General features: G+C 71.1%; 47 protein-coding genes and 1 tRNA gene (2 of these 48 only partly in view). 6 read left to right on the top strand and 42 right to left on the bottom strand.

Features of this window, described 5'->3' with window-relative positions; all coding sequences use genetic code 11:
- Both ACFQW8_RS11860 and ACFQW8_RS11855 read right to left on the bottom strand, forming a co-directional pair.
- Window positions 1-548, bottom strand: the 5' portion of a protein-coding gene (locus ACFQW8_RS11860; protein WP_380087576.1) for an FAD-dependent oxidoreductase. 1486 nt of this gene lie to the left of the window's left edge; only the first 548 of its 2034 coding nucleotides appear in the window; it begins with the start codon at window positions 546-548; the stop codon falls past the left edge of the window.
- Between the two features lie 189 nt (window positions 549-737).
- Complete coding sequence (locus tag ACFQW8_RS11855; RefSeq protein ID WP_380087573.1) at window positions 738-2114, bottom strand: cystathionine beta-synthase; 1377 nt, start codon at window positions 2112-2114, stop codon at window positions 738-740.
- Window positions 2115-2242: 128 nt separating this feature from the next.
- Between ACFQW8_RS11855 and ACFQW8_RS11850 the strand changes: the two genes are divergently transcribed.
- Window positions 2243-3316, top strand: coding sequence for an SGNH/GDSL hydrolase family protein (locus ACFQW8_RS11850; protein WP_380087572.1), 1074 nt, complete (start codon window positions 2243-2245; stop codon window positions 3314-3316).
- 46 nt (window positions 3317-3362) lie between these two features.
- Here the strand turns inward: ACFQW8_RS11850 and ACFQW8_RS11845 are convergent, their stop codons facing one another.
- Together ACFQW8_RS11845 and ACFQW8_RS11840 are read right to left on the bottom strand one after the other, a co-directional pair.
- Window positions 3363-3632, bottom strand: a complete 270-nt coding sequence (locus ACFQW8_RS11845; protein ID WP_380087570.1) for a hypothetical protein — start codon at window positions 3630-3632, stop codon at window positions 3363-3365.
- Window positions 3633-3635: 3 nt separating this feature from the next.
- Entirely contained in the window at window positions 3636-4496 is an 861-nt protein-coding gene (locus ACFQW8_RS11840) for a Bax inhibitor-1/YccA family protein (RefSeq protein WP_380087569.1), read from the bottom strand.
- 184 nt (window positions 4497-4680) lie between these two features.
- Between ACFQW8_RS11840 and ACFQW8_RS11835 the strand changes: the two genes are divergently transcribed.
- Complete coding sequence (locus tag ACFQW8_RS11835) at window positions 4681-5244, top strand: VanZ family protein (RefSeq protein WP_380087568.1); 564 nt, start codon at window positions 4681-4683, stop codon at window positions 5242-5244.
- Between the two features lie 6 nt (window positions 5245-5250).
- Here the strand turns inward: ACFQW8_RS11835 and ACFQW8_RS11830 are convergent.
- The 3 genes from ACFQW8_RS11830 to ACFQW8_RS11820 form a co-directional block, all read right to left on the bottom strand.
- Window positions 5251-5325: transfer RNA gene (locus tag ACFQW8_RS11830), tRNA-Leu, on the bottom strand.
- A 136-nt stretch (window positions 5326-5461) separates the two neighbouring features.
- Window positions 5462-6541 (bottom strand): HAAS signaling domain-containing protein, encoded by a 1080-nt coding sequence (locus ACFQW8_RS11825; protein WP_380087567.1) that lies wholly within the window; start codon window positions 6539-6541, stop codon window positions 5462-5464.
- On the bottom strand, window positions 6538-6870 hold the full coding sequence (locus ACFQW8_RS11820) for a PadR family transcriptional regulator (protein ID WP_380087566.1): 333 nt from the start codon (window positions 6868-6870) through the stop codon (window positions 6538-6540). The genes ACFQW8_RS11825 and ACFQW8_RS11820 overlap by 4 nt, the downstream gene beginning before the upstream one ends.
- A gap of 214 nt (window positions 6871-7084) precedes the next feature.
- Between ACFQW8_RS11820 and ACFQW8_RS11815 the strand changes: the two genes are divergently transcribed.
- Complete coding sequence (locus ACFQW8_RS11815) at window positions 7085-7813, top strand: TetR/AcrR family transcriptional regulator (protein WP_380087564.1); 729 nt, start codon at window positions 7085-7087, stop codon at window positions 7811-7813.
- Here the strand turns inward: ACFQW8_RS11815 and ACFQW8_RS11810 are convergent.
- From ACFQW8_RS11810 to ACFQW8_RS11780, 7 genes are all read right to left on the bottom strand, one after another.
- The gene (locus tag ACFQW8_RS11810) at window positions 7797-8747 is read right to left on the bottom strand and encodes a Ppx/GppA phosphatase family protein (protein WP_380087562.1); all 951 of its coding nucleotides are present in this window, start codon (window positions 8745-8747) and stop codon (window positions 7797-7799) included. The genes ACFQW8_RS11815 and ACFQW8_RS11810 overlap by 17 nt on opposite strands.
- Window positions 8744-9271 carry a DUF501 domain-containing protein gene (locus ACFQW8_RS11805; RefSeq protein ID WP_380087560.1) on the bottom strand — a complete coding sequence of 176 codons (528 nt, stop codon included), beginning with the start codon at window positions 9269-9271 and terminating at the stop codon, window positions 8744-8746. The genes ACFQW8_RS11810 and ACFQW8_RS11805 overlap by 4 nt, the downstream gene beginning before the upstream one ends.
- Entirely contained in the window at window positions 9268-9702 is a 435-nt protein-coding gene (locus tag ACFQW8_RS11800) for an FtsB family cell division protein (protein WP_380087558.1), read from the bottom strand. The genes ACFQW8_RS11805 and ACFQW8_RS11800 overlap by 4 nt, the downstream gene beginning before the upstream one ends.
- Window positions 9703-9818: 116 nt before the next feature.
- The gene (gene eno, locus ACFQW8_RS11795) at window positions 9819-11120 is read right to left on the bottom strand and encodes a phosphopyruvate hydratase (RefSeq protein ID WP_380087556.1); all 1302 of its coding nucleotides are present in this window, start codon (window positions 11118-11120) and stop codon (window positions 9819-9821) included.
- A gap of 210 nt (window positions 11121-11330) precedes the next feature.
- Window positions 11331-12278 (bottom strand): pseudouridine-5'-phosphate glycosidase, encoded by a 948-nt coding sequence (locus ACFQW8_RS11790; protein ID WP_380087553.1) that lies wholly within the window; start codon window positions 12276-12278, stop codon window positions 11331-11333.
- Entirely contained in the window at window positions 12275-13423 is a 1149-nt protein-coding gene (locus ACFQW8_RS11785; RefSeq protein ID WP_380087551.1) for a PfkB family carbohydrate kinase, read from the bottom strand. Before ACFQW8_RS11785 ends, ACFQW8_RS11790 begins: the two co-directional genes overlap by 4 nt.
- Window positions 13424-13524: 101 nt before the next feature.
- Window positions 13525-13881, bottom strand: coding sequence for a MerR family transcriptional regulator (locus ACFQW8_RS11780; RefSeq protein WP_380087548.1), 357 nt, complete (start codon window positions 13879-13881; stop codon window positions 13525-13527).
- Between the two features lie 87 nt (window positions 13882-13968).
- On the opposite strand from ACFQW8_RS11780, the gene ACFQW8_RS11775 reads away from it, so the two are divergent.
- Window positions 13969-14682, top strand: a complete 714-nt coding sequence (locus ACFQW8_RS11775) for an SDR family oxidoreductase (protein WP_380087546.1) — start codon at window positions 13969-13971, stop codon at window positions 14680-14682.
- A gap of 10 nt (window positions 14683-14692) precedes the next feature.
- Here ACFQW8_RS11775 and ACFQW8_RS11770 read toward each other — a convergent pair whose 3' ends face one another.
- The 13 genes from ACFQW8_RS11770 to ACFQW8_RS11710 all read right to left on the bottom strand — a co-directional run bounded on the left by ACFQW8_RS11770 (window position 14693) and on the right by ACFQW8_RS11710 (window position 35541).
- Window positions 14693-15211 (bottom strand): hypothetical protein, encoded by a 519-nt coding sequence (locus ACFQW8_RS11770; protein ID WP_380087545.1) that lies wholly within the window; start codon window positions 15209-15211, stop codon window positions 14693-14695.
- A gap of 122 nt (window positions 15212-15333) precedes the next feature.
- A complete protein-coding gene (locus ACFQW8_RS11765; RefSeq protein ID WP_380087544.1) occupies window positions 15334-15840 on the bottom strand; it encodes a hypothetical protein in 507 nt (168 codons plus the stop codon).
- A gap of 48 nt (window positions 15841-15888) precedes the next feature.
- Window positions 15889-16635, bottom strand: a complete 747-nt coding sequence (locus ACFQW8_RS11760) for a MazG family protein (RefSeq protein ID WP_380087543.1) — start codon at window positions 16633-16635, stop codon at window positions 15889-15891.
- A gap of 4 nt (window positions 16636-16639) precedes the next feature.
- Window positions 16640-17188, bottom strand: a complete 549-nt coding sequence (locus ACFQW8_RS11755) for a hypothetical protein (RefSeq protein WP_380087541.1) — start codon at window positions 17186-17188, stop codon at window positions 16640-16642.
- On the bottom strand, window positions 17185-20793 hold the full coding sequence (gene mfd / locus ACFQW8_RS11750) for a transcription-repair coupling factor (RefSeq protein ID WP_380087540.1): 3609 nt from the start codon (window positions 20791-20793) through the stop codon (window positions 17185-17187). Before mfd ends, ACFQW8_RS11755 begins: the two co-directional genes overlap by 4 nt.
- A 92-nt stretch (window positions 20794-20885) precedes the next feature.
- Window positions 20886-22403 carry an oligosaccharide flippase family protein gene (locus tag ACFQW8_RS11745; RefSeq protein WP_380087539.1) on the bottom strand — a complete coding sequence of 506 codons (1518 nt, stop codon included), beginning with the start codon at window positions 22401-22403 and terminating at the stop codon, window positions 20886-20888.
- Window positions 22404-22431: 28 nt separating this feature from the next.
- Window positions 22432-23547: a DegT/DnrJ/EryC1/StrS family aminotransferase gene (locus tag ACFQW8_RS11740; RefSeq protein ID WP_380087537.1), complete on the bottom strand. Its 1116-nt coding sequence runs from the start codon at window positions 23545-23547 to the stop codon at window positions 22432-22434.
- Entirely contained in the window at window positions 23544-24263 is a 720-nt protein-coding gene (locus ACFQW8_RS11735) for an acetyltransferase (protein ID WP_380087535.1), read from the bottom strand. The genes ACFQW8_RS11740 and ACFQW8_RS11735 overlap by 4 nt, the downstream gene beginning before the upstream one ends.
- Window positions 24260-25399: a DegT/DnrJ/EryC1/StrS family aminotransferase gene (locus tag ACFQW8_RS11730; RefSeq protein WP_380087533.1), complete on the bottom strand. Its 1140-nt coding sequence runs from the start codon at window positions 25397-25399 to the stop codon at window positions 24260-24262. Before ACFQW8_RS11730 ends, ACFQW8_RS11735 begins: the two co-directional genes overlap by 4 nt.
- On the bottom strand, window positions 25396-26358 hold the full coding sequence (locus tag ACFQW8_RS11725) for an NAD-dependent epimerase/dehydratase family protein (RefSeq protein WP_380087531.1): 963 nt from the start codon (window positions 26356-26358) through the stop codon (window positions 25396-25398). Before ACFQW8_RS11725 ends, ACFQW8_RS11730 begins: the two co-directional genes overlap by 4 nt.
- On the bottom strand, window positions 26358-27401 hold the full coding sequence (locus tag ACFQW8_RS11720; protein WP_380087530.1) for a Gfo/Idh/MocA family protein: 1044 nt from the start codon (window positions 27399-27401) through the stop codon (window positions 26358-26360). The genes ACFQW8_RS11725 and ACFQW8_RS11720 overlap by 1 nt, the downstream gene beginning before the upstream one ends.
- A 113-nt stretch (window positions 27402-27514) precedes the next feature.
- Window positions 27515-28600, bottom strand: coding sequence for a glycosyltransferase family 2 protein (locus tag ACFQW8_RS11715; RefSeq protein WP_380087527.1), 1086 nt, complete (start codon window positions 28598-28600; stop codon window positions 27515-27517).
- A 77-nt stretch (window positions 28601-28677) separates the two neighbouring features.
- On the bottom strand, window positions 28678-35541 hold the full coding sequence (locus tag ACFQW8_RS11710; protein ID WP_380087525.1) for a DUF4082 domain-containing protein: 6864 nt from the start codon (window positions 35539-35541) through the stop codon (window positions 28678-28680).
- A 146-nt stretch (window positions 35542-35687) separates the two neighbouring features.
- Here ACFQW8_RS11710 and ACFQW8_RS11705 point away from each other — a divergent pair, with 146 nt between their 5' ends.
- Both ACFQW8_RS11705 and ACFQW8_RS11700 read left to right on the top strand, forming a co-directional pair.
- The gene (locus tag ACFQW8_RS11705) at window positions 35688-36377 is read left to right on the top strand and encodes a hypothetical protein (RefSeq protein WP_380087523.1); all 690 of its coding nucleotides are present in this window, start codon (window positions 35688-35690) and stop codon (window positions 36375-36377) included.
- An 18-nt stretch (window positions 36378-36395) separates the two neighbouring features.
- Window positions 36396-37568 carry a glycosyltransferase family 4 protein gene (locus ACFQW8_RS11700; protein WP_380087521.1) on the top strand — a complete coding sequence of 391 codons (1173 nt, stop codon included), beginning with the start codon at window positions 36396-36398 and terminating at the stop codon, window positions 37566-37568.
- Window positions 37569-37573: 5 nt separating this feature from the next.
- On the opposite strand, the gene ACFQW8_RS11695 is transcribed toward ACFQW8_RS11700, so the two are convergent.
- The 15 genes from ACFQW8_RS11695 to pth all read right to left on the bottom strand — a co-directional run.
- Window positions 37574-38779 carry a glycosyltransferase gene (locus ACFQW8_RS11695; RefSeq protein ID WP_380087519.1) on the bottom strand — a complete coding sequence of 402 codons (1206 nt, stop codon included), beginning with the start codon at window positions 38777-38779 and terminating at the stop codon, window positions 37574-37576.
- Window positions 38776-40002, bottom strand: a complete 1227-nt coding sequence (locus tag ACFQW8_RS11690) for a hypothetical protein (RefSeq protein WP_380087518.1) — start codon at window positions 40000-40002, stop codon at window positions 38776-38778. The genes ACFQW8_RS11695 and ACFQW8_RS11690 overlap by 4 nt, the downstream gene beginning before the upstream one ends.
- The gene (locus ACFQW8_RS11685) at window positions 39999-41768 is read right to left on the bottom strand and encodes a hypothetical protein (protein WP_380087517.1); all 1770 of its coding nucleotides are present in this window, start codon (window positions 41766-41768) and stop codon (window positions 39999-40001) included. The genes ACFQW8_RS11690 and ACFQW8_RS11685 overlap by 4 nt, the downstream gene beginning before the upstream one ends.
- On the bottom strand, window positions 41765-43366 hold the full coding sequence (locus tag ACFQW8_RS11680; RefSeq protein WP_380087516.1) for a Wzz/FepE/Etk N-terminal domain-containing protein: 1602 nt from the start codon (window positions 43364-43366) through the stop codon (window positions 41765-41767). The genes ACFQW8_RS11685 and ACFQW8_RS11680 overlap by 4 nt, the downstream gene beginning before the upstream one ends.
- Window positions 43363-45435 carry an alginate lyase family protein gene (locus ACFQW8_RS11675; RefSeq protein ID WP_380087515.1) on the bottom strand — a complete coding sequence of 691 codons (2073 nt, stop codon included), beginning with the start codon at window positions 45433-45435 and terminating at the stop codon, window positions 43363-43365. Before ACFQW8_RS11675 ends, ACFQW8_RS11680 begins: the two co-directional genes overlap by 4 nt.
- Window positions 45432-47612 carry a bi-domain-containing oxidoreductase gene (locus tag ACFQW8_RS11670; protein ID WP_380087513.1) on the bottom strand — a complete coding sequence of 727 codons (2181 nt, stop codon included), beginning with the start codon at window positions 47610-47612 and terminating at the stop codon, window positions 45432-45434. The genes ACFQW8_RS11675 and ACFQW8_RS11670 overlap by 4 nt, the downstream gene beginning before the upstream one ends.
- Window positions 47609-49519: an asparagine synthase (glutamine-hydrolyzing) gene (gene asnB, locus ACFQW8_RS11665; RefSeq protein WP_380087512.1), complete on the bottom strand. Its 1911-nt coding sequence runs from the start codon at window positions 49517-49519 to the stop codon at window positions 47609-47611. The genes ACFQW8_RS11670 and asnB overlap by 4 nt, the downstream gene beginning before the upstream one ends.
- A gap of 1 nt (window position 49520) precedes the next feature.
- The gene (locus ACFQW8_RS11660) at window positions 49521-50792 is read right to left on the bottom strand and encodes a glycosyltransferase family 4 protein (RefSeq protein WP_380087511.1); all 1272 of its coding nucleotides are present in this window, start codon (window positions 50790-50792) and stop codon (window positions 49521-49523) included.
- Window positions 50789-52111: a UDP-glucose dehydrogenase family protein gene (locus ACFQW8_RS11655; RefSeq protein ID WP_380087509.1), complete on the bottom strand. Its 1323-nt coding sequence runs from the start codon at window positions 52109-52111 to the stop codon at window positions 50789-50791. Before ACFQW8_RS11655 ends, ACFQW8_RS11660 begins: the two co-directional genes overlap by 4 nt.
- A gap of 151 nt (window positions 52112-52262) precedes the next feature.
- Complete coding sequence (locus ACFQW8_RS11650; protein WP_380087508.1) at window positions 52263-53687, bottom strand: sugar transferase; 1425 nt, start codon at window positions 53685-53687, stop codon at window positions 52263-52265.
- Between the two features lie 318 nt (window positions 53688-54005).
- Window positions 54006-54173 carry a hypothetical protein gene (locus ACFQW8_RS11645; protein WP_380087507.1) on the bottom strand — a complete coding sequence of 56 codons (168 nt, stop codon included), beginning with the start codon at window positions 54171-54173 and terminating at the stop codon, window positions 54006-54008.
- A gap of 70 nt (window positions 54174-54243) precedes the next feature.
- Window positions 54244-54897, bottom strand: a complete 654-nt coding sequence (locus tag ACFQW8_RS11640; RefSeq protein WP_380087505.1) for an acyltransferase — start codon at window positions 54895-54897, stop codon at window positions 54244-54246.
- Between the two features lie 49 nt (window positions 54898-54946).
- Complete coding sequence (locus ACFQW8_RS11635) at window positions 54947-55972, bottom strand: hypothetical protein (RefSeq protein WP_380087503.1); 1026 nt, start codon at window positions 55970-55972, stop codon at window positions 54947-54949.
- Window positions 55969-57243 carry an MFS transporter gene (locus ACFQW8_RS11630; protein WP_380087501.1) on the bottom strand — a complete coding sequence of 425 codons (1275 nt, stop codon included), beginning with the start codon at window positions 57241-57243 and terminating at the stop codon, window positions 55969-55971. Before ACFQW8_RS11630 ends, ACFQW8_RS11635 begins: the two co-directional genes overlap by 4 nt.
- Window positions 57244-57444: 201 nt before the next feature.
- A protein-coding gene (pth, locus tag ACFQW8_RS11625) for an aminoacyl-tRNA hydrolase (RefSeq protein ID WP_380088665.1) crosses the window boundary here: on the bottom strand, window positions 57445-57671 show its 3' portion. Its footprint extends 352 nt past the window's final position; only the last 227 of its 579 coding nucleotides appear in the window; the start codon falls outside the window, past its right edge; its stop codon occupies window positions 57445-57447.

Genomic DNA, 57671 nt, shown 5'->3' with positions numbered 1-57671 from the left:
TCGGTGCGCCTGTTGGTGCGCGGTGCGAGGAACTGGTTGATGAGGTAGCCCTCGGAGCCCATGACCTCGACCCCGTCGTATCCCGCCTCTCGCGCCAACCGGGCCGACCGCACGAACGCGTCGATCGTCCGCTCGACCCCTCTCGCCGACAGGGCACGTGGTCGGAACTTCGAGATCGGGCTCTTGATCGCCGACGGCGCGACGCACCACGGCGTGTAGGCGTAGCGACCAGCGTGCAGCAGCTGGAGGGCGACCCGACCGCCCTCGGCGTGCACCGCGTCGGTGATGACGCGGTGCTGGCGCGCCTCACGCGTCGTCGTCAGCTTGGACGCCAGCGGGAGCAGCGTGCCCTCGATGTTGGGCGCGAACCCACCGGTGATGATCAGCGACGCACCACCACGGGCCCGCTCCGCGAAGAACGCCGCCAGCTTGGGGAAGTTCCGCGCGCGGTCCTCGAGACCGGTGTGCATCGACCCCATCACCACCCGGTTGGGCAGGGTCACGTGGCCGAGGTCGATCGGCGCGAGCAGGTGCGGATAGGCAGTCACTACTCGAGAGTAGGGACACGCCCGCAATGCTGGCGACGCCTGCGGATGTGTTCCTGCTCTCGCTGGGTGGGCCGGGCCACCAGTCGGCGTCCCTCAGCCCGAGTGTCGGAGGTCAGGGTCGACCCGGAGGTGCGTGACCCCCGATCCCCGACATCCGCGGTGCGTCAGCGTCGGGTCATCGCAGGGGGCCTAGTCGACGAGGTGACCCAGCAGGTCGGCCCGGGTGAGGACGCCGACTGGCTTGCCGTCCTCGATGACGAGCACGGCGTCGGCCGTCTCGAGCTCGTGCCGCGCCGTGGCGACCGGCTCCCCCGCGCCGACGAGCGGCAGACCCGCGCCCATGTGCTTCTCGACCGAGTCGTGCAGCGTCGCCTTGCCGACGAAGAGCAGCTCGAGCAGCTCGCGCTCACTCACCGAGCCTGCGACCTCGCCGGTCATGACCGGCGGCTCGGCCTTGACGACGGGCATCTGCGAGACGCCGTACTCGCGCAGGATCTCGATGGCGTCGCGGATGGTCTCGTTCGGGTGGGTGTGCACGAGCGCGGGCAGCTCACCGGTCTTGGTGCGCAGGATGCTGCCGACCGTGGTCCCGCCGCCCGAGTGCATGAAGCCGTAGGAGCTCATCCAGTCGTCGCTGAAGATCTTCGCCATGTAGCCGCGACCGGAGTCGGGCAGGAGGACGACGACGACGGCCTCGGCAGGCAGGTCCTTGGCGACCTCGAGGGCCGCGACGACCGCCATGCCGCACGAGCCACCGACGAGCAGGCCCTCCTCGCGGGCGAGGCGACGGGTCATGGCGAAGGAGTCGGCGTCGGACACGGCCACGATGCGGTCGACCACCTCGGGGTCGTAGGCGCTCGGCCAGAAGTCCTCACCGACACCCTCGACGAGGTAGGGGCGGCCGGAGCCGCCGGAGTAGACCGAGCCCTCCGGGTCGGCGCCGACGATCTGCACGCGACCGCCCTCGCGGGTCTTGCTCTGCTCACGCAGGTAGCGACCGGTGCCGGTGATCGTGCCGCCGGTGCCGATGCCCGTGACGAAGTGCGTGAGCTCACCGTCGGTGTCGCTCCAGATCTCGGGGCCGGTGGTCTCGTAGTGGGAGGCGGGACCCATGGGGTTGGAGTACTGGTCCGGCTTCCACGCCCCCTCGGTCTCGCGCACGATCCGGTCGGAGGTCGAGTAGTAGGAGTCAGGGTGGTCCGGGGAGACGGCGGTGGGGCACACGACGACCTCGGCGCCATAGGCCTTGAGGACGTTGCGCTTGTCCTCGCCCACCTTGTCGGGGCACACGAAGATGCACTTGTAGCCCTTGCGCTGGGCGACCAGGGCCAGGCCCACCCCGGTGTTGCCGCTCGTCGGCTCGACGATGGTGCCGCCCGGCTTGAGCGCGCCGGACTCCTCGGCGGCCTCGACCATCTTGAGGGCGATGCGGTCCTTCACGGATCCGCCCGGATTCATGTACTCGACCTTGGCCAGGACGGTCGCGGCGATCCCGTCAGTGACGGAGTTCAGCTTCACGAGCGGGGTGTTGCCCACGAGGTCGGCGATGTGCTCGGCATACTTCATGGGCCCATTCTCCCATCTCTCGCACCCGAGCCCGAACGCCCCGCTCAGTGCCGGTATGCCGGACGGGAACACACACGTCCGTGCCTCGCGTTAGCGTGGACGGACGAACGAGGAGGCTTGAGGCAGTCATGGGACGCGCACGACGGGCACGCAAGATCGCAGCGACAGCGGCATACGGGGGTGGCGGCCTGGCCGCGGCGAGTGCTGCGCTGGGGGCGGTGAGCTACGGCGTCATCCGGGGTGAGGCGATGCTCGCCCGCCGACTGGTCGGGAAACCCTTCGACTCCTCCCCCGACGACAACGGCACCTATGGCGCGGGTCCCGGTGAGCCGATCGAGATCCTCGTGATCGGCGACTCCAGCGCTGCCGGCATGGGCGCGCACCATCCGCACCAGACGGTCGGAGCGATCGTCGCAGGCGGCGTCAGCGCTCTCATGGGCCGCAGCGTCCACCTGACCAACCGGGCTGCCGTCGGCGCCGAGTCGAGCGACCTCGAGCGCCAGCTCGCCGACGGGCTCGAGTCGGTGACCCTGCCCGACGTCGTGCTCATCATGGTCGGCGCGAACGATGTCACGCACCGCGTCGACCGGGCCACGGCCGTGCGTCATCTGGAGGTGACCGTGAGGCGGGTGCGCGCCCTGGGGAGCGAGGTCGTCGTCGGCACGTGTCCCGACCTGGGCACCATCGAGCCGCTCGCCCAGCCGTTGCGCCTGTTGGCTCGCCGGTGGAGCCGCGACCTCGCGGCGGCCCAGACCATCGCCGTCGTCGAGGCAGGTGGTCGCACGGTGTCCCTGGGTGACCTCCTCGGCAAGGAGTTCGCGGCCTCGCCCAAGACGATGTTCAGCGAGGACCGGTTCCACCCCTCGCCGGCCGGCTACGCACGGGCGGCCGCCGCGCTGCTGCCGTCGGTGTGTGCGGCGCTCGGTGTGTGGGGACACGACACTGCCGACCGCCCGCCCGAGGCACGTCGTGGCGAGGGGGTCGGGCCGGTGGCCGTGGCGGCTGGGCAGGCGGTCAAGGACCCGGGCACGGAGGTGTCGCCCACCGAGGTCGGCGGTCAGTCGCGTGGCCCGCGAGGTCGCTGGGCGGTGCTGTTGCGGCGCCGCCCCGACGCCGTGCCGGACCCGCTCGACCCCGAGCCCGAGCCGGACGACGTCGACCTGGCCTCAGCCAGCCCCGAGGACGCGGACACCGCCCGGTGACGCGGCACTAGCCGCGACGGGCGGCGAGTTCGCGGTCAGGCGTGCGTCAGGGAAGGCTGCGACGCAGGTCGGCGAGGCGGTCGGCGAGGTCGACGACACCCGCTGACGCGGCGTCCCACACGAGGACCCGCAGCTGGTCGATGAGCACTATCGGACCCAGCTCGGGCACCGGCTGACCCGCCGTCGTCGCGGCGAGGTCCTCGACGAGCTCGCGCACCATCCCGGACGCAGCGAGCGCGTGGTCCGCTGACAGCTCTCGCCATCTGCGGACCACGCGCTCGAGCTCCCGAGAGACGTCCTCAGGCAAGCGGTTCATGTCTCACTCGCGCATGCGGGCGAACAGGCGCAGGAACTCGATGTAGAGCCAGACGACCGTGACGATGAGGCCGTGTGCGAGGAGCCAGCTGTACTTCTGCGGGGCTCCCGTCGCGATCGCGCGCTCGATCATGTCGAAGTCGAGGGCGAGCGAGACCGAGGCCAGGCCGACGGCGAAGAGCGAGATGCCGATCCCGAGCGGGCCGCCGCCACCGATGCCGAACGGCGTGTCGGTGACCATGGCGTAGATGAAGTTGACGACCGCGAAGATCGCGTAGCCGAAGATCATCATCGTGACGATGCGACGGAACTTGGCGGTGACCTTGATCAGCCCGAACTTGTAGGCGAGGAACATGCCGGTGAACGTCGCGACCGTGGCCAGCGCCGCCGTGGGCACGACGCCCTCGTAGATCTCCTCGAAGACCTGGCTGACCGCACCGACGAAGAGACCTTCGAGGACGGCATACCCGACGATGAGCGGAACGCTCAGGGTCTTCTTGAAGGCGATGACGAGGCCGAGGACGAGCGTGCCGATCATGCCGCCGATCAGGAGCATGAAGCCGAGTCCGGGGTTCTGGTCGGCGACGACCCACCCGACGGCGCCGAAGCCGAGGACGAGGGTGAACAGGCCCAGCGTCTTCATGATGACGTCGTCCATGGTCACGCGGCCGGTGTCGGTCGGACCTGCGGTGGGCGCGTTGTACATGTCCTGGAGCTGCTGCTGCGAACCCCACTGGTCGGTGGCGCCCTGCTGCGCGTACGAGACGTTGCCCGGGTTGGCCCCCTGGGTGCCCTGGCCCTGGAATCCGGCATAACCGGACTGGGCGTCCTTCTCAAGTCGGTTGAAGGCCGGGTTGCTGGCCATCGTGTCCTCCGTATGTCTGGCGCGGTGGCGATCCACCACGTCGTTCACCTATTCAATCGTGTCTGGGGCCCGCTGTGTTCCCGCGCCACGGTCTCCTGTGCACAACGATCGGCTGCGCGACCTGTCGTGCGCGTATCAAGAGACGTATACGCCCGGGCAACACGGGACCGCGTTGACTCGGCGGATGACGTCCAGCCGCCGCCTCCTCGCCGCCCTCTTCGTCGTCTACCTCGTCCTGCTCACCTGGGTCGTGATGTGGAAGCTCGAGGTGCCGAGCGTGGGTGGCGGCTTCCGCAACGTGAAGCTCACGCCCTTCGTCTCCAGCAACGGCGACGGCGCCAGCCAGCCGAGGGAGGTCTGGGCGAACCTGCTGCTCTTCGTCCCCTTCGGTGTGTATCTCTCGCTGCTCGGGCCGCAGTCCTCTCGCTTGCGGGTGATGCTCGCGGCGGCGGCCACGAGCATGACCTTCGAGGTCGCGCAGTACGTCCTGGCGGTGGGACGCACCGACATCACGGACGTCATCGTCAACACTGCGGGCGCGGTGGTCGGGATGACCTGCGGCCTCATGGCGCGGCACGGGCTCGGCGCGCGAACCCACCGGATCGTGGCCCGCGCATCCGCAGTCGCGACCGTTCTCGCACTGGCCGGGTGTGCGATCTTCGCCGGCACGCCCCTGCGCCACGGACCGCCGGACGTGGTGTGCGACAGCCATGGATCGTGCCGCACGGGCGCGGACCTCGTCCGCTGACGATCGTGCCCCCGACGGGACTTGAACCCGCACCGGGAGCGATTTTAAGTCGCCTGCCTCTGCCAGTTGGGCCACGGGGGCGAACTCACCCTAAGCCCTCGCTGGCGCCCGCAGACGTGGCCGGGTTCGCGACCAGGGTCGCGGACATCGTGGGTATGCCGCCCGCTCCCGTCCGCAGTCCCGGTCACCCCTGCGACCGGGACTGCGGACGCGAGGTTCACCTCGACGCGCTGGAGCTCGGCGTCGGGGTGGGAGTCGCCGAGACCCCTGAGCTCGGCGACGTCGGTGGGGCCTGAGGAGCGGCCGTGGGGGAGGGACCGACGCTCGCGCCGGGCGTCGCAGTCGGAGTCGTGTCGGGGCTGGGTTCGACCGTCGGCACCGGACCGGGCAGGGGCGTGATCGCCAGTGGCGGCGTCCAGTCCGAGTCACCCATCGGCTCCCAACCCGAACGAGCGTCCCACCGCAGGGGGAACACGTCGCGCGGGACCATGATCTCGCCCGTCCTCGGGTCGCGGAGACGTTCCAACGCGTCGAGGTCGTCGGTCCCGTAGATGAAGTCCTCGGCCACCTGGAGCGGGCGCCCGTTCTGGTCCAGGAGCCGGACCTTGTCGATGCGACGCCCGGTCTGGTCGTAGGCGTAGACGTTGGTGACGGGCTCCCCGCTGTTCGTCAGACCGCCGCCGGGTCCGTACGACGCCTGCGCCTCCGCGTCGTAGGCGTCGTCGTTGCTGATGGGAGCCCGGTCGAACAGCGCGACGAACGCGATGGGCAGAAGCAGCACGGCGGCGATGTTGCCGACGACCCGAACCGGTGAGATCCAGCCGCCGGTGAGCACGCGCTGGCGCACGAGCAGGCCGAGGACGACCGAGACGAGCGCGCCGACCACACCGTAGAAGACCGACGGGCCGCCGATGAGCCACATCGGGGCCGCGGCCAAGACGAAGCCACGGATGGCCCACCACAGCGGGCGGAGATCCCTCAGCCAGGGCATCGCCGTGAGCGCCTTGTCGCTCTCGCTGGACCACCAGCTCGCGAGGCGCTCTCCCACCGGCTTCCTGGGCCCGACCACGCTCGCGCGGGGAGGAAGGCCGGCAGCGGAACGCAGCTCTGCGGCATACGCATCCGGTTCTCCCAGACGGTCGCGCAGCGTGCCCTCGCCCGGTTCGGCCAACCTCTCCGCGAGGTCGGCCTCCATGCCCGTCGTGAACTCCTCGACGTCCTCGACCGGCAGGTCGGCCAGGGCCGCTCGGACCTGCGTCACGTAGTCACGGACCTCCGTCGACACCGTGCTGTTCATGACTTCACTCCTGCCTCGTCGAGGAGGCCGGCCATCGTCCCTGCGAAGGCGGCCCACGTCTTGCCCTGCGTCGCGAGGGCGGTGCGGCCCTGCGCGTTGATCCCGTAGTACTTGCGGTGAGGGCCCTCGTCGCTCGGGACGACGTAGGACGTGAGCGCCCCCGCGCTGTAGAGGCGACGGAGCGTGCCGTAGACCGACGCGTCACCGACGTCCTCGAGGCCTGCGGCCCGGAGCCGTCGAACGACGTCGTAGCCGTAGCCGTCCTCGCGGGCCACGACGGCCAGAACGGCGAGGTCGAGCACTCCCTTGACGAGCTGTGTGGCGTCCATGCTGCGGGCACCCCCCTGCTTCTCTCGTGCAACCACCGACCTGGTGGTGCACATCGCACACTACTACGCATTGCGCATTACCGCGTCAGCAACAGGACCGGCGTGTCGGCCGGCCGCACTCGTCGCCGGCATCCCTGCGAAGACACCGAACGGGCGCAGACGCGCCGGTAGGATCGGGGCCACCCGCGCAGCACAGATCGGATGTCTCCACCGCATGACGCCCACGGCCAGTCCTGGCTCTCCGGAGGACCCGCGCCACCCGGACTCCGCCGGCGCGCGTCGGCGTGGGCCGGTCAAGGGCACCCCGCGGGCGCCACGCATGAAGCGCGAGGAGCGCGAGCGCCAGCTGCTCGACGTCGCCGAGTCGGTCTTCGCCCAGCACGGCTACCAGGACACGACCATGGAGGCCATCGCCGCTGCGGCCGGCATCACCAAGCCGGTCATCTACGACCACTTCGGCTCCAAGGAGAACCTCCTCGTCGCCGTCGTCGCCCGCGCCCGCGAGGACCTGCTGTCCTCCACTGCGGCCGCCCTCGACGCGCTCCCGCCGCACTCCCCCGTCGAGGCCCACTTCCGGGCGGGCGTGCGCGCGTTCATGCAGTTCTTCGAGGCGCGCCGGGGGAGCTTCCGGGTCTACATGCAGGAGTCCGCGGTCGCCGTCGTGGCCGGGCAGGACATCGAGAGCCTCCGGCAGGCCCAGGCCCGGGACATCGCCGAACGGTTCAGCGACAACCCGGCGATCGCGGCATACCCCATGGTCCATCGCGAGGCCATGGCCGAGATCATGATCGCCACCAACGAGCGGGTCGCGGCCTGGCGTCTGCGCAACCCCGAGATCGACCTCGACACGGCCGTCGAGATCGTCATGTCGGTGCTGTGGAACGGTTTTGGCTCCTACACCGCAGACACGGTGCCTGCCGTCGAGGTCAGCCCGAGCAGCTGAGTGCGATGCCGTCGAGGATGTCGTGCTCGGACGTGACGACGTCGGCATGCGGCGATCGCTCCAGCACGCGACCCAGGACCTCGTGCCAGATGAGTGCGCCCGCACCGATGACGTCGACCCGGCCGGGATGCATGTAGCCGAGCGCTGCGCGCTCCGCGGTGGTCGCACGGAGGAGGCTCTGCGCCGACTCCCGGTGCGCTGCCGGCGTGAGTCGTGCGAGGTGGATCCGAGCCGCTTCGTATGCCGTGAGTGCCAGTGCGTGGGCCGTCACCGTCGTGATGCTGCCGGCCAGGCCGACGACGGTGGCGATGCCGGAGAGGTCCACGACCTCCTCGGCGCGGTCGATGGCCGCCCTGATGTCGGCCGTCGCAGCCTCGACCTCATCATCGGTGGACGGGTCGCTCGTGAGGTGTCGCTCGCTGATCCGGACACACCCGACGTCGACCGACCGGGCAGCCTCCACCTCGGTCGTCCCACGCACGAACTCGGTCGAACCGCCACCGAGGTCGATGACGAGGTAGGGCCCGGGGACCTGCCCCACGACGAGGTCACCGGTCGCCCCCGTGAAGGAGAGGTCGGCCTCGACGTTGCCGCTGACCACCTCTGGCGAGACGTCGAACTCCGCTGCAGCGAAGGCCTTCTCGACCCCGGAGACGAAGTCGGCCGCGTTGCGGGCATCGCGCGAGGCGGAGGTGGCGACGAACCGCACCTGTTCGACGGAATGCTCACGGCACTGGGCGGCATACTCGCGTGTCTGGAGCAGGGTGCGCTCCATCGCAACGGGGTCGATGACACCGGTGCGGTCCACGCCGTAACCGAGCCGGACCACCTCGGTGCGCCGCACCACGTCCGTGAGGCGACCGGCATCGTCGATGTCGGCGATGAGCAGGCGGATCGAGTTGGTGCCGCAGTCGATGGCGCCGACGCGGGTCACTGCTCGTCGTCCTCGGCCAGCTCGGGGCAGGGGTGGGTCGCCCACCAGTCGGGCAGCAGGTCGAGGGCCTCGTCGCCGAGGGGGTTGACTCCCGGACCGACGCTCAGCGAGTGCGCGACGAGGACGTGCAGGCACTTGACGCGGGTGGGCATGCCGCCTGCGCTGATGCCGTCGATCTCGTCGACCTGCCCCAGCTCGGAGCGCCGGGTGAGGTAGTCGTCGTGTGCCGCGGCATAGCGAGCCGCGAGGTCGTCGTCCTGCTCGAGACGATCGGACATCTCTCGCATGACGCCCTGCGACTCGAGGGTGCTGATGGCGCCGGTGAGCCTGGGGCAGGTGGCGTAGAACGAGGTCGGGAAGGGCGTGCCGTCGGGCAGGCGCGGCAGCGTGCGCAGGACGTCGGGCTCACCGCAGGGGCACCGATGGGAGACCTCGACGACACCGCGCGGGATGCGTCCGAGCTGGCGCTCGACGGCGTCGAGATCCTCCTGCGCGACCGGTGCGCGCCCTGGCTGCGCCGTCACCGGCGCTGGTTGGCGGGCACGTCGGCCGCCTTCATCGAGGACCAGATCGTGTCGTACCAGGGGTCGTCGCTCTCGCCGGCCCGAGCGACCGTCGGGTCGCGCTTGTCGACCTTGGGGTCGATCACGGTGTAGGACTTCTCGCCGACCTTGACGAACTTGAGCCGGGTGCGGGCCTGCTGCTCGACGTAGGCCGGGTCCTCCCACCGCACCTGCTCCGACTGCAGCTCCTCGACGGTCGCCTGTTGCTCGGCGACGCGCTCGCGCAGCGAGCTGATGTCGGACTGCTGCTGCAGGTAGGCGCGCAGGGTGGGCGCGACGAGGATGACGAGGAAGAGCAGCACGACGCCCATGCCGACGCGGCGGACGGTTCGACGGTTGGCCCGGGCGGCGTTGAGGCGGTCACGCCAGCCGTTGGTCGTCTGCGCCGCCATGTTGCCGAGGGCCGCTCCCCGCGGGGCCCGGGCGCGCGGCGACGGCCGAGAGGAAGCCGGGCGTCGTGGTGACGACCCCGGTCCTCGACTGCTGCCACGCGCCATCGGGTGACCCCTCAGGCCTGGTTGCCGACGGCGAAGCGCGGGAACGCGGCAGCTCCGGCATACTCCGCGGCGTCGTCGAGCTCCTCCTCGATGCGCAGGAGCTGGTTGTACTTGGCGACGCGCTCGGAGCGGGCAGGCGCACCCGTCTTGATCTGGCCACAGTTCGTCGCGACGGCGAGGTCGGCGATTGTCGTGTCCTCGGTCTCACCCGAGCGGTGGCTCATCATGCAGCGGAAGCCTGCTCGCTGAGCCATCTCGACCGCGTCGAGGGTCTCGGTGAGGGTGCCGATCTGGTTGACCTTGACGAGCAACGAGTTGGCCGTGCCGGTCGCGATGCCGCGGGCGAGGCGCTCGGGGTTGGTGACGAAGAGGTCGTCGCCGACGAGCTGGACCCTGGTGCCGAGGCGGTCGGTCATGGCCTTCCAGCCGTCCCAGTCGTCCTCGTTGAGCGGGTCCTCGATGGAGACGAGCGGGTAGGCGTCGACGAGCTCGGCGTAGTAGTCGACCATCTCGGCCGCGGTCTTCTGGCCGCCCTCGAAGGCGTAGGTCCCGCCATCGGCCTCGTCGAAGAACTCGCTGGCGGCGACGTCGAGGGCGAGCGCGATCTCCTCGCCCGCCTTGTAGCCGGCCCGCTCGATCGCCTCGAGGATGAGGTCGAGCGCGGCGCGGTTGCTGTCCAGGTTGGGGGCGAAGCCACCCTCGTCACCGAGGCCGGTGGCCAAGCCCTTCTCCTTGAGCACGGCCTTGAGCGCGTGGTAGACCTCGGTGCCCCAGCGCAGGGCCTCGCGGAAGGTCTCGGCGCCGATCGGCGCGATCATGAACTCCTGGATGTCGACGTTGGAGTCGGCGTGGGAGCCACCGTTGAGGATGTTGAGCATCGGCACGGGCAGGACGCGCGCGTTGGGGCCACCGAGGTAGCGGAACAGCGGCAGTCCGGCGGACTCGGCGGCGGCCTTGGCCACGGCCAGGCTCACCCCGAGGATCGCGTTGGCGCCGATGCTCTCCTTGTTCTTGGTCCCGTCGATGGCGATCATCTCGGCGTCGATGAGGCGCTGGTCGTGGGCCTCGAAGCCGAGGAGCTTGGGGCCGAGGTCGTCGATGACGGCGTCGACCGCCTTCTCGACGCCCTTGCCGCCGTAGCGGTTCTTGTCACCGTCCCGGCGCTCGGCTGCCTCGAAGGCGCCGGTCGAGGCGCCGCTGGGGACCGCTGCGCGGGCGATGGTGCCGTCGTCGAGGGCGACCTCGACCTCGACGGTGGGGTTGCCTCGCGAGTCGAGGATCTCGCGTGCTCCGACGGCGTCGATGCTGGCCACTGATGCTCCTGGGGTGGGGAAGATGGGGATCGCCTTGAGCCTAGCCAATCTCACCGGTCACCCGTCCGACCGACCCGCATGCCGGCATACCCGGCTGGTCTGCCCGCGAGACGAGCACGTCCTGACGAGACGACCAGCTCCGGCTGGACGTCTCGTCGCGGACTGGTCGTCCCGAGAGAAAGCCACGTGGGGTATGCCGGGTGGCTCGGTTCAGCTGACCGGCGCCACTGCCGCGTAGGCCCCGGCCAGGGCGGCGCCGAGGCGGGCGTTGCTGCGCACGAGCGCGATGTTGGTCTCCAGGCTCGCGCCGTCGGAGAGCTCGACGATCCGCCCGAGGAGGAAGGGGGTGATGTCCTTGCCGGTGATGCCCCTCTCGCCGCACTCGGCGACGGCCCGGTCGATGAGTGCAGAGATCGCCTCCGGCGCCATCTCGTCCTCGGCGGGGACCGGGTTGGTCACGGCGATGCCACCGGCCAGCCCGAGATCCCACTTGACCCGCATCATCTCGGCGAGCTCCTCCACCGTGTCGGAGCGCATCGGGGCCGAGAAGCCCGAGGAGCGTGAGTAGAAGGACGGGAACTCGTCGGAGCCGAAGGTCACGACCGGCACGCCCAGGGTCTCGAGGACCTCCAGGGTGCGCCCGATGTCGAGGATCGACTTCACCCCGGCCGAGACGACGGCGACATCGGTCAGGCTGAGCTCGGTGAGGTCGGCGGAGACGTCCATCGAGTCCTCGGCGCCGCGGTGCACTCCCCCGAGCCCACCGGTGACGAAGACGCGGATGCCGGCGAGCGCGGCCAGGCGCATCGTGCTGGCGACGGTCGTCGCACCGTGTCGCCTGGTCGCCATGACGTGCGGGAGGTCGCGGATGCTCACCTTGGCGACGTCCTCGTGGGTGGCGAGCAGCTCGAGCTCGTCAGCCGAGAGGCCGATGCGCGCGACGCCGTCGAGGATCGCGATCGTCGCGGGGGTCGCGCCTCCCTCACGGACGATCTGCTCGACCTCGCGGGCCATCTCGACGTTGCGCGGGTAGGGCATGCCGTGGCTGATGATCGTCGATTCCAGCGCCACGACGGGACGGCCGGCGGCGAGGGCCTCGGCCACCTCGGGCGCGAGCGCGAGCGCGGGGTGGGGGTGGGCGGACGTGCTCGGGGTCATGGGTTTCCTTGCTGGGAGGTGAGGCGCCCGGTCACGAGCGCGTGGGTGAGGTCGGGGCGCACGGTGTGCCCCGACTCGGTGGTCAGGGCAGCGGTGGCCTGGCCGAAGGCTGCTGCGGCGACGGGGTCGTCGTCACGGAGGAGTGCGTGGACGAAGCCGGCGGTCATCGAGTCACCTGCGCCGGTGACCTCGACCACCTCGCCGCTGACCCGGGTGTCGGTCGTGACCTGAGGGCGACCGGCGGGGTCGGCCGGGTCGGTCGCGGCCGTCGAGAGGAGGCTGCCGCGAGCACCGCGCCGGACCCACACGTGCTGGACTCCGCGCCCGTGCAGCTCGGCGGTGGCGCGACGGATGTCCGCGACGGTGTCCGCGACGTCATGCCCGACGAGGGCTGCGAGCTCGGCGATGTTGGGGGTCACCGCGAGGATCGGACGGCCGGCGTCGAGCAGGGGTCGCAGCCGACGGGCCTTGACCACCGACACGGGCTCGATGACCACAGGCACGTCGCCGAGCCGCGCGACGTCGCACAGCCAGGTCGCGACCTCGATCGGGATGTTGCCGTCGACGACGAGCAGGTCGCAGTGCTGGATGAGTGAGCGCGCCGGCTCGATGTCGGCGACGGTGAGGGAGTCGGTTGCGCTCATGTCCGAGACAGCGACGGAGAGGTCCCCGTCGTGGTCGAGCACGGCGAGATAGGTGCCGGTGGGCCGGACGCCCACGACGACGTGGTCCAGCTGCACCCCGGCGCTTCTCGTGTGCGCCAGGAGCTCGTCGCCGAAGGCGTCGCTCCCGACCGCCGCGACGAGGTGGGTGGGGGTGCCGAGGCGGGCGAGGTTCTCGGCGATGTTGCGGCCGACGCCTCCCGGGTGGGTGGTGATGTGGCCCGGGTTGCTCGTCGCCGGGTCGAGCGCCGAGCCGGAGCGGGCCTTGACGTCCATGACGGCGCCACCGACGACGACGACCGCAGCGTCACCCCGCACGAGGTAGCCGCGCCCGAGGATCGCGCCTTTGCGGGTGAGGTTGGAGAGGGCGACCGAGACCGCGGCCTTCGTCGTGCCGAGCCGCTCGGCCAGTCGCGCGGCATCGAGCAGCGGGTCGGCACGGAGCAGGCGCAGGATCGTCTGTTCCTGCGGGGTGAGCTTCACATTGGAAAGTCAAGCACTACTTGTCTTTACTAGCAAGTTCTGGTGACCCGCTCCGGTCGGCACGTGCAGGGCAGGGGCCGGCGCGCCGGGCTGCGGTCACGCTAGACGGTCGTCGCCAACCGGGCTCTTGCCGCCCGCACGACACCGTCCAGCCGGTTGCGGGTCGCGGTGAGCTCTCGGACCTTCTCATCGATACGCGCCCGCTCGGCCACGAGACGTCCCACCATCGCCGGGGTCGTCGTGCCCGAGTAGATGCACGGCAGGATCTCGACGACGTCACGGCTGGCGACACCGGCTCGGAACAGCAGCTGCACGAGATCGACGCGCTCGACGGCGTCCTCGTCATACACGCGCTGGCCGCCTGACGTCCGTCCGGACAGGATCAGCCCCTGCTCCTCGTAGTAGCGCAAGGACCGGACGCTGGCTCCGGTCCGCCGCGCGAGCTCACCGATCTTCACAGAACCTCCTCGGGTGACGTGAGTGACGTGGTTCACAGCGGTCGGGACTTGAACCTCACATTGGTGTCATATTTTAGCGTGGGACTCATGAAGATCACACAGTCCACAGCGCTCGTCACCGGAGCGAACCGCGGCCTGGGACGAGCGTTCGCCCTCCGGCTCCTCGAACGGGGCGCCGACAGGGTCTACGCCACCGCGCGCAGGCCCGAGACCGTCGACCTACCAGGGGTGGAGGTGCTGCCGCTCGACATCACGGACCCGGGTGCCGTGCGTGCCGTCGCCGAGGCTGCGCAGGACGTCGACCTGCTGGTCAACAACGCTGGCATCTCCACGATGCAGGACCTCGTGACCGGCGATCCGGACCTCATCCGCGCCGAGCTCGAGACCCATTTCTTCGGCACCCTCGCGATGACACGCGCCTTCGCTCCGATCCTCGCCCACAACGGTGGCGGCGCGATCGTCAACATCATGTCGGCCCTGTCGTTCCGGGTCTTCCCCGGAAGCGGTGCGTACGCAGCGGCCAAGGCGGCCGAGTGGGCGCTGACCAACAGCACCCGGATCGAGCTGGCCGGGCAGCAGACCCAGGTCGTCGGTGTGCACCTGGCGGCGACCGACACCGACATGATGGCCGGGTGGGACATCCCCAAGAACCGTCCCGACGACGTCATCCGGGTGGTGCTGGACGCTCTGGAGGCCGGTGACCTCGAGGCGCTGGTCGACGAAGACACGCGTTCGGCCAAGGCCCTGCTGTCCGGGCCGCTGGAGCAGATGTACCCGGACCTCGCCGCGCGGCGCGGCTGAAGCCCACCAATCAGGGGAAGACGTCAGCCGCGCTGAACAGTCCGCTGCTGTCCCGGAAGACCACCACGACGCGCAGGTCGTCGATCCGGCCCCCTCCACGGCAGATCGTCGTCACGTCGGTGGCCACCTCGGGAGTGTCGGGGCAGGTCAGGTCGTCGTACCCGTCCTCCGCGAGCGCCTCTGCCAGCACCGCTCCGGACACCGACCCGTCTGCGGCCACGGTCACCCTCTCGGCACCGTCCAACGCGCCCGTCTCACCCTCGTCGTAGTCGGCGCCGAACAGGCCACCGGTGAGGAACCCGAAGAAGAGCATGGGGAGCACCATGGTCAGCGCCATGGCACCGATCCCACCGATGAACACACCGACGACTCCGGCGACCCAGGGGTTCAGACCGGCGGAGCGAGGTGCGGGAACGGGATATCCCACGTATGCCGGATACGCACCGTGGAAGGGCTGACCACCCGGGGCTCCCTGACCCGGCACGACGTAGGGGCCCGGACCGGGTGGCAGGGGCGGCTGGTTCGTCAACGCGGGCTCCTCGGGGCCGATCAGGTGGCTCAGGATCGCACGCCTGTCGAGCGCCTGTCCGGGCCTTGACCGGTTCGTGACCGGCCGACCGTCCTCGAGCCGGCCTCCCGGACGTGGCGCCGCTACTGGCTGAAGACCTCGGCCGTCTCGAAACGTCCGCTGTCGTCGAGGAACACCACGACCACGCGGTACTGGTCGTAGCCGTCGTCCACCCGGCAGAGCGTCGTCACGTCCTCGGCGGCCCGGGGCGTCGCCGGACAGACCACCTCCTCGTAGTAGCCGCCGCCCCCGACCTCGAGCACGGCGTCGGCCAAGGCTGGTCCGGGGACACTGCCGTCGCCAGCCACGTCGACCTGGCCGCGCCAGTCCTGCGCCAGGTCGTCGACTCCCTCCCACGGCAGGGGGCCGCCGGTCGCGACCCAGAGCATCGCCCCCGCGGCGACGGTGAGCAGCACACCACCGATGGCTCCCAGGGCAGCGGCGAGCCACGGGTTCAGCCCCCGCGACGGCGGCGCAGGCGGGACTATTCCTCCGTATGCCGGGTGGCCGGCATACGGAGACGGCGCACCATGACGGACCTGCCCGGCGTGGGCATGCGGTCCGGGTGGCCGCGGCGGCTGGTACGACATGGGTGGCTCCTCAGTCCTGGGTCGCCCCAGAGTGACACGGACGCAAGGTCAGCGGCCGTGCTTGGCGGCCTTCTCCTCGGCCTTGATCTGGGCCCACGCCTCCTCGACCTCTGCAGGTGTGGATGCGTCGCCGTCGGCGAAGACGTGCGGGTGGCGACGGACGAGCTTGTCGACGAGCAGCCCGGCGACCTCGTCGATGTCGAACTCGTCCTCCGGCACCTGCGCGTCCTCGGCCACCCGCGCGTGGAAGAGCACCTGGAGCAGGACGTCCCCGAGCTCCTCGGCCAGATGCTGTCGGTCGCCGGACCCGATGGCCTCGACGGCTTCCCCGGCCTCCTCGGTGAGGTACTTCGCGAGCGACTCGTGCGTCTGCTCGGCGTCCCAGGGGCATCCGCCCGGCGAGCGCAGCCGGTCCATGACCGCGACCGCGTCGAGCAACCGTGAACCGGGCACGTCCCACGAACCCACGATGACCTCGACCTCGGGCGGGACGTCCAGCCGCGACACCTCCGACGCGATGGCGTCGGTGAGTCCGGGGTCGGCGTCCGAGGAGCCGAGCCAGACGACGTCGGTCTCGAGTGAACGGTCCACGAGCAGCCGCGCCAGGTCGGGCGCAGACAGCTCCGCGCCCACCTCATCGACCGAGAGCCCCGACTCGACGACGGCCTCGACGACCGGCTCCGACACGTCGCGACACAGGCGAGCGGTCGCCGACTCCACGGCATACCAGGCACTGCGGGACAACAGACCCGGCGCGACGCGCGGGCTGGTGACGAGGAGGCTCAGGCGCCCCACGGCGTCACTGAGCCGGCGCGGCAGGCGGGGCCGACTCGGCCGGCGCGGGCACGAGCCAGTTGGGCCGCTCGAGGACGACGGCTGCCTGCTCGGGGTCGAAGCGGCCGTAGCGCGGGTTGATGGTCATGTCGAGAGCGGCGAACTCCTGGGTGAGGGCCTGGCGTCCGGCGTCGTCGATCTGCTGGAGGCTGGCCTCGGCCTGCAGGACCTCGACCGTCGAGTCGGACACCGGCTCGTCGTACTCGTTGAAGGCTGCTCGCGCCGCCGACTCGCTCTGGGCCTTGCCGGCCTTGACCGCCGCCTCGTTGATGTAGGGCGCGCGGATGAGCAGGGTCAGCGCCTGTCCGGCCGTGATGGGCTGCTCCGGCTGGAAGGCTCCGTTGATCTGCTCGGTCGCATCTCGCACCTGCTGCTCGGTGATGACGCGACCGTCGACGACCGCAGCGGTCTCAGCCGACGTCGTTCCCGAGCAGGCGGACAGCGCGAGGGCGCCCGCGAGGGCGAGAGCGGTGGTGCGAGCCTTGACGGCCTTCACTTCGGTTCCCTTCGTCATCGGGTGGACTGCGCCACCCTTGCTGCTTCTCCGACATTGTCCATGACGACGGTCCGGATGACCGAACCCGCCCACTCGAGGACCGCGTGGTTGCGCAGCGGCTGCCCTCCGACCCGGGCCGTCATGGGTTTGGGCACGAGGATCGTGCCGAGCGCCTCCTTGACGATCGAGCCGGGATAGAGCCGCTGGAGCCGCAGCTCCTGGCTCTCGCGCAGCTCGACCGGGCCGAAGCGCACGGTCATGCCCTGGACCGAGATGTCCTTGATGCCCGCGGCCCGCGCCACGGTGCGCAGCCGCGCCACCTCGATGAGGTTGCGGACGGCCTCCGGCGGCTTGCCGTAGCGGTCGACGAGCTCGGCCTCGATCTCGGCGAGCGCGGTCTCGTCGGCCACGGTCGCGAGCTTCTTGTAGGCCTCGAGGCGCAGCCGCTCGCCCGGCACGTAGTCGTGGGGCAGGTGGGCGTCGACCGGCAGCTCGATCTTGATCTCGCCGATCTGCTCGTCCACGTCACCCCGGAAGCTCGACACGGCCTCGCCGACGAGCCGGACGTAGAGGTCGAAGCCGACACCGGCGATGTGGCCCGACTGCTCGCCACCGAGGAGGTTGCCGGCCCCGCGGATCTCGAGGTCCTTCATCGCCACCTGCATGCCTGCGCCGAGGTCGGTGTGGCTCGCGATCGTCTGCAGCCGGTCGTGCGCCGTCTCGGTGAGCGGGGCCTCGGGCGGGTAGAGGAAGTATGAGTAGGCGCGCTCGCGACCTCGTCCCACGCGTCCGCGCAGCTGGTGCAGCTGGCTCAGGCCGAGCCGGTCGGCGCGCTCGACGATGAGGGTGTTGGCGTTGGAGATGTCGAGCCCGGTCTCGACGATCGTCGTGCAGACGAGGACGTCGAACTTGTTCTCCCAGAAGTCGAGGACGACCTGCTCCAGCCGGTGCTCGCCCATCTTGCCGTGGGCGGTGGCGATGCGGGCCTCGGGGACGAGCTCGCGGATGCGGGCCGCGGCCTTCTCGATCGTGGACACCTTGTTGTGGATGTAGAAGACCTGCCCCTCACGGAGCATCTCGCGCCGGACGGCGGCAGTGATCTGCTTCTCCTCGTAGGCACCGACATAGGTGAGGACCGGGTGCCGCTCCTCGGGAGGCGTTGCGAGAGTGGACATCTCACGGATGCCGGTGACAGCCATCTCGAGGGTGCGCGGGATCGGTGTGGCCGACATCGCCAGCACGTCGACGGCCGTGCGGAGCTGCTTGAGCTGCTCCTTGTGCTCGACCCCGAAGCGCTGCTCCTCGTCGACCACGACGAGGCCGAGGTCCTTGAACCTGATGCTGTCCGAGAGCAGTCGGTGGGTGCCGATGACGAGGTCGATGGAGCCGTTGGCGAGGCCCTCGATGACCTCGTCGGACTCCTTCTTGGACTGGAAGCGGCTGAGCGCCTTGACCGTCACGGGGAACGGCGCATAGCGCTCGGTGAACGTCTGGAGGTGCTGCTGGACGAGCAGGGTCGTCGGCACGAGCACTGCGGCCTGCTTGCCGTCCTGGATCGCCTTGAACGCAGCCCGCACCGCGATCTCGGTCTTGCCGTAGCCGACGTCGCCACAGATGAGCCGGTCCATCGGGACCTCGCGCTCCATGTCGGCCTTGACCTCGTCGATGGAGCTCAGCTGGTCGGGCGTCTCGACGTAGGCGAACGCGTCCTCGAGCTCACGCTGCCACGGGGTGTCACGCGAGAAGGCATGCCCCTTGGTCGCCATGCGCGCGGAGTAGAGCTGGATGAGCTCGGCGGCGATCTGCTTGACGTAGCGACGGGCCTTGGACTTGGTCTGCTTCCAGTCCGAGCCACCCATCTTGTTGAGCGTCGGCTGCTCACCACCGACGTAGCGCGTGATCTGGTCGAGCTGGTCGGTCGGCACGAAGAGCCGGTCGCCGGGGTGGCCACGCTTGCCGGGGGCGTACTCGAGCACGAGGTACTCGCGCGTCGCTCCCTGGACGGTGCGCTGCATCATCTCGACGAACTTGCCGACGCCGTGCTGCTCGTGGACGACGAAGTCGCCCGGCTTGAGCTGGAGCGGGTCGACCTGGTTGCGCCTGCGCGACGGCATACGCCGCATGTCCTTGGTCGACGGACCCGTCGACGGGGTGCCGGTGAGGTCGGTCTCGGTGAGGACGACGAGGCGGCTCGGCGCGTGCACGAAGCCGCGTCCCAGCTGGGCCGTCGTGACGTGCACGATCCCGGCCTCGAAGGCGTCGAGCGAGGTCTCGAGACGGGCGGGGACCTCTGCCTCGCCGAGGACCTCGACGATGCGCTTGGCCGAACCCTGACCGTCGGTGGCGACGAGGACGCGCCACCCGTCGTCGGTCCAGGTGCGCAGGTCCGCGGCCGCGGACTCGATGTCACCCCGGTATGCCGTGGGGTCCTGGGTGCCGGTCTCCGCGGCTTCGCCCGCGGTCGTCTCGAGGTCGAGCACAAAGGGGGTGAGGTCCCACCACGGGTGCTCGGTCGCGAGCGCATGGTCACGCAGGTCGCCCACGGACCAGAAGGAGGCGGACCCGAGGATCTTCTCGAGGTCGATGGGGACGGCGTTGCCGGCCGCGGCGTTGGCCCAGCCGGCCTCGAGGAACTCCTGGCTGGTGGCGACGAGGTCGTGGGCCCGGGTGCGCACCCGCTCGGGGTCGCAGGCGACGACGGGCGAACCCGTGGGGAAGCTGTCGAGCATCGACTCCATGCCGTCGACGAGGGCCGGCGCGAGCGACTCCATGCCCTCGACGGCGATGCCGGCGGCGAGCTTGTGGAGCAAGTCGGCCGCACCGGGCAGCTGGTCGGCGAGCACGGCGGCGCGGTCACGGACCGCATCGGTGAGCAGCACCTCGCGGCAGGGTGGGGCCCACAGGCCGTGGGCGGCCACCTCGAGCGAACGCTGGTCGGCGACCTTGAACCAGCGGATCTCCTCGATGGTGTCGCCCCAGAACTCGACGCGGAGAGGGTGCTCCTCGGTCGGTGGGAAGACGTCGAGGATGCCACCGCGCACGGCGAACTCGCCGCGCCGCTCGACGAGGTCGGTGCGGGTGTAGGCAGCACCGGCCAGCGCCTCGACGACCGCGTCGAGCTCATGCTCCTCACCGGCGCGCAGGGCGACGGGTGCGAGGTCGCCGAGGCCGGTCGAGATCGGCTGCAGGACGGCGCGCACCGGTGCGACGACGACCGACAGGGGGCCGTGGCTGATGTCGTCGTCGGCGACGGACGCCGGATGCGCGAGCCGGCGGAGCACGGCGAGCCGGCGGCCGACCGTGTCGGAGCGGGGGCTGAGCCGCTCGTGCGGCAGCGTCTCCCAGGAGGGGAAGTCCGCGACCACGTCCGGGTCGAGGACGCAGCCGAGGGCGGCGGTGAGGTCCTCGGCCTCGCGGCTCGTGGCGGTGACGACGAGCAGCGGCAGCCGGTGGGGCGCGGTCGCGCGCAGCCGCTGGACCGCGGCCGCGATGAGCGCCGGCCGGGCGCCGGCGCTGACCGAGACGTCGAGGGTCTCGGTGCCGGGGTCGGTGGCGGTCTCGAGGAGGGAGTGGATCTGGGGGGCGGCGCCGAAGTGGTCGACAACCGGTTGCAGCGTGGGCATCGAGGTCCAGACTAGTTCGGCGCGTGCCGGTCGCCCAGCCGGCCCTGACGACGCTCTCGTGCACCGCCTCCGGCCGTCACGCCGTCACGCCGTCACGCCGTCACGGGGTCGAGCCGCAGGATCCTGCGGACCGGCCTCGTCATCCGGTCGGGCACGGGCAGGATGCCGAGGGTGTCGCGCAGGATCCCGGCAGCCAGCACGCGCAGCACCGCGAGGTACACCACGGCCGTGACGAGCCCACCGATGAGCACCACCACCACGGAAGGACGGGCGTTGTCGAGGGCTGCCATCGTGAGCAGACCGGCCGCCACGCAGGCTGCGGTGGGGGCCAGCACGACGACGAAGGGCCGCGCGACCGTTGCCGCAGGCGCCCCGATGAGCCGGCCCACCAGGACCCACCTGGCCGCTGTCGCCAGGACGGCAACGACCACGAAGCCGACGGCGACGCCGACCAGGCCCCACCGGACCGCGAACACCGTCGTCGCCACGGTCGCGGCGTCGACGACGGCGGCGTAGCCGAGCCATGACCCGGGCTTGGCCAGCCCGTAGAAGAGTCCGTGGTCCACCATCGCCCCGAGCGTGATGATGCCCGCCACGGCCAGCGCCTGGGTCGGCGCCACGCTCTCCCGCCACTGCGGCCCGAAGAGCATCGGGACCAGCACCGGGGCCGTCACGACGATGGCGGCCATGAACGGCGCCACCACCGCGTAGGCGACGCCGAGTGCCTTGGCGTAGGAGCCCCGGACGCGTTCCGCGGTCTCGCGGACACGGGCGAAGAGGACGGTCGAGACGGGGACCAGCGAGGCCGACGTCAGCTCCTGGGCCGTCTGCACGAGACGTTGGGCGATGCTCAGCAGTCCCAGGGTCGCCGGCCCCAGGGTCACGGTGATGACCCAGGCCTCGGCCCACAGCCGAGACGTCGCGACGAGGTCCACGGCCGACACCCGGAGGCCGAACGAGGCCATCCGCCGGAACTCCTCCGGCGACAGCGTCAGCGAGGGCCGCCACCCGGCACGCCACCAGGCGAGGACGGCGATGACCCACTGACCGACGACCACCTGGACCACCAGGGCCCACACACCGCCACCTCCGAGGGCCACCGCGACGGCGAGGACCTGCGCGAGCAGGGCCGCCGCCATGCCCTGGAGTGCGACCGTGCGAAACGCCATGGCCCTCCGGAGCAGGGCCAACGGGACTGCGGCGAGGACCGTGGCGACCACGGCCAGGGCGAGGACACGGAGCACATCGGTGAGCTCGGGGATCGAGAACGCCATCGCGAGGAGCGGTGCAGCCCCGACGAGGCCGGCGGAGAGGACTCCCCCGGCCGCCACGGAGACCCACAGCGCCGTGCTGAGGGTGCGCTGGTCCGGCTCGTCGGCCTGGAGCAGGTAGGTCGAGAACCCGAGGTCGGCCAGGAGGTGCACCATGGGGATGACCGTCATCGCGGCCGCGACGACGCCGAAGTCACGGGGCGACAGCTCACGGGCGAGCACGAGGAGTGTGGCGAAGCCGAAGGCACGGACGACCCACTTCTGGGCCGCCAGCCACGCCACGCCCGCAGCAGCCTGCGCTCCGAGACCCTCCTGGGGCCGGACCTCGTTGGTGCTCATGGCCATCCTCCCCGTCGCGTCCCGGTCGTCAGGTGACTGACCGGAGGGCGTGACGCAGGACCTGCACGACCAGCTCCTGCTGCTCGCCGGTGATCCCGGGGTAGATCGGCAGCGACAGGATCTCGGTGGCGGCCTGCTCGCTGACCGGGAAGCTCCCCGGTCCGTGCCCGAGCCCGTGCATGGCGGGGGTGAGGTGCACCGGGACCGGGTAGTGCACCCCCGCTCCCACCCCCTCGGACTGCAGGAACCGCAGGACGTCGTCGCGCCGGGGGACGCGCACGACGTAGAGGTGCCACACGTGCTCGTTGCCGAGAAGGGTGACCGGGAGGCGCACCTCGGGCACGTCGGCCAGGAGGTCGTCGTAGCGTGCGGCCGCCTCCCGTCGCTCCTCGTTCCACCCGCGGAGCCGGCTGAGCTTGGCCCGCAGCACCACCGCCTGCAGCGTGTCCAGCCGTGAGTTGAACCCGATCCGGCTGTGGACGTACTTCGCCTGGCTGCCGTGGGCACCCATGAGCCGGACCGCCCGCGCCAGCTCCTCGTCGTCGCTCAGCACGGCGCCGGCATCACCGTAGGCACCGAGGTTCTTCCCGGGGTAGAAGCTCGTCGCGGCCATCGTGCCGAACGTCCCCGCCGACCTCCCGTGCCGCGTGGCGCCCTGGGACTGGGCGGCGTCCTCGATCACGGCCACGCCGCGCTGGGCCAGTCCCCGGGGCAGCTGTTCGAAGGGTGCGACCTGACCGTAGAGGTCGACGGGCAGGACCGCCCGCGTGCGCGCCGTGACGACCTCCTCCACCCTCGCCGGGTCGATGAGCAGCGCCTCGTCGTCGACATCCACGAGGACCGGGATGGCACCGGTGCGGACGACCGCCTCAGCCGTGGCGATGAAGGTGTTCGCGGGGAGGACGACCTCGTCACCGTGGCCGACCCCGACGGCACGCAGGGCCATCTCGAGGGCGTCGGTGCCGTTGCCCACACCGACGCAGCAGCGGGCTCCCGTGAAGTGCGCGTACTCCTGCTCGAAGGCGGTGACGGCCTTCCCGCCGATGAAGTCCCCCGCCTCGAGGACCTCGCGGAACCCGTCCAGCACCTCCTCCCCCACCACGGCGTGCTGGAGGGAGAGGTCGACGAGCGGAATCGAGATCACGACGCCACCACCTGCCCGACCCGAGGGCCCTCGAGCGCGGACCCGCCCTCGGGCCAGGGAAGCGGAGCCCGTCGGACGTCCCGGGCGGGGCTGCCGAACCAGAGACGTTCGTCCGGCACGTCGCAGGTGACCGTGGACCCCATGCCGACCATGGCCCACGACCCGATCCGGCATCCCTCCCGGACACAGACCCCGCTGGCGACATAGGCACCAGGCCCCACCCGTGCGCCACCACCCACACGGACACCCGATGCCAGCGTGGCGTAGTCCTCCACCTCGACGTCGTGGGTGAGGACAACCTGCGGCATGACGGCCACGTGGGCTCCGAGGACCACGTCGGCCGTCATGACGACCTGGGCCAGCACGACCGTTCCCGGACCCAGCCGGCAGCTGGCGCCCACGCTCGAGTCCGGGTGGACCAGTGTCGCGTAGCGGTCCGTCGAGAGCCCGAGCCGCGAGACGAGGGCTCGCCGGGTGGCGTACGCGTCGGGCCTTCCCACGGCGACGACGACGGCTGCATCGCGATGGTCGTGCAGGTCGTCGACTGCTCCGAGGACGGTGCCACCGGCGAGCGTGCGTCCGTGCAGTGACTCGTCGTCGTCGACGTACCCCCGCAGCTCGACGGAGCCGTCCCGGGCGTGCAGGGCGTGCACCGTCTCGGCGGTCTCGCGCGCGAAGCCGCCGGCCCCCACGATGACGACCGGTCGCGCCTTCACGAGACGGCCCTTGACTTGGCCGCCGCGCGGACGGCCCCGATGACGATGTCCTGGTCCTCCACCGCGAGGTCGTGGTACAGCGGCAGGATGAGCGTGCGGTCCGTCAGCCGTTCGGTCGTCGACAGGTCACCATGAGGATGGCCGGCGTAGGCCGGCTGTCGGTGGGCGGCCATGATCCCGGCCCGGGCCGAGACGCCGGCATCGGCGAGGGCGCCGAGCAGCTCGTTGCGCGACATCGGGAACTCCGGACCGAGCTCCACCCAGAAGGACTGGTAGTTGGACTCTCCGCGCTCCGGGTCGCGGACCGTCCGCAGACCCGGTATGCCGGCGAGCGCCTCCTGGTAGAGCGCGGCGAGCGCCCGACGGCGCTCGACCATCGCGTCCAGCTTGCGCAGCTGGACGAGGCCGACACCGGCCTGGATGTCGGTCATGCGGTAGTTGAACCCGACCTCGAGGTAGCTCTCGAGGACCGGCTGCCGGCTCCGGTGCCGTTCTGCCGCACTGACGCTCATCCCGTGCTCGCGCAGGCGGCGCGCCCGGGCAGCGAGGTCGGGCTCCGTCGTGGTGAGCATGCCACCCTCCCCGGTGGTGAGCAGCTTGCGCGGGTGGAAGGACCAGGCCGCCAGCGTTGCCCCGACCCCCACCGGAGCCTCCAGGTAGGTCGACCCGGCGGCACAGGCCGCGTCCTCGACCAGGGCGATGCCCCGCTCCTGACAGAGCGCCTGCAGTGGTTCGACGTCGGCCGGCACACCTCCCTGGTGCACCACGATGACGGCGCGCGTGCGGTCGGTGAGGACCGCCTCGACCGTCCGTCGGCTGAGGTTGCCGTCCTCGGGCTCGACGTCGGCGAAGACCGGGGTCGCCCCGACGTAGACGGCGCAGTTGGCCGTCGCGATGAAGGAGAAGGACGGGACGACGACCTCGTCCCCGGGGCCGATTCCGAGCAGGTGCAGGCACAGGTGCAGCGCTGTCGTGCACGACGAGACCGCCACCGCGTGGGGCGCCGCCACCCGCTCGGCGAAGCGGGTCTCGAACTCGGCCACGCGAGGACCCTGTGCCACCCACCCCGACCGCACGGCGTCGGCGGCGGCATCCGCCTCCTCCTCACCCAGCCAGGGCTTCATCACCGGGATCATGCGGCACCCCGTTCGGCCGCCCACCAGTCGACGAGGAGACGCAGGCCGTCCTCCAGACCGACCGACGGCTCCCAACCCAGTGCGACCCGGGCGGCGTCGATGGACGCCAGCCGGCGCGACACCCCGTTGACGGCTCGGGCGGGTCCGAACTCCACCGGCACGGTGCTGCCCATGACGCCCTGCAGTGCCTGCGCCAGGCCCAGCAGGCTGGTCTCGGTGCTGCTGCCGATGTTGAACACCGCGTCCGTGGCCGCGGACTCCGCCGCCAGCAGGTTGGCCCGGGCGATGTCGGTCGTGAAGACGAAGTCCATGGTCTGCTGCCCGTCACCGAGGACGAGCGGGGCCTCGCCGGCCGCGATGCGGTCCATCCACCGGATGAGCACCTCGGTGTAGAGACCGTGGACGTCCATCCGTGGGCCGTAGACGTTGAAGTACCGCAGCGCCACGTAGTCGAGACCGTGCATCGCGTGGAAGCTGCGGAGCATGCCCTCGTTGAAGACCTTGGCGGCCCCGTAGAAGGTGTCGTTGTCCCAGGGATGCTGGGTCTCGGGTGTCGGGAACTCCGTCGCCAACCCGTAGACGGACGCCGACGACGCGGCCACCACCTTGCGCACGCCCGCCGCGACGGCGGCGTCGAGGACGTTGAAGGTCCCGTCCGCCAGGACCTCGAGCGCCAACCGTGGCTCCTCGGCGCACTGGGTGATGCGGATGGCCGCCTGGTGGAAGACGACGTCCGACCCCGCCGTGGCGGAGCGCACGACGTCGAGGTCACGGATGTCGCCCTTGATGACCTCGACCCGCCCGGAGCGCATCGCCTCGGTGAGGTTCTCGGTGCGTCCGCGCACGAAGTTGTCGAGGACGCGGACCTCGGCCGCGCCGGCCGCGACGAGCTGGTCGACGATGGTCGAGCCGATGGTGCCCGCCCCGCCGGTCACGAGGCACACGCTGTCCGCGAGCATCACAGTGCCTCCACCGCCACCAAGCTGCCCTCGTGCCCCAGGCTGCGCTCGGCCGCCTCGAGGATCGTCATGACCCGCAGGCCGGCCCGGCCGTCCGTCGCGGGCTGCCGTCCCTCGGAGATCGAGGCCGCGAACTCCGTCATCATGGCCAGCAGCGCCTCCCGCTCGGGCAGGGCCGGTGCCACCATCTCGCCGGTCCGGTACGAGACGCGGATCTGCTTGCGGTCGTCGGGGTCGAGGTCCCCGGCCACCTCCCGGTCGACGCCGCGGTCGTAGACGGCGAGCCGCTGGCTGGGGTTCATGTCGTCCCACACGACGGTCCGTTGGGAACCGCCGATGACCATGGTGCGGATCTTGATCGGGCTGAGCCAGTTCACGTGCACGTGGGCGATGGCTCCCGTCGAGAGCCTCAGCGTGAGGTAGCCGACGCACGGCATGCCGTGGCCCAGTGGGTCGGCACCCTGGGCGGCCACCGCCACGACCGACACGTGCTCGGGCAGGAGGAAGTCGAGGATCGACAGGTCGTGGGGCGCCAGGTCCCACAGGACGTCGACGTCCGGCTGCACCAGGCCGAGGTTGATCCGCACCGAGTCGACGAACTGGACGTCCCCGAGGCCACCGTCGTGCACCAGGCGTCGCATCTCACGCACGGCGGAGGTGTAACAGTAGGTGTGGTCGCACATGAGGACGAGGCCCCGGTCCTCGGCGGCCTGGACGAGCTTCTCCCCGTCGGCGAGGCTCGACGTGAGGGGCTTCTCGACGAGCACGTGCTTCCCGGCGTCGAGCGCCGCCATCGCGAGGGGGAAGTGCGAGGCCGCGGGGGTCGCGATGGCGACGGCCTGGACGCCGGGGTCGTCCAGAACCCTGTCGTAGTCGTCCGTCGCCGTGATCGTCGAGTAGCGGCCGAGCACCTGCCGGGCCCGCTGCTCGTCGAGGTCGCACAGGTACCTCACGTCCACTGCAGCAGTGGCCATCGCGTTGCGGACGAGGTTGGGACCCCAGTAGCCCGCTCCGATGACTGCCAGTCCGATCGAGTCGGTCATGATCCGGTCCTTCCCCTGGTCGCTCCCCGGCCGCCTGGTGGGGTCCGGGTGTCCTGCTGCGTCTGCGTCTGCCTCTGGTGCTGCTCGAACTGCCGCTGCTGGCGGTCGGGTGCTCACGCGAACCTCACCGACTGCCGGCCCGGGCGGGCGAGTGCCTCGACCGCTTCCCACGTGGTGTCGTACCGGTCACGGCTCTCGACGAGGAACCGCACACCGCGCGCCGGCGGGACCACGGGTGCCAGCGCGGCCATGGCCCGGGGGCCGACGAGGCGCCGAAGCCGCAGCGTGTGCGCGATGGGCATGCGGTCGGCATGGGGCCAGCACTCCCTCGCGAACGCCACGAGCCCGTCGACCGGCGCGTCGCCGGCCCGGCCCTCGTCGTAGGCGCGGGTCGCGGCGAACAGGGCCTCCCAGGCCAGCTTCCGGTGCACGAGCCGCGCCATCCGGGACACGTCCACGCCCTCGTCCGCGAGGGTCTGGATGATGCTGTCGAAGGCGACCCGGCCCTGACGCAGCTCAGCCACCTCGTCGTAGCCCAGCGACATGTTGTCGGCGTGCTGCCGGTACCACGCCTGGTCGACGCCCCGCACGTACCCGACGTCGGCCCGGGACGCGAGCCGCATCCACATCTGGGTGTCGGCGAGGTGCGGCAACCTGGCGTCGTATCCGCCCACCTGCTGCTGGACCTCGGTGCGCACGACGACCTCGGGCGAGGAGATGCCCGAGCGCGCGAGCCGGAAGCGACGGTCGAGCCAGTCGGACCCGCTCCACACCGACCACCCGCGAGGCTCCGTCCGCGGGAGTGGCAGCGGCTCACCGTCCCTGAACCGGACGGCATACCCGTACGCGAAGCCCACGCCCGGGTGCGCGTCGAGCAGGTCGACCGCCCGGCGCAGCGACCCCGGGGTGAGCAGGTCGTCCGCGGACATCAGCACGCTGTAGGTCGAGTCGGCCCAGTCGAGGAGGCCCTCGTTGTAGGTCGCGATGTGCCCTCGGTTGGTCGGATGGACGACGGCCTCCACGCGGGGGTCGGCCGTGGCGATCGCCGTCGCGATCTCGCCGCTGCCGTCGGGGGACGCGTCGTCGATGATGAGCACCTTGACGTCCACACCCGGCTGGGCGTCGAGCACGCTCGCCACCGCCGGCTCGAGGTAGTGCCCGTACCGGTAGCACGGGATGACGACGCTGACGGAGCTCATGACTGCCTCCTGGGGATGGGATGCGTGGGGACCGGGCCGCGCCGGGTGGCGACCTCCGGTAGGGGTCTCACGGGCGCTCACCCGCTCGCGAACACGACGTCGACCCAGTAGTTGCTGGCGTTCCAGCTGTTGGCGGGGAAGCCACTGGTCGCGCCGTAGCGGTAGACGCCGTTGCCGCCGGACACGCCGTCGCGCAGGGCGTGCAGCGGGGGCCGGTCGACGCCCGTGGTGGTGAAGGTGCCCGCGTCCGCGGCGTAGCGGCCTCGTGGCGCGAGGTACGAGGCGACGTAGGTGGTGCCGGCGGTGATGGCCACGGGGGTGGAGAACGAGGCCTGCTGCCAACCGGTGGTCGTCTCGTTGCGGAAGGTCACCGTCGCGAGCCTCGTGCCGGTGCTGGTCCACAGGTTGCCCACGTGGGTGCCGGTGTTGCCGCTCCCCTTGTAGAAGCGGATCCCGGTGATCCGGCCGTCCACGTCGGAGGTGAACTTCACCCCGAGCTCGACGGAGCTGTTGTCCGCGTGGCTGGGGTTGGCCGGCGTCGCGCTCGAGGGCCAGATCGTGCAGGCCGCGCAGACTCCCGAGGTGGGCGTCACCGGTGGCGACGCGGCGGAGGGGGGTCCGCTGCCGGACGCGTTCGTCGCGGTGACTCGGAAGGTGTAGGCGGTCCCGTTGGTGAGGCCGGTGACGGTGGTCGTCGTGGCCGGGGGGTTGCCGGTGACGGTCTTCGGGGTCTGCGCCGTGGCGCCGACGTAGGGCGTGACCGTGTAGCCGGTGATGCGGCTGCCCCCGTCGGGAGGAGCGGTCCAGAACACGGCCGCCGAGGCGTCGCCGGGCGTCGCGGTGACGTTGGTCGGGGCCTCTGGTGGGGTGGGGGGTGCGGTGGCGTTGCTGGCGAAGACGACGTCGACCCAGTAGTTGGCGGCGTTCCAGCTGCCGGTGGGGAAGGCGCTGGAGCTGCCGTAGGCGTAGACGCCGTTGCCCCCGGAGACGCCGTCACGCAGGGCGTGCAACGGGCCGCGGTCCACGCCGGTCGTGAAGTAGGCGCCGTCGCCCGCGTAATGCCCGTTGGGTGCGTGGTAGGACGCGACGTAGGTGGTGTCCGCGGTGATGGCCACGGGGGTCGAGAACGACGCCTGCTGCCAGCCGGTGGCGCTCTCGTTCGTGAACGTCACCGACGCGAGCCTGGTGCCGGTCTCGGTCCAGAGGTTGCCGACGTGGGTGCCGGTGTTGCCGGTGCCCTTGTAGAACCGGATGCCGGTGACGACGCCGTCGAGGTCCGAGGTGAACTTCACCCCGAGCTCGAGGGCGCTGGTGTCGGAGTCGCTGGGGTTGGCCGGGACCGCCGTCGAGGGCCAGATCGTGCAGGCTGCGCACACCCCCGCCGCGGGGGTGACGGGTGTGGACGCGGCGGAGGCCGGTCCGGTGCCCACGCTGTTGGTGGCCTTCACCGTGAAGGTGTATGCCGTGCCGTTGGTCAGCCCGGTGACGGTCGTCGAGGTCCCCGGCGGGGAGCCGGTCACCGTCTTGGCGTCCTGGGCGGTCGATCCGGCGTACGGGGTCACGGTGTAGCCCGTGAGCGGGCTGCCGCCGTCGGAGGGAGCGGTCCACGACACCAGCGCGGAGCCGTCACCGGCGGTCGCAGAGACACCCGTCGGCGCGCCGGGGGTCGTGGCAGGCGGGGACGGCGTGACCGCCGCCGACGGGGTCGAGGCCGGGCCGGTGCCCACGGCGTTGGTCGCGGTGACCGTGAACGTGTACGCCGTGCCGTTGGTCAGCCCGGTGACGGTCGTCGAGGTCCCCGGAGGGGACCCGGTCACCGTCTTGGCCGCCTGGGCGGTCGACCCGACGTACGGGGTGACGGTGTAGCTCGTGATGGGGCTTCCTCCGTCCCCGGGCGCGGTCCAGGACACCGAGGCCGACGCGTCCGCGGCGGTCGCGGTCACGGCCGTCGGGGCACCGGGAGCGGCCGTGACCGCTGACGGTGTGACGGCTGCCGACGCGCTCGAGGGCGGGCTCGTCCCGGCTGCGTTGGTCGCGGTGACCCGGAAGGTGTAGGCGGTCCCGTTGGTGAGTCCGGTGACGGTGGTCGTCGTGGCCGGGGGGTTGCCGGTGACGGTCCTCGGGGTCTGCGCCGTGGCGCCGACGTAGGGCGTGACCGTGTAGCCGGTGATGCCGCTGCCCCCGTCGGCGGGAGCGGTCCAGGACACCACTGCCGAGCCGTCACCCGCGCTGGCCGTGACGGCTGACGGGGCCGACGGCGCGGTGGCGGGAGCCGTCGTGCTGGCGAAGACGACGTCCACCCAGTAGTTGGCGGCGTTCCAGCTGTTGGTGGGGAAGGCGCTGGTGCCGTAGGCGTAGACGCCGTTGCCCCCGGAGACGCCGTCACGCAGGGCGTGCAACGGGCCGCGGTCCACGCCGGTCGTGAAGTAGGCGCCGTCGCCCGCGTAGTGCCCGTTGGGTGAGTGGTAGGACGCGACGTAGGTGGTGTCGGCGGTGATGGCCACGGGCGTCGAGAACGACGCCTGCTGCCAACCGGTGGCGCTCTCGTCCGTGAACGTCACCGACGCGAGCCTGGTGCCCGAGGTCGACCACAGGCTGCCGACGTGGGTCCCGGTGTTCCCGGCGCCCTTGTAGAACCGGATGCCCGTGACCTGTCCGCCCACGTCGGAGCGGAACTTCACACCCAGCTCGACGGCGCTGGTGTCGGCATGGTCTGCGTTGACCGGGACCGCCGTCGAGGGCCAGATCGTGCAGGCCGCACAGCCGCCGACGGTGGGGGTTGCGGCCGCGGACGGGGCCGATGCCGGCCCGGTGCCCACGCTGTTGGTGGCCTTCACCGTGAAGGTGTATGCCGTGCCGTTGGTCAGCCCGGTGACCGTCGTCGAGGTCCCCGGCGGGGAGCCGGTGACGGTCGTCGACGCCTCGGCGGTGGTGCCCGCCCAGGGCGTGACGGTGTAGCTCGTGAGCGGGCTGCCGCCGTCGGAGGGAGCGGTCCACGACACCACCGCGGAGCCGTCAGCGGCCGCGGCCGACACCCCGGTCGGTGCGGCCGGTGCGGTCGCGGGCGCCGTCGGGGTGACTGCCGCCGACGGGGTCGAGGCCGGGCCGGTGCCCACGGCGTTGGTCGCGGTGACCTCGAACGTGTACGCGGTGCCGTTGGTCAGCCCGGTGACCGTCGTCGACGTCGCCGGCGGGCTCCCCGTCACGCTCTTGGACGCCTGCGCGGTCGAGCCGGCGTAGGGGGTCACGGTGTAGCCGGTGACCGGGCTGCCGCCGTCGGGCGGAGCGACCCAGGACACCACCACGGACCCGTCGCCCGGGGTTGCGGACACCCCGGTGGGGGCCGCCGGCGTGGTGGACCCGGTCGGGGTGACCGCTGTCGACGGCGCCGACGCGGCTCCTGTGCCCACGGCGTTGGCCGCACTCACCCGGAACGTGTATGCCGTCCCGCTGGCCAGACCCGTGACCGTCGTCGACGTCGCCGGCGGGGAGCCGGTCACCGCCTTCGACGTCTGCGCGGTCGAGCCCACGTACGGAGTGACCGTGTAGCCGGTCAGCGGGCTGCCCCCGTCCGAGGGTGCCGTCCACGACACCACCGCTGAGCCTGCTCCCGCGGTGGCAGCCACGTTCGTCGGAGCGCCGGGCGCTGTGGCAGCGGTCGTCGAGTAGACGACGTCGACCCAGTAGTTCTCGGACTCGAACGTGCTCGTCGGGAACGCGCTGGTCGCGGTGATCCCGTACACACCCTGACCGCCGTTCACGCCGTCGGCGGGTGCGTGGAGCGGACCGGAGTCCACTCCCTTCCCGGAGAAGTAGTTGGTGTCCGCCGAGTAGTGGCCGCGCGGCGCGAAGTAGGACGCCACGTAGACGGTCCCGGCAGTGACGTTGACGGGTGTCGCGAACAGAGCCTCCTGCCATCCGGTGGCGCTCTCGGTGGTGAACGTCACCGTCGCCAGCCTGGTCCCGGAGAGGGTCCAGAGGTTCCCGATGTGGGTACCCGTGTTGGCCGAGGACTTGTAGAAGCGGATCCCCCGGATCTGGCCGTTGAGGTCGGCCCTGAACTTCACTCCCAGCTCCATGGCGCGGGTGTCTCCCTGGTCCACGGTGGCCGGCACCGTGGATGCGGGCCACAAGGTGCACGCGGAGCAGGTGACGAGGGTCGGAACGACGGCGTTCGACGCCCCTGAGGCGGCTCCCGAGCCGGCGACGTTCGTCGCGGACACCCGGAACGTGTACGTGGTGCCGTTGGTCAGTCCGGTCACGACCACGCTCGTGTCGGGCGGGCTGCCCGACACCGTGGTGGACGGCTGTGCCACGGACCCGGCGTACGGCGTCACCGTGTAGCCGGTGATCGCGCTGCCGCCGTCGGGCGGCGCATCCCACGACACGGCCGCCGAGGCGTTGCCCGGGGTGGCGCTCACACCCGTCGGGGCCCCCGGGGCGGAGGCCGGGCCGGAGTTGACGTCGAACATCACGTCGACCCAGTAGTTCGCGGCACTTGGGCTGGCCGACGGGAACGCGCTCGCGGAGCCGGTCCTCGCCAGCCCGTTCACGGTGCCGTTGGTGTGCCGCAGGGCGTGCAGGGGCGGGCTGTCGACCCGGCTGTACGTGTCAGGTCGCGGTGACGGGTTCGGGTAGAAGTAGGAGTCGTCCTTGGCCGTGTGCCCGTTCGGCGCGAAGTAGGACACGACGTAGGTCGTGTTGGCGTTGATCGACACCGGGCTCGAGAAGAGCGCCTGCTGCCAGCCGGACGCCGACTCGTTCGCGAACGTCACCGAGGCGAGCCGGGTACCCGAGGTCGTCCAGAGGCTACCGACGTGGGTGCCGGTGTTCGCGGTGGACTTGAAGAACCGGACCCCTGTGACCTTGCCCGAGACCTCGGACCGGAACTTCATCCCGACCTCGGTCCCTGTGGCGGTGCCCGAGTCGGCACGCGTGGGTGTGGATCCCGTGCCCCAGACGGAGCACGTGCACCCGATGTCGAGCGTGCGCCCGGCCGAGGGCGTCTCCATGTTGCCGGTGTCGTCGACGGCCCGCGTCCGGATCGTGCTGGTGGGGCTGCCGTGGGCCACCCACCGGTAGGTCCAGCTCGTGGTCCCCTCGGCCGGGTGCCACGTGTCGCCGCCATCGGTGGAGACCTCCACGCCGGCCACCACGCCGCCCCCTGCGTCGGCGGCCGTCCCACTGAGGGTCAGCGACGTGCCGTCCCCCACGGCGACGCCTGCCGCCGGGGAGGTGATCGTGGAGGTAGGGGCGGTGGTGTCGCTCGACGGGGTGGCCGGCGTCACGCCGGCGTACGGAACGGCATACGGCTGTGCCCCCATGTCGGCGAAGAGGTTGACGGTCGCCTGCCGCATCGTCCGGTCCGGGGTCGACCCCGGGTCGTCGAGACCGAACGACCACTGCACGGTGCCGGCCCCGAACACGAGGGCACCGCTCGGCGCACGATAGAGCGACATGCGGTGCGTCGCGGTGCTGCCGGTCTTGACGGTGCTGCCGTAGTCGGTGAAGGCCTCTGCCGTGGTGCTCGTCGTCGAGGAGAGGTTGAACTGACCCGCGGGTCGGAAGCCGTTGTCGGCGTCGACGTCCCACTCGTAGCCCAACGTCTCCTGACCCGGGGCCAGCGTCAGGGTCTGGGTCCCCGTGAGGTTGGCCGCCGCAGTGTTGCGCCAGAAGCGGAGCTTGGCGAAGCGCGCCGGCACCTTGATGTCGGTGCTTCCGGCGTTCACGACGAACAGCTGTCCGGTGAGCGCGTTCTGCGGACGGCCGCCGTCCCCCGGAGGGCTGAAGCGAGGGTCCTGCCACGTCCCCGTCCAGCTGGACGGACCCTGGGGGTCGACCGAGCCGTCGTGGTGGGTCTCCTTGTAGGACACGATGGTGCGGTCCGGCGTGCCCGTGCTGTCGATGCTGGGTTCGTACCTCGTCTTCCAGAACATCTCGTTCCCGCTGAAGAACGCGAGGTTGACTCCGGCATCGCGCGCGGCCTCGACGTTGGCCCGCTGGGTGCCGGACCAGTACTCGTCGTGCCCGACGGACAGGAACGTCTTGTGGTTCTTGAGCAGCGCGCCGCCGGCCGCCGTGCTGACGTCGGTGCCCGTGGTGTAGGCCACGTCGTACCCGTTGGCCTCGAGGAAACGGATCATGGGGTACTCGGCATACATCAGCCAGCTGCGGCCCTGGTCATCCAGCGCCGAGTTGAACGGACGGTTGTACGAGACCTTGGCGGCACCCTTGTATGCCGCGGGGTTCCCGGGCGGGCAGTTCGACGAGCAAGAGTAGAGGCTGTTGCCGCCGTACGAGTTGTACGCCTGCCACGTCGAGTCGGAGGTCTGGAAGATCATGTCGGAGCGGGCGGCAGCGTTCTTGACCACGAAGGGGATGTGGCTGGCGCCGGTGGCGTCCTCACGGATGAGGTGGGCGATGTACACCCCTGACACCGCAGTCGACGGGACGGCCCACGACGCCGAGACGGCCCAGTTGCCGCAGTCGATCAGCCCGGTGGGCGCCGTGTCGTTGAGGCAGGTCGGCTGGGTCTGCGGCAGGGACGCCGACGGCTGCAGTCCCGACACCACCCGGCGGGCTCCGTTGCCCTGGTAGTAGCCCAGCCGGAGGATGTCGATCCGGTACCGCGTGCTCGGGGTCTTGACCTTGAACCGCACGGTGTCACCGGGATTGACGCTGATGCTCGTCGCGAACCCCTGGATCGTCGACGACCCGGCGCCGACGATCTGCCAGGTGCTGGGGGCCGCCCCGGGCTTGGTGTTCTCGCACGCAACCACGCTGATCGGTGCGGCGCAGGGGTCTGCAGCGCGGGCGGACGGCATACCGACGGCCAGGGCGAGGAAGAGGGCCAGGATCCCGAGTCCGGCGGTGAACCGGCGCCCACCCTCTGAGGGCGAGCCGGCTCGGGGCCCGGACGGCCTGCGTGACTGCGACCTCATGGCGTGTTCCTCTCGGTGGAGACGAGCCTTCGACGGCTCGGCACGGACGTGGGTGTGGGCGTCTTCTGACGGCTGACCGGCGGGCAGGGCGGACTGCCATGACCGTTTCGCCGGTCCCGCGGGCGGGGGTGGAGGACCATGAGCGGATGCAGCGACGAACCGGCTGGCACCCCGCGAACGGCGTGCCCTGGGCAGTGCTCGCCGCCGTGTGCGTCGCGTTGTTCGTCGTGCTCACGGTCGTCGTGGCGGGCGGCGCGGCCGACTCCCTCGACGGCACCGTCGCTCGGCGCTTCCGCCCGGAGGAGGCATGGGGCGAGCCGCAGGACAGGGTCGCCCCATGGCTGACCCGTCTCGCACCGGAACGCATGTTCGGGCTCCTGGCGGTGACCTGCCTCGCGGTGGCAGCGTGGCGACGGTCCTGGGGCAGCGTGGCCTTCGGAGTGGTGACCGGGCTCTGCAGCGTGGCTGCGACCCTGCTGGTCAAGGTCGCGCTCGCCCGGGTGGACCCGCTGGGAGGCATCTCTCCGGACGGTGGGAGCTATCCCTCCGGCCACATGGTGGCCGTCGTCGTCTCGGTCGCCACCTGTCTGCTGGTGCTCCTGCCACGGGTTCGCTGGTGGTGCTGGCTGGTGCTGGCCGTCCCCTCGGGCGTGATGGCGGTGTCCCTGGTCGTGACCACGAGCCACTGGGTCTCCGACGTCGTCGGTGGCGCGCTGCTCGCAGGTGCCGTCGTCGCGACGGCGAGCTGGCTGTGGTCCGGACGTCACCCCCGCGCCCGCAGCGGCGTGCCAGAGTGGGAGGAAGGTCAGCAGAACCGGGGCGAGTCGACCCGGTGACGTCAGGAGGTTCCCGCGATGACCATCAGCTCCGCGGGCGCGAACGAGGTGGTCATCGCCACCCTGCTGCGTCGCGACGGCGCCACGGGCGTGCAGAGCCACATCCGGGACCTCCTCGAGAGCGGGCAGGGGCTGGGCCGGCAGGTCTCGCTCGTGACGCCGTTCGATGCCCGGTCGCGGCTGTTGACACCGGTGTTCGCGTTGCGGCACCTCCTGCACCCCCTCAGCGGGTCCGCCGGTGTCTGGTGGTACCGCCAGTGGCATCGTCACTACCTCGAGGCCGCGCTGCGAACCCACCTCCGACAGGCCGTGGGCCGACGGACCATCTATGCCCAGGACCCGGTCTCCGCGGAGGCGGCCCTGCATGCCAGGACCACCGAGCGGGTCGTGCTCGTCGTGCACTTCAACGTCTCGCAGGCCGACGAGTGGGCCGACAAGGGCGAGATCGCGCGAGGGGGCCGGCTCTACGACACGATCCATCGACAGGAGCAACGTGTGCTGCCTGCCGTCGACGGCCTCGTCTTCGTCTCGACGTTCATGCGGGAGGCGGTCCGGTCCCGACTCCCCGAGGTGGGGTCGGTGCCCTCGGTGGTCGCGCCGAACTTCGTCCGGGTGACTGCACCGGCTGGAGGCCTTCCCGATCGCGACCTCGTCAGCCTGGGATCCCTGGAGCCGCGCAAGAACCAGGGCTTCCTGCTCGAGGTGCTGGCGTCGGCGGCGCGCCGGGGCCACCGATACACCTTGACCGTCGTGGGGGACGGCCCGGACCGGCCTGCCCTCGTACGACAGGCGCGATCCCTGGGGGTGGGCGACCTCGTGGAGTTCGCGGGCTTCAGTGCGGACCCTCGCGCCCAGCTGCGCCGCCACCGGGTGTACTGCCACGCGGCGCGCATGGAGAGCTTCGGGATCGCTCTCATCGAGGCCATGGCCGAAGGGCTGCCAGTCGTCGCAGCCCCGGTCGGCGGCATCCCCGAGATCATCCGGCCGGGCGTGAACGGGGAGCTCTGGCCGCTGGACGACGCCGAGCGGGCAGCCGACGTGCTCGTCGGCCTCCTCTCGGACGTCGACCGGCTGACGGCCCTCGGGCGGGCCGCCCACGAGGACGCGAGGACACGGTTCTCCGACACGCAGGTCGTGCCGGAGCTGCTCGCGTTCCTCGACGGACTCGCTCCCCGGTCGGCTCCCTCCTGACCCGGTCATGGCGCCGTCACCGCCACGGCGTGCCTGATGGCGAAGTCGTAGATCTCCAGCAGTCGCTCCACGCTGTCCGAGGCCTCGAAGCGGCCGGTGAAGGACTCCCGGGCCACCCGCCCCATCTCCCGCCAGCGCTGCGGGTCGACGTCGACGTCGTGCAGGGCCCGCGCGAGGGCGGAAGGGTCACCGGGACTGACGAGGACACCGTCGACGCCGTCCCTGACCAGCTCGGGGAAGGAGCCGCGACGGGTGGCGATCGAGGGCACACCCGCGGCCATCGCCTCCACGGCGACGAGACCGAAGGTCTCCTCGCAGACCGAGGGGAGCACCACTGCGAGCGAGCGGGCGATGAGGTCACCCGCGGCCTCCCGGCTCAGGTGGCCGTGCACGTGGACGTCGTCGCGGTCGCGGGCCCACTCGCGCAGCGTCCCGTCAAGGGGGCCGCCGCCGGCGACGTCGAGACGCAGCGCCGAGCCCGGCCACGTCTCGCGGAAGGCGGACCACCCGGCGATGAGCGTCGGGATGCCCTTCGGCTCGTCCAGCCGGCCGACGTAGGCGACCGCGTGGTCGGCGGCCGCCTCACGGGGCGGTGGGGTCGGGACGAAGTGGTGCCGCACGAAGAGCCGCTCGGGGGGCAGGCCGAGGCCCGACATGAGGTCGCGCTCGGACGCCGAGACGAAGATGAACGCGGACACCAGCTGCCGCCACCGCCACCGGTTCACCCGGAGCCCGGCGACGACGGGCAGCGTGGCGACACTGGAGCCCTTGTAGCAGCCGTGGCGCACCGCGGGCCCGAGGCGTCCGTCGGAGCACTCGTGGCAGGGCTGCCCGCCACGGAAGAAGCCGCCTCCCGCGCAGAGCAGGGTGTAGTTGTGCACGCTCACGACGACCGGCACCCCCGCATCGGCACAGGCGTCCAGCACCGAGGGGGTCAGCAGCGGGAAGGTGTTGTGGACGTGCACCACGTCCGGTCGGTCGCTCGCCAGCTGGTCGGCCAGGGAGCGGCGCGCACCCGCGTCGTGGACGCTCCGGACAGCCAGCCCGGCCTTCCTTGCCAGCGACCAGTCGGCGATGTCGTCGCTGTGTCGCTCGAACTGGCCGACGTCCACGCCGTGCCGGCGCAGGGCGGCCACCTCCTGGTCGACCACGGAGTTCTCCCCGCTGGGGGCCGAGGAGCGGTAGCGGTTGTGCACGACGAGGACCTTCACCTGCCCACCTCCCGGGCAGGGGCGGCGAGCAACGAGGCAGCCACCGCGAGGTCCAGCAGGTACGGAGAGGCGTCACCGAGCCCCGTCTCGGTGATCGACGCGACGATGCAGTAGACGATGAGGAACAGGGCCAGTGCGCGCCGAGGTCCACGGACGTGGGTGGCGGCGGCCAGGAGGAGCAGCAGCACGAAGCTCACTTCGAGGAGGACACCGAACCAGCCCTGGTCGACGTAGGTGGCCAGCCAGTTGCTGTCGACGGCCCGCCCCTCGAAGGACTTGTTCGAGAGCCCGGAGCCGAACATCTGCTCCAGCCACGGGCGTGGCGTGGCCGCGATGTCGGCCCAGACGTCGGTGCGGCCGGTCAGCCGAGCCGCCTCGTTGGCCGACTGGCCTCGCGCCAGCCAGCCGACGAGCTGCGGTGCGAAGAGCGTGGCCCCCACGATGATGCCGACCAGCGTCGAGGTCGAGACCCGCCGTACGCGCGCGTGCCCGAGGAAGAGGCTGGCCGAGGCCACGGCCCCCCCGAGGAGGGCTCCCAGGAGTGCCGTGCGGGTGTGGGTGCCGATGAGCACCCCGACGGTCACGACCACGGCGACGAGAGCGTGCGGGCCCGTGACGACCCGGCACATCCACAGGATGACGGTGGTGCCGAGGAGCACCGCAGCGAAGTGGGCGACCTGGGTCGGCGGCACGGGCCACAACGCGCCGCTGAGTCGCCCTTCGTACGCGAACGCCTTCCCCGGAGAGATGGCGGCACCCAGGAGCACGGTGACCAGCACCGCCCAGAGGCACAGGCGGTGGGCTCGCAGGAGGAGGAGGTCACGCCGCCCCCACCAGGGCGACAGCAGCCAGAGCACGGCGACGAACCCGAGCAGCCGCAGCCCCCGGTAGAGCGACCCGAGGACGAACTCGCTGCCCAGGCTCACGACGAACGAGGCGAGAGCCAGGACGGTCAGCAGCCCGAGGAAGAACGTGGGGCGCACCAGCAGGCGTCGGTTGGCGAGCAGGGCCAGCGCCAGGGCGAGCAGCAAGGAGCCCTGGGTCAGGAGCTGGGCGAGTCGTGGGGGAACCGGCACGATGGTCTCGAGGGACGCCGGGGGCAGGACGTTGAAGAACAGCGCGGCCCACGCCATGAGCACCACGACCGGCACCCCGACGGTCCGGGCGGGCGTCGCGCGCTCCTCCACCGTGGGCGATGTGCGTGCCAGCAGGTTCGTCGTCATCGCGAGCTCGCCACCTTCTCCGTCAGCAGCTCGTCCGCAGCGTCGTCCGGGTGCCCCAGGGTGCGGTCGGTGCGGTCGGCTCCCTCGAGCAGCGCGAAGGGGATGTGGACACCGTTCCTCGTGAGCAGGGCCGTCACGGTCCCGAGCAGGTCGCGGCTGGCGCGCCCGGCCGAGACGAGCGGGACGACCTCGGTGACCCACGTCGCCACGACCCCGAGGTCGATGCCGGGATCCACCTCGAGGAGCACCAGGACGAGGTCGGCTGCGTCCCACAGGTCCTGCAGCTCCTTCGCCTGCCCCTGCCCACCGAGCGCGGAGGCTGCCCTGCCCCGGGGTCCTGAGGTCAGCGCGGGGTTGCCGGTGGGGCGGTGCAGGCTCGGCGACCCGGCTCCACCCCTCCCGCGTCCCCGCGACCCCCTGCGGACGCGACGGGCCAGGGCACCTGACGAGCTGAGGTCGACGAGAAGCACCCGCACGCCGTCGGCCGCCAGCCAGCCGGCAAGGGTCTTCAGACAGTCCGCAGCGACGTTGGGGCGGTCGATCGCGACCACACCGAGGGTGCAGGGACGCGACCGCCTGCGGGTGGTCGGACCCGGCCCGCTGCCCGAGGTCCTGGTGGCCTTCGGCGTGGCCTTCGGCGAGGCGCTGGGCGAGGCGCCGGACGGTAGGCCGGGCGAGCCGTCGGGGTGCAGCACCGTGCTGAGCCGTGGGGGCAGAGCCTCGGCGAGCCCGTGGACGAGGGCCTCGAGGTGACCGGAGCGTCGGCTCCCCCACCGCCCGGGGCCGGCATGCCTGGGGCCGAGCAACACCTCGCGACGCGACCCGAGGGCGCCACGGAGCCGTGGCCACCACTGGGCCCTCACCCGGCCGACGCCGACGCGCACCGGGACACCGAGAGCAGACGCCACCTCCCGGCGCTGGCGCAACCGGTCCGAGGTCAGTGTGCGGAGGAGGATGGTCCCGAGCGCCAGCGCGCCACCGACGACCGCTCCGGCGGCCGGCGCGAGCACGAGCTCTCGACGTGATCGCGCGCCGTCCGTCCCTGCCTCGTCGAGGACGTGCGTCGCGCTGATCGCCGCGTCGGCCCGCAGCTGGGCGTCCTCGATGGAACGCTGGAGCTCGGTCACCTCCGCCACGAGAGCGGCGCGTCGGCTGACGACGTCGTTGAGGAGGACCTGGTCCGGTGTCGCCTGCGCGGACAGGCGCCGGTACTGCCGGGTGAGCGCACCGATCTCGCTCTGCAGCGCCGTCACCCGCTTCGTGTACCCGTTGACCAGCCCCTCGGAGATGGATCCCAGCTGCTCGGCCCGGAAGGTGAGGAAGTTGTCGATGAGCGACGTCGTTCGCAGGATCGCGTCCGCCGACGTCTCAGCACTGACGTCGACCTCGAGGACCTGGCTGCTGACGGGTGTGGCCGTGACCGACGACAGGAACTGCTCCGGGGACTCGCGCAGCCCCAGGTCCGCGACGACCCGGGCCGCGACCGCCCGGGTCTGCAGCAGGGTCACGTCCGTCGTCATCGCCGACGCGTCGTCGGGGTTGGGCGACACCATGAGCAGTGTGGCCGTCGCGGCGACCGGTCGCGGCAGGATCTGGAGGACTCCCACCCCGAGCACCGCGCCGACGAGGACGGCTCCGCACCACAGGAGCCAGGTGCGGCGCGCGGCGCTGGCGAGCGCACGACCGGTGACCAGCACGGCGCCCGCGTGCCCGTCGAGGTCCGGGAGCTCGTCCTCGTCGTCGATGCGGAACGTGGGCACCCTCATCGCGGGACCTCGCGGGTCTGCGAGCGGTGCTGGGACCCGATGGTGGCAGGCCCGGGCAGGGGCCCTTCGGCGATGTTCCTCGGATGTGGGTCCCGGGCGGGGCGGCGCTCGACAGGTGCGAGCCGACCCGTGGTCCGGTCCAGCGGGTCGGGATTGGCGACGACGATCCCTTCGACCGTCAGGCCGACCCGGTCCGCGGCCACGACCGCATCGGCGAGGTTGCGGCGTGAGGCCGTGGCAGAGCTCACGGCGAGGAGGCCGGTGCCGCCGGCGACGACCGTGGCATCGGGTCCGGGACGGGTCCGGTCCAGCACGACGAGGCGAACGGTCAGTGTCGCGGACCCGGAGAGCTCGGGTGCGGTGGTCACGGAGAGCGTGGGCGGCAGGCCCTCCCTCGCGAAGCCCTGCGAGCAGGCCGCCCACAGGGCCGTCGCGCATTCATGGTGCTGAGCGGCGACGAACTGGGTCGTGAGACCCGTGGACGCGGCGAACGCGGCGATCTGGGGAGCCACCGCGAGCGCTCCGGTGTCCCCGCTGATGCAGATCACGACGAGGACCAGTGGCTCACCCACCGGCCCGTCCCTCCTCATCTCGGTCGTGAGGTCGTGCAGCAGGCGACGCAGGGCCCAGCCGTCGACGCTGTCCGGCGAGTAGGACCGCAGAAGCTCCGCCCAGGCCGCTGCGGACCGCGGGGGACGTACGCGAAGGGAGGCGACGACGGGAATGTCCACGGCATCGGCGATCTCGTCGCGCGAGCGCAGCTTGGGGTCGCGTTGGTTCGTCCCCACGAGCAGCAGGCACGCCGCCAGGAGGAGCAGTGCGCTCCCCCCCAGGACGCGTACGGCTGCGTCAGCGACGTAGTCGTGCTGTGCGCCGGGCGAGGGGCGCTGGATCAGGCTGGCGCTGGTGCCGGGGTCGGCCTCCTGTGCGCTGGCGCCCTCCGCGCCGGAGATCTGCTGCTGGAGGGCGTCGATCTCCAGCACGGTCGTCGCGCGTACGGCGATCAGCTCGGACAGGGCCGCCGCGTCCGTCGGCCCGGCCGGACTCGTCCGGCCCTCGACCGCGATCCTGTCGGTCGCCTTGCGGATCTCTGCCGTGACCGTGGCGAGGCTGGCCTTGAGCGTGTTGAGACGTCCCTGCAGCTGCGCGCGACGAGCGGCGCCCAGCGACTTGCGAGCGTCCTCGAGGTAGGCCACCAGGGACTGGGCCACGGAGAGCGCCAGACCTTCCGCCTGCCTCGCAGTGGGACCGGACGCGGTGATCTCGAGGATGGACGGGGCGGGGGCGTCGACGCTCACCCGTTCGGTCACCTGCGCCTCGGTCAGGCGGGGGACCACCTGGCTCCCGGCGCGGGTGAGGATCTCCGAGCTCTTGACGATGTGCATCTGCGTCTCGGCGTCGTAGCCGCCCGTCCGACCGGATCCCGGCTGCGCGATGGAGGGCAGAAGCACTGCGCTCGTGCTCGTGTATGCGGGTGGCGCCCACAGGAGCAGACCGCCGCCCGCCAGGGCTCCGAGGACGGCGACCACGACGAGGACCGCGCCGTGTCGCCGGATGACGGCCCAGATGGCGCGGAGGTCGACGGCCTGTTCGCTCATGCCCCCTCCCCCACGTGCGCGAAGTAGGTGGACGCTGCGGGCGCGACGTCCAGGTGCAGGTCGATGGTGCTGCCCAGCTCGAGATGACCACGCCACTCCCCCGTGCCGACCAGCACGGTGGTCGGGACCCGCACGCCGAACCGCGGTGAGTACCACCCGAGCGGCGGGTCGGTCTCGCCACGGTGGGCCGACCACCCGAGCTCGACCGGCAGCGTCATGCGCCCGCGCTGCAGCACCCCGGTCCGTCCCGGCCACGTCAGGTGGGCGACGCCCTCCCCCAGCTGGGCGGTGACCTCGGGGCCGAGGTGCCAGGAAAGTCGGACCCGGTGCGGACGCTCGGCGCTCAGCGTGTCGCGCACCGTCAGGCGCGAGCCGAGGTCGTCGAGCCCGACCCGACGGTCATGTCGCAGGCTGGGGTCGAGACGCCCGTATGCCGTGTGGTGGGCTGCCCAGCTCTGCAGCCCCTCCGCTCCGGTCCCGACGTGGTCGACGACCGCGTCCGCTCGGGTGCTCCACAGGAACGGGCCGCCCGCCACCGCCTGGTCGACCCCGTCGACCTCGACAGTGTTGTGGGCGCGCGTCGAGCGGAAGTACGACCGCCACTCGGCCTCCCCGTGGTAGCAGTAGGTCCCGGGGTCGACAAGCAGCTCGACACCGTCGTGACGGACCTCCACGGAGAGCGCGTCCGCGTGGGCATGGGCGGCGATCGACAGGAAGCCGTGGGGCCCTCCGTCGCAACGGCACCAGATCTCGGGCTCTCTTCCCGGCCCGGTGCGCAACACGTGCAGGCCGGCGTCCGCGAAGCCCTGTGGGCGCGACGACGGGCGGGCGGGGGCCTCGGGGGCGACACCCGTCGGCCCCGCGGTGACCTGTGGGCAGAGGGCCCCCAGGATCACGCTCATGACGCCCGGTTGCACCGCTGGCCACCAGGAGCAGCCGCCGAGCGTGCTGTCTCCCGTGGCGAGGAGGACCGCCCACGGGTCCGCTTCCGGTCCATCGAGCACCAGGGCCCTGCCCTCGTCACCGTCGCCCTGGCGGGGCGGTTGCCCGGCCACGTCGAGCGGTGCTGCTGCGGCGTCGAGCAGACGCACGACCAGCTCGCGCGAGGTCGTTGGAAGCGGGTGACCGCACGCGTCACTCTCCACGAGAGCGACCAGGGCGAGCTCGGTGACGAAGCGGTGGTAGTCCGTGGCCAGCTCGCGGTTGACGCCGCTCGGGAAGGTGTTCGTCGAGAGCGCCCGTCCGAGCTGGTCCGCGGCATCGCGGCGCCAGTCCTCGCTCTCGGTGAACCACGGGAGCGCACACGCCGCGACCAGGCGGCCGGTCGCCTCCGCGACGAGGTGGTTGTTGGCGGACGACCCGCGGCTGGGGAAGGCAGCGAGATACTCCTGGTGCCAGCGCAGCTGGGCCAGCGCCACGGGGTTCTCCTCGAACAGCAACGCCACGCCCGGCCAGTCGTCGAGCAGGCGACGGACCCACACCCAGCTCGTGAGGCGGGTCCCGAGCTCGATGCCGCTCGTCCAGTGGATGCCTGAGAGGAAGGGGTTCGCCAGCCACCAGGACTGGAGCTGCGCCGCCGCGGCCTCGGCGTACCTGACATCCTGCGTGAGCCACCATGCTGCGGCGAGAACGGTGACGTGGTGGTGGCGCGAGAGCTCCCACACCGACTTGACGTTGCCCGTGACGCTCTCGTCCCGGTGGTCGATGCCGAACGCGAGGGCATCGTCCGGCGCGCGCCGACCTGTGACAGGGTCCAGGAACCAGTCGGGGTCCGCCATGTCCGGGCGAGGTGTGCCGAGGACGTCCCCGTGCCCTGACAGGACCCGTTCCGCAGCAGCAACGAGCCGACGAGCGCCCTCGGGCGGCACCTGCTGCCGGGCCGCCGCGGGAACTGCCGCGATGAGGCGCCGTCCCGGACGGACACCGGGCGGGGAAGGGAAGGGCTGGCCGGCGTGCACCTGCCGCCGGGACCAGCGCACCTGGCGGCCTCGGTCACCGACGCGCGAGACAACCTCCGCCGGCGACATCCGACGGAGCCGACGCGCATACCACGCGAGCGAACGGCTCATGGGGTCACGGCCTTTCGCGTGGCGAGGCTTTCGCCCACCGCGAGCGTCACGCGCGTCGTCGCCACCAGGGACTCCAGCGAGATCGGCATGGCGGCACCCAGCCGCACCGCCTCGAGGAAGGCATCGAGCTCGGCTCGCTGCCCCTTGTCCTGACCCATGAACGCGCGCGTGGAGGTCCGTCTGGCACCCGTCCACACGGCGGCCCGGGTGAAGTTGTCGAGGCGGGCGTTGCGACCGCCACCCGAGACGTCCAGAGCCTCCTTGGGCACCCGCGGGTCACCGTCCGTGGAGTACGTGATCGTCGCGAGCGATCCCTCCTCGAAACGCAGGGTCGCGTGGAGATCCGTGCCGTCAGGCGTCTCGACGGCACTGACCTCCACCGGGTGGTGACCGACCCACCAGCTCACCGTGTCGATGAAGTGGCCCCCTTCGCCGAGCCAGCGCGACCCTTCGAGCTGCTCGTCGAGGTACCAGCTGCCGGACGCCATCCGTCCGGCGTTGACGAGGTAGCGCACGCTGACCGGTGCAGTGCTCGACCCGAACCGCTGACGCATCCCGACGAGCAACGGGGCAAAGCGCCGGTTGAAACCGACCATGACCCGGTCGTTGCCGGTGCGATCGACGACCTCGAGGATGCCGTCCACCTCTGCCCGCGTCAGGGCGAGCGGCTTCTCCACGAAGACGGCCTTGCCGTGCTCGAGCGCCCGGCACACGAAACGGGCGTGCGAGTGGTGGCGGGTCACGACGAAGACAGCGTCGATCGAGGGATCCGTGAGCACGTCGTCGGCGTTCGTCGTCACCGACTCGAAGCCGAAGGTCCGTTGTGCGTTGACGGCCGACAGCGACCTCGTGGTGGCAACCGTCCCGAGCGTGGTGCCGGTGTGCTTCGCGAGGTGGGGCAGCAGCATCGACGACGCATAGCTGCCGGCACCGATGAACCCGAGCCGGACCGTGCTTCCGCTCGGCCGAGCGGCTCGACGCTTCGCCGCCGGGTGGGAACGAGCGACCACCGTGGTGCGGTGCACCGGTGCGGCCGCAACGTCGGTGGGCGGGTACTCGAGGAGGAACCCGACCCCGCGCAGCGACCCGGTGCGCAGCTGCTCGTAGACCTCGCAGGCGTCACTGATCGGACGGGTCGCCGACACGAGGGGGGCGACGTCCACCGAACCTGTGGCGAGCAGGTCGAGGAAGCACCCCAGGTTGCGCCGTTCGGTCCAGCGCACGTAGCCGGCGGGGTAGTCGATCCCGTCGAGCTCGTAGCGGTCGTCGTAGCGACCTGGCCCGTAGGACCGCGAGAACCGGAGGTCGAGCTCCTTCTCGTAGTAGGCGTTCCACGGCAGGTCCAGCCGGGTCTTGCCGATGTCGACGACCCGTGCCCGGTCCCGCGCGAGGCGGGCCGCGAGCTGCACGGGTCCGTTGGTGTCCCCACCCGCTGCGAGGAACACGTGGTCGGCCCCGATGCCGCCAGTGGCCGTGCGGACCACCTGCTCGACGTAGGCGGCGCCCTCGTCGTCCGGTGAGGCGCAGCTCATGGCTCCGGCCGCCTCCGCCAAGCGACACCGCTCCTCGACGGTATCGATGCCGACGACCCGGACGCCGGCCGCGACGAGCAGCCGCACGACGAGCTGGCCGACGAGCCCCAGTCCGATGACCGCGGCCATCTCGCCGAGCTGCGGCTCGCCCTGTCGCACCCCTTGGAGGGCGATCGCGCCGACGGTGGCGAACGCCGCGTGCTCGGGCTCGACTCCCTCGGGGACCGGGACACACAGGTTGACCGGCACCCAGTTGACCTCGGCGTGGAGGGCGAACTCGTTGCCGGCGGCGGCCACGAGGTCGCCGACGGAGAACTCCTCCGCACCGGCGCCCACCTCGACGACCACCCCGCACAGCGAGTAGCCGAGGGGGGTGTAGCTGTCCAGCTTGGTGATCGCCTTCTTGTAGGTCGCCAGGGGCCCTTGCTGGGTCATCGAGTCCAGCACCTTCTTGACCTGGTCGGGCCGCGCCCGCGCCTTTCCCAGAAGGGAGAGGCGCGCCTCTGTCACCTTCATGAGCTCGGTGCCGGTGGAGATGAGCGAGTAGAGCGACCGCACCAGCACTCCCCCTGGCTTGCAGGCCGGCTCCGGCACGTCCAGCACGACGAGCTCGCCGGACCGGTAGTTCTGCCCCACCTGCTTCATCGGATCCCCACCCCCGCCTCACGCGCGTTGCGGTACCACAGCTCCAGGCTGAGTAGCTGCCAGACCTGCTTGGCCTCGTCGCGACGCCCGGCCCGCTGGTCGTCGACCAGCCGCTGAAGGGGGCCGCCACGGAGGAACCCATCACCGACCAGCTCGCCGCGCAGGAGCACGTCGTCGACGAGCTCCCTCAGGTCGTTCGTGACCCATGCACGCAGAGGCGCGCCGAAGCTCGCCTTCGGCCGGTCGATGATCTCGTCGGGCAGCCATGCTCTGGCTGCATCCTTGAGGGCCGCCTTCTGCTGCCGGCCACGGATCTTCTCGTCCCCCGGGAGCGAGAAGGCGGCCGCCATGACGACCGGGTCGACGAAGGGCACCCGCACCTCTGTGGAGGCGGCCATGCTGGCCCGGTCGGTGTACGTGAGGTTGAGTCCGGGCATGAACATGCGGGTGTCAGCCAGGCACATCCGGCTCACGACGTCCTCGAGGTCGTTGTCCTCGTAGACCTCGCGGTGACGGTCCACCACGGTGTCCACGTCATCGGACAGGGACGGGTCGAGAAGTCCGACGAGCTCGTCACGGTCGTAGAGCGTGTAGCTGCGCCGGAAGGCATCCTGCTCGGGGAGCTCGGCGAAGGTCAGGAACCGCTGTGCCCAGCGCACCGTGCGCAGACCGCGTCCGCCCATCGCGACGGGGAGTGCTCGTGCGACGGGTGCGACCGCCCCACGCACGGCACCCGGCATCCGTCGATAGCGCGCGGCAACGAGCATGGCCAGGTGCTTGCGGTAGCCACCGAAGAGCTCGTCGGCCCCCATCCCCGACAGGAGCACCTTGACCCCGGCATCACGTGCGGCCTCGCACATGAGCAAGGTGTTGATGGCCGCCGGGTCCCCGATCGGTTCGTCGAGGATGTCGACCATGCGAGGAAGCAGGTCGACGACGTCCGGGGAGATCTCGATCTCGTGCAGGCGGATGCCGAGGTGGCCCGCCAGTCGCCGGGCGTAGCGGGCGTCGTCGGGCATCGACTCCAGTCGCTGGTCCTCGGGCCGGAAGACGATGGTGTAGGCCTCGATCGCCGGGTCGGCGCGGTGGGCGAGTGCGGTGATGATGCTCGAGTCCAGCCCTCCGCTGAGGAACGAGGCCACAGGCGCGTCTGCGACGAGGTGGTCCAGGACGGAGTCCGCCACCTCCTTGCGTATGTCCGCCCGTGGGCCCTGCGCCGCCAGTGCCGCCTCCGCGGCGACGTCCCAGTAGCAGCCACGAGCGACTGATCCGTCCCGGCGGTACTCGGCCCACGTCCCCGCCGGGTGGCGCTGCACGCCACGGATGGCGTCGAACTCCTGAGGCAGCCAGTAGTAGAGCGTCGACGCCACCATTGCCGTCGAGTCGATGGACAGCTCCGGGCCGACTGCGGTGACGATCGCCTTGAGCTCCGAGGCGAAGAGGATGCCGTCACCCCGGGGCATGACGTACAGCGGCTTGATGCCCAGTGGGTCCCGGGCCAGTGTGAGACTGCCCGTCGCCTCGTCGTGGATGCCGAAGGCAAACATTCCCCGGAACCGACGGAGCGCCCGAGGTCCCCAGGCTCGCCATGCCTCGAGCACGACCTCGGTGTCGGATGCCGTCCTGAATTGCGCACCCAGGCCCTGCAGCTCGCGCCTCAGCTCGCGGAAGTTGTAGAGCTCGCCGTTGTACGTCAGTGTCAGGCCGCCCTTGGAGAACGGCTGGTCCGCATCGCTGGACAGGTCGATGATGGACAGTCGTCGGTGCCCCAGGACCATGGCGGTGTCGGGGTCCACGAGCTCGACGACGCCCCCTGCGTCGGGACCACGGTGAGTCATCCGGTCGACCATCACGGAGACGAGCAGCTTGCCGTCGACCTGCTGGTACGCGCCAGCGACGCCGCACACCTCAGGCCCCCACGTCCACACGGGGCACGTCCACGTCGCTGTCCCCGTCGCGCCTGATGCGCCCGGTGAGCTCGTCGAACACGCGCAGGTAGCCCTGCTGCTGGTGGCGCCAGGCGAGGTGTCTCTCGACCCTCTCCCGCCCATGACCGCCCATCTCGGCACGTCGAGCCGGGTCGTCGACCAGGTCGACCAGGGCGCGGGCGTACTCCAGGACGTCGTTCGGTCGCACGTAGTCGGCGGCGTCGGCAGCGGAGACCCGCGTCTCGGCGAGGTCGAACGCGACGACCGGCAGCCCGAAGGCCATGTACTCCATCGTCTTGTTCATCGTCGACACGTCGTTCAGCGGGTTCATGGGGTCCGGGGACAGTCCGACGTCCGCCGTCGACAGGACCTCCGCGACGAACTCGTCCGGGACCCGGCCCGGCATCTCGACGACGTCCGTCAGGCCGAGCTCGTCACGGCGTCGGACGAGGTCCGGGTAGCTGTCGCCGGACCCCATGAACGTGAACGCGATGTCACGCCGCCCCATCTGGTTCACGACGACGTCGGCCGCCGCGAGGGCGAGGTCCACACCGTCCTGGGGGCCCATGACGCCGAGGTAGGCGACAAGGTGTGCCCGCCCGCGTCGGCGGGCAGGCACGGGCTCACGCCGACGCAGCCGGTCGGGGTCCGGCCCGGTCCGGACCACCGTGACGTCGTCGCCGGACTTGCCGCCACGGGACCTGGCGACGGCGGCATACGAGTCGTTCGTCGACGTGACCCGGTCAGCCGTCCGGAACGTCTGGCGTTCGAGGAACAGCAGGCCCCGGTATGCCGCCCCCCGGGAGTCCCCGAAGCGCGACCGGTAGAGCTCTGGGCACAGGTCGTGGTGGTCGAAGACGAAGCGTGTCCCGTCACGGCCACGGAGCCACCGTGCCAGCGGCCAGAAGATGTCGGGCGGGTTGCAGGCCTGCATCACGTCGAACGGGCCGTCCCGTCGCGCGGTCCACACAAGGCGTGCGGTGGCGAGGAACGACCAGGCGTACTCGATGACGTAGCCGAGCGCACCGCCGCCGGGAGCGTATGCCGGGTAGCCGAGGATGCGCACCCCGTCCACGACCTGAGAGGCCGACGTGCCCTCACCCTGAGGGCACACGACCGTGACGTCGTACCCGTGCTCGATGAGCGACTGGCACTCCAGCCACACCCTGCGGTCGAAGGGCACGGGAAGGTTCTGGACGATGACGATCACCCGAGGCAGACGACCGCGGGGGGCACCGTCGTGGACGCTCACCAGCTCACCCCCTGGTAGCCGGCGATGTGCTCGACGTCCTCGCCGAGGCGACCGTTGATGTCGAGGACGACCGTCGGGCGTGCACTGCGAAGTGCAGCGAGGCACGCCGGGTCAGAGGTGGCCACGATGACGACCTCCGCTCCCTCGAGGGCGAGCTCGGGGCTGTCGACGAGGAGCCGGTTGACGTGCGCCAGCTTGCTCTCGAAGTGGCGGAGGTTGGCGCCGACGAGCTTGGCCGGGTCGACGACCGGGTCGTAGATGCGGACGTCCAGCCCCTTGCCGACGAAACGCTCCGCGATCTCCAGGTTGGGGCTTTCGCGCAGGTCGTCGGTATTCATCTTGAAGCTCAGCCCGAGGATGGCAACGCGTCGGTGACCCGTCTCCAGGACACGGTCGACCAGGGAGCGAACGGTCAGCTCGTTGCTGGTCAGAGTGGAGCTCACGAGGGGTAGGTCCACCCCCACCACCCGAGCCATGCTCTGGAGCGCCCGCACGTCCTTGGGCAGGCACGAGCCGCCGAAGGCGAAGCCGGGTCGGAGGTAGGACGACGAGATGTTGAGCTTGTGGTCCTCGCAGAAGAGCTCCATCACGGTGCGCGAGTCCACGCCGTACTGGGAGAAGATGCGGCCCATCTCGTTGGCAAAGGTCACCTTGACCGCGTGGAAGGCGTTGCATGCGTACTTGAGCGACTCTGCGGTGCCGACGTCGACGTGGTGCAGGGGCATGCCGAGGAAGCCGAAGAGCTCCTCGCAGCTCTCCCGGGTCCGGGGGTCCGATGCCCCCACGACGACGAAGGGGGGCGCGAAGAAGTCCTCCACCCCGCACCCCTCACGGAGGAACTCCGGACACATGGCCGTCCCGACCGACCACCCCTCCGGGAGGAGCTCCGCGGCGAACGCCGGCTCGACGATCGAGGCGCCGGTGCCCGGCGGCACGGTGGAACGGATGACGACGGAGTGAAATCCCGACGACGGGGGTGCCGCCTCGGTCATCGCCTCTCGCAGGTCCGTGAGCGCTCTCGCGATGAACGTGAGGTTGCTGTCACCCCGGGGCCGGGAGGGCGTCCCCACGCACACGAGGGAGAGGTCGGCCCCGTCCATGGCAGCGACGACGTCCGCCGTCGCTCGCAGCCTGCCCGCGTCGACCGCGTCGACGACGAGGCGGTCCACACCCGGCTCGATGACCGGGCTGGTGCCGGCGTTGATCGCCGCGACCTTGCCCTCGTCGACGTCGACGCCGACGACGTCGTGGCCCCGGGACGCCAAGCCGGCCGCTGTGACCGTTCCGACATAGCCCAGACCGAAGATGACGACCTTCATGACAGCACCTCTCGGTTGGCGACCGGCAGAGGCCGACGCAGGAATGGCCCGGTGGGGCGAGACGCCGATCGCCGGCGAGCACCGTCGACCCGGGGCCGGGCGGACCGGTGGGGCCCGCACGGAGCAGGTCGCGACCAGGCGGGTTTCATCATCAGAAGGCCCCCCGTCCGCCGAGCACTGCTCGCACCGTCCGGATGAGGATCTGGAGGTCCAGGGTGGAGGACCAGTTGTCGACGTACCACAGGTCCAGGCGCACGGTCTGCTCCCAGTTCAGCGTCGCTCGACCGCTCACCTGCCACAGCCCGGTCATCCCCGGACGCACCCGAAGGCGACGCATGGCGTCCGGTTCGTAGTGGTCCACCTCGGACGCCAGTCCCGGCCGCGGCCCGACGAGCGACATCTCACCCCGAAGCACGTTGATCAGCTGCGGTACCTCGTCCAGGGAGAACCGACGCAGCCACCGACCGACTCGGGTCACCCGTGGATCGACCTTGCTCTTGAACAGCACGTGGTTGACCTGGTGCCCGACCTCCGCGAGCGTGTCCAGCCTGGCCTCCGCGTCCGTGACCATCGTGCGGAACTTGTAGATGCGGAACTCCTGCCCACTCTGCCCGATCCGGTTCTGGGAGAACAGGATGGGGCCCTTCGAGTCAAGCCTGACGGCCAGCGCGACCAGCAGCAGGAAGGGCAGGAACACCAGGGTGAGCACGACGGCCAGGGCAAGGTCCTGGACCCGCTTGACCACGAGGCGCGACCCGGATCGCACCGGGCGCTCGAGGTGCAGGAGCGAGACACCGGCCTCGGCGCGGATCGACAGCCGGGGCCCAGCCACCTCGAAGATCCCCGGCGAGATCACGAGGTCGACGTGACGCTCCTCGAGATCCCACGCCAGCTGGCGCAGCTGCTTGCCGGTCATGCCGGGGTGTCCGCTGATGGCGACCAGTGCGGCGTCATGGAAGTCCACGGCGAGCGTCACGTCCCGAGGCCTCCCGGCCACGGGCACCCCCTCGACGACGGGAAGGTGCTTTCCTCCCGCGATGCACGCACCCACGACCTCGAAGGAGTTCGAAGGAGACAGCCGCAGCTCACGGACCAGCTCGCCGACTGACTTGGCCGTCCCGACCACGATGGTGCGCTGGCGGTACCTGCCGTGGGCGCGGGAGTGGCTGAGCCACAGTCGCAAACCCTTGCGCAGCAGGAGGGACAGTGCCACGACGAGCGGGACGACGAGGAAGACGTAGCCACGGGCCAGCTCGAGGGTGAACGCGTAGGACGTGAAACCCGTCGCACCCAGGAGCACCGCCCCGGCCCACAGCACCACTCGGTACTCGTGGGCGCCCTGCCCGAGGTGGCGCCCCTGGTACCCCTGAAGGAACCGCACTGCCAACACCCAGGCCAGCGGAGTCAGGAGCGGCACCACGGCGATGTCACCCGGGATCCGACCGAACCGCAACCCCAGGACCGCCGCACTCGCACCCCAGGCGCACAGGACATCACCGAGGATCAGCCGGAGTCGATAGGCGGCGGGCCAACCCAGACCCGCCGGTGCGCGAGGGACCGCGCGGGACTCCTGCACGACCTCCAGCGGTCGGCGGCGAGTTCGGCCCGGCCCCGATACACCTCGGGGTAGCAGCAGCCCGATCTCGACTTCTCCAGCTTCGGCGAACTGTTCTTCGCGCACCACGCATCACCAGGATCCTCGATGACTCACCTGTCAGAACGACCCTCCTGACCAAGCACAGACGCTACGGATGGCGCGGTTTTCGGGGGGACCATCCACCAAAGATGAACTGGTCGCGTCAGGCCGGATGATCAGACCGACCCCCCCCGCCCCCCGCCGGGATGCGTCAATGGTGTATAGCGACAACGGCCCGCCGACAGGACCAGTCACATCTCAGCCCGATGGACCGGGGATGTCCGGTTCGTCATGGCAGACGGCGATCCGCAGCGCGCCCTTCGTCCGGCAAGCCAGCTCGACGACGACCATCGACCCGACGTCATGGCGGTCGCCGGCATCCGTGGGTCCGGCGACCCGGACGAGCACCAGCCACGTCTCACGCACAACTCATCGGTATGCCGTCCGCTCGCTGAGGCCTCTTCCACCGCCCCGTCGGCGCCCACCCCGAGACGACTCAGCCGGAGGGCTCGCTGTCCTTGAGAACGTCCGCGGCCTCGACCAGGCCGTCGCCGTCCTCGACGTAGGCATCGCCCGTGGCCGGGTCGACCCACGTGCCGGGTGAGTCGCCCGGCACGAGTGGGACACCTGCGCGGCCCACCCATCCGAGGCGTCGCGCGGGGACACCGGCGACGAGCGCGAAGTCCGGCACGTCCCTCGTGACGACCGAACCGGCCGCAACGAGGCACCACCTTCCCAGCGTCAGCGGGGCGATGCACACGCTGCGCGCGCCGACCGAGGCTCCCTCCAGGCACGTCACGCCGACCGCCTCCCAGTCGCGTCCCTGCTTGAGGCGGCCCTCGGGGGTGACGGCCCGTGGGTGCAGGTCGTTGGTGAAGACCACCGCCGGGCCGATGAAGACCCCCTCGTGGAGCACTGCGGGCTCGTAGACGAGCGCGTGGTTCTGCACCTTGCAGTTGCGCCCCATCGTCACTCCCGGTCCGATGTAGGCACCGCGTCCGATGATGCAGCCCTCGCCCACCACGGCGTCCTCACGCACCTGCGCGAGGTGCCACACGACGCACCCCGGGCCGAGCCGCGCCTGAGCCGAGACGTCCGCCGTGGGGGCGACCGTCACCGCATCATCCCCAGCAGCCCGACTCGCCGTCATGGGTCTCACCCTAGCCAGGTGCGCCGCGGCGACACGCTGTTCGAAGGGCTCACCTCACGACCGCCGGGGACCACGCTCCACGGATGAGCAGCTCGGCGGGGCGGGAGCCGTCCGCCGGGGCGACCCAGACGTCCGCGGTCGCCCCACCGCCGGGCGGGGCGAGACCGAAGAGGACGCGGCCGTCGTCCAGCCACTCGATCTGGTCGTCCACGCTCCGCGAGGTCTCGACGACCACCTCGGACCCGTCCGCGAGGCGGCGCACCTTGACCTCCCACGTGGTGGGCCCGGTCGCACTCTTGTATGCCAGCAGCTCCCCGGACGGTGACAGTGACGGGCACTCGGCCGCGACGTCGACCATCACGATCGTGCGCTGGTCGATGAGGCCCTTGGCAAGGTACTTCTTGCCGCCCGTCATGATGGTGGCGTAGAAGGACGAGCCGGTTGCGGGGAACGTCACGCCCCACACGTTGACGTCGCTGGCCCGGTAGGGCTTTCCCCGATGACTGATCTGGAACTTCTCCAGGCTCCCTGAGGAGGTCCCGGACACCATGTCGTAGATCTCGGTCTGCGTGGAGAATCTGCCCCCAGCGTAGGAGTGCCCGAACACGAAGGTCGTGGTCGCCGCCCAACGACCATCGGGTGACACCCTTGCCCGGCTGGGTATCCCTGGAGTGGACAAGGTGTGGCGCACCGTCAGATCGGGTTCGAGCAGCAGCACCCGGGCGGTGGTCACGGCCGCGCGGTCGACGTCGATGCAGACCCCGCCCCGCCGGCTCAGGTGGATCCGCTCGCACGAGAGGTGCTGACGAGGCGCCGGGAGCGCACCGGGCTCGTCGTAGGGAACCGTGCCCACCGTGCCGTACGCGGCGTCGTTGGTCGTCCGCCGGAAGGCGATGTAACCGTCGGGGTCCTCGAGGTCGGAGCGGCCCGTCGTGGCCGGGCTGGTCGATGGCAAGGTTGCTGCCGCGAGGTCCCCTCGGCTCCGGGCCGCCACGAGCAGGTAGACCACCGTCACGCCGACCACCACAGCCACCAGCACCGTGAAGGCGACCCCCCTGGTCCGAAAGGAGCTCATCTGGACACCGCCGACGTCAGGTCCTGACGCAGCAGGCACACGGCGATGACGAGCGCGACCGACAGCCCGACCGCCATGACCCGGTAGGCGTCGCTGGAGCCGAGCCTGGTGAGGAGGAGCCCGAATCCCACCGAGGAGACGAACCCGCAGACCCCCACCGCAGTCTGGACCAGGGCCATGCCGGAGGCCCTGGACACGTCGGGCAGGGCCGCGGACACGGCAGCGGCAAGGACTCCGTCGGTCGCTGCGTAGAACAGGCCGAGGAGCAACAACGCCACCACGGTGGCAGTGACGGGGCCCGTCGGGAGCCCGTGGATGGTCGCGTACACGGCGAGCAGTGCCACGTGTCCTCCGAGGTACAGAGGCATCCGGCCAACCCGGTCGGCAAGGCGGCCGACGGGGATGGCCAGGACCGAGTACGCGAGAGCCAGTCCGACGGCGAAGAGCGGGAAGGCTTTGACCAGGCCCGGGTCGCGGTCCAGCAGGGCGATGAAGAGGAACGCGTCGCTGACGGTGAAGAGGGTCAGGAGCCCGGCCAGCCCCACCCGGGTGACGAGGGTGCGAGACCGGAACAGGGCGACGAGATCCGCTCTGCTGAGCCGCGGTGGGCAGGCCGCGAGGCCGGTCGACTGGGCCTTGAGTCGTTTCTGGCGCTCGGGCACCAGCAGGGTCACGACCGCCAGACCGACGAGGGCGAAGGCGGTACTCACGACGAAGACCGCGTCGAAGCGCCCGGGCAGCAGCAGCAGGACCCCGAAGGCGACGAGCGGACCGAGGAGCGCTCCCACGGTGTCCATGGCACGGTGCACCCCGAAGCTGTGCCCGAGGTCGCCCGGTGGTGAGGCCTCGGCGATCATCGCGTCGCGAGGGGCGGTTCGGATGCCCTTGCCGATCCGGTCGAGGGAGATCAGACCGGCTACGGAACCGACCGAGGAGGCGACGAGGAGGAGAGGTCGGGTCAGTGCGGACAGGCCATATCCCATTGACGCGACCAGCTTGGGACGTCCCAGCCAGTCCGACACCACGCCGGCTGCCAGACCTGACACGGCTGACACGCCTCGGTAGAGCCCGTCGACGAGCCCGAACTGGGACGGCGCCAAACCCAGCTGGAGGACGAGGTAGACCGGCAGGATCGCCGTGATCATCTCCGACGAGACGTCGGTGAACAGGCTGGTGAGACCCAGCAGCACCACGACCCGGGGAGCTGCACCAGCACGTGACCGGGGGCCGTCGCGCCCTGCCGCGGGCTGGTGCCGAAGTGAGATGTACACGTGCTCTCCAAGGCGCTCGACCCGGGATCCACACCCTAACCTCCACGCGGGTCTGCTGTTCGCGAAACCCTCGAGAGGGTCGGGCTGGGAGACCGCTGATGACTCCGCGCGTCGCTGAACCCTGATGGTGAGAACCGACATCAGTGCGGGCCCGCAGGTTGAGGCCCTTCGGCAGCGGGAACCGGGCGGCCACAGGGTCGGTCAGCGCGAGTGCACGACCTGCTGCGTCTCGAGCAGCCCGCGGGTCACGAGCATCTCGACGGCATCAGCAGCGTCACCGAGGAGGAACGGGAGCTCCTTGCGCTCAGTGGGTGAGAAGTCCTTGAGCACGAAGTCGGCGGCGTCCTGGCGGCCCGGGGGTCGCCCGATGCCCACCCGGACACGCAGGTAGTCACGAGTGCCCAGCGACTTCGAGATCGACCGCAGCC

This window comes from Knoellia altitudinis, assembly GCF_042666355.1.
In the GTDB taxonomy this organism is placed as follows: Bacteria; Actinomycetota; Actinomycetes; order Actinomycetales; family Dermatophilaceae; genus Knoellia; species Knoellia altitudinis.
This window is presented reverse-complemented; position numbering and strand designations above follow the sequence as displayed.

Bases quoted from the DNA above. Each gene is read 5' to 3' on its own strand.
- ACFQW8_RS11730 (WP_380087533.1), bottom strand. From the start codon at position 25,399: ATGATCCCGGTGATGAAGCCCTGGCTGGGTGAGGAGGAGGCGGATGCC.
- ACFQW8_RS11680 (WP_380087516.1), bottom strand. From the start codon at position 43,366: ATGAGCGAACAGGCCGTCGACCTCCGCGCCATCTGGGCCGTCATCCGG.
- ACFQW8_RS11675 (WP_380087515.1), bottom strand. From the start codon at position 45,435: ATGAGCCGTTCGCTCGCGTGGTATGCGCGTCGGCTCCGTCGGATGTCG.
- ACFQW8_RS11790 (WP_380087553.1), bottom strand. From the start codon at position 12,278: ATGACCCCGAGCACGTCCGCCCACCCCCACCCCGCGCTCGCGCTCGCG.
- ACFQW8_RS11710 (WP_380087525.1), bottom strand. From the start codon at position 35,541: ATGAGGTCGCAGTCACGCAGGCCGTCCGGGCCCCGAGCCGGCTCGCCC.
- ACFQW8_RS11845 (WP_380087570.1), bottom strand. From the start codon at position 3,632: ATGAACCGCTTGCCTGAGGACGTCTCTCGGGAGCTCGAGCGCGTGGTC.
- ACFQW8_RS11840 (WP_380087569.1), bottom strand. From the start codon at position 4,496: ATGGCCAGCAACCCGGCCTTCAACCGACTTGAGAAGGACGCCCAGTCC.
- ACFQW8_RS11715 (WP_380087527.1), bottom strand. From the start codon at position 28,600: ATGAGCTCCGTCAGCGTCGTCATCCCGTGCTACCGGTACGGGCACTAC.
- ACFQW8_RS11720 (WP_380087530.1), bottom strand. From the start codon at position 27,401: ATGACCGACTCGATCGGACTGGCAGTCATCGGAGCGGGCTACTGGGGT.
- ACFQW8_RS11745 (WP_380087539.1), bottom strand. From the start codon at position 22,403: ATGAGCACCAACGAGGTCCGGCCCCAGGAGGGTCTCGGAGCGCAGGCT.
- ACFQW8_RS11855 (WP_380087573.1), bottom strand. From the start codon at position 2,114: ATGAAGTATGCCGAGCACATCGCCGACCTCGTGGGCAACACCCCGCTC.
- ACFQW8_RS11700 (WP_380087521.1), top strand. From the start codon at position 36,396: ATGACCATCAGCTCCGCGGGCGCGAACGAGGTGGTCATCGCCACCCTG.
- ACFQW8_RS11640 (WP_380087505.1), bottom strand. From the start codon at position 54,897: ATGACGGCGAGTCGGGCTGCTGGGGATGATGCGGTGACGGTCGCCCCC.
- ACFQW8_RS11765 (WP_380087544.1), bottom strand. From the start codon at position 15,840: ATGTCGTACCAGCCGCCGCGGCCACCCGGACCGCATGCCCACGCCGGG.
- ACFQW8_RS11850 (WP_380087572.1), top strand. From the start codon at position 2,243: ATGGGACGCGCACGACGGGCACGCAAGATCGCAGCGACAGCGGCATAC.
- ACFQW8_RS11685 (WP_380087517.1), bottom strand. From the start codon at position 41,768: ATGAGGGTGCCCACGTTCCGCATCGACGACGAGGACGAGCTCCCGGAC.
- ACFQW8_RS11635 (WP_380087503.1), bottom strand. From the start codon at position 55,972: ATGAGCTCCTTTCGGACCAGGGGGGTCGCCTTCACGGTGCTGGTGGCT.
- ACFQW8_RS11725 (WP_380087531.1), bottom strand. From the start codon at position 26,358: ATGCTCGCGGACAGCGTGTGCCTCGTGACCGGCGGGGCGGGCACCATC.
- ACFQW8_RS11670 (WP_380087513.1), bottom strand. From the start codon at position 47,612: ATGAAGCAGGTGGGGCAGAACTACCGGTCCGGCGAGCTCGTCGTGCTG.
- ACFQW8_RS11755 (WP_380087541.1), bottom strand. From the start codon at position 17,188: ATGACGAAGGGAACCGAAGTGAAGGCCGTCAAGGCTCGCACCACCGCT.
- ACFQW8_RS11690 (WP_380087518.1), bottom strand. From the start codon at position 40,002: ATGACGACGAACCTGCTGGCACGCACATCGCCCACGGTGGAGGAGCGC.
- ACFQW8_RS11835 (WP_380087568.1), top strand. From the start codon at position 4,681: ATGACGTCCAGCCGCCGCCTCCTCGCCGCCCTCTTCGTCGTCTACCTC.
- ACFQW8_RS11825 (WP_380087567.1), bottom strand. From the start codon at position 6,541: ATGAACAGCACGGTGTCGACGGAGGTCCGTGACTACGTGACGCAGGTC.
- ACFQW8_RS11705 (WP_380087523.1), top strand. From the start codon at position 35,688: ATGCAGCGACGAACCGGCTGGCACCCCGCGAACGGCGTGCCCTGGGCA.
- ACFQW8_RS11820 (WP_380087566.1), bottom strand. From the start codon at position 6,870: ATGGACGCCACACAGCTCGTCAAGGGAGTGCTCGACCTCGCCGTTCTG.
- mfd (WP_380087540.1), bottom strand. From the start codon at position 20,793: ATGCCCACGCTGCAACCGGTTGTCGACCACTTCGGCGCCGCCCCCCAG.
- ACFQW8_RS11655 (WP_380087509.1), bottom strand. From the start codon at position 52,111: ATGAAGGTCGTCATCTTCGGTCTGGGCTATGTCGGAACGGTCACAGCG.
- ACFQW8_RS11800 (WP_380087558.1), bottom strand. From the start codon at position 9,702: ATGGCGGCGCAGACGACCAACGGCTGGCGTGACCGCCTCAACGCCGCC.
- ACFQW8_RS11815 (WP_380087564.1), top strand. From the start codon at position 7,085: ATGACGCCCACGGCCAGTCCTGGCTCTCCGGAGGACCCGCGCCACCCG.
- ACFQW8_RS11775 (WP_380087546.1), top strand. From the start codon at position 13,969: ATGAAGATCACACAGTCCACAGCGCTCGTCACCGGAGCGAACCGCGGC.